The following is a 57671-nucleotide window of genomic DNA, read 5'->3' on the forward strand; positions in this document are numbered from 1 at the left end:
TCATCCGAGACCGGCCAGATTGTGCCATCATCTGAACGATACCTGGCCAGAGAACTGATTAAATAATCCAAATGAACACTCCAATATCCTGAACGTAAGGCGATAAAAACGCTTGTTCCACCTCATTATCACTACGTCTGACTTTTGCAAAGCATACCATACGCAGCCAGGATTCCTTAATTACTAGGTTAATTGATTGTAAATCACTTATATTTTAGCATTTTAATCCGCAAAATAACTTAACGCCGATACATGTACTGACCTACCACTCTTCTCAGTTAAGATTGTTCGCAGAATGAGCGGGTTCTTATCATCTAATAGTCATCAGCATTACTGCCATTCACCATCCGGGATATGAAGAGTTCCCAGGTTAACGGATCCACCATGGTTCAGGAGCAACTCCATGATAAGCACCAACATGCTCAGGAAGGCAGAACGTTTCTTCAGTAAGGCCGGAACACGGATAAGAGAGTCGATCCTGTCAGCAGAACTGGCTGGAGCTGAGTTTGTGCCTTATGTGCAACCGGTTTACAGGGCTTACAAGGTTGCAGGCGGAGAAGTGTTATTGAGGATCCGAAAAGATGGAGTCCTTCACTTTCCGGAGAAATACATCTCTGCAATGGAGTCATGCGAGGTGATTAATGATGTGACATGCTCTTTGCTGTCTGATGTTAAAACCTTTTTCAACGGCTATGAAGGAGCCCTTCCCGATGACTTCTATCTTTCCTTCAATATCTGTGCGAGACAACTGAATTCCCCGGACGTTATTGAAGCAGTGACCGATTTTAATAAAACATTTGCAGGACGCATTGCTGTATTACTTGAAATTGTCGAACGTGGCACGATGCATCTCGATGACTTTGCGCTTGACGCAATGCAACAACTTACCGATGCAGGTGTGCGATTTGCGATTGATGACTTCGGAAACGGAAGTTCGTGTCTTAAATATATTGAGCATTCAGGTTTTTCTACAATTAAGATGGATAAATGCCTTACAGTGGTCAGCAACGGTACATTAATTTATTCCGCGGTAATTGATTCAATCGTAACCCTCTCTGAACGACTGCAAATCCAGCTTGTGGCAGAGGGAGTGGAAAATAAAGAACAATTATCTCTTTTGAAAGATAAAGGTGTGAATGTTTTTCAGGGTTATCTTTTTTCAAAACCCGTCAGCATGCACGAGTTCTGCAAACATATTTAACACCCTTATCCCTGTAAACAGACCGGACATGACTGACTGAGTGGAAAATAAAAATCACGCCCTCAGCTGCAGGGTAATTTAAATACATTTACAGTCGCAAAACATTTAATCCGGAACTGCTTATGGGTCTGAGTTAAAAACGGCTCACAGCCCGTCACGGAAAATATTACAGATATAAACCAGTGCAATTGACTGACCCCTTATCGACTGCACATGAACACCAGGGATATATAAGATATGTCAGCTAACTTTGCAACACCTCCTGAATTTCCGACCTGTGCCGGACCGGAAGGTATTCTGTTTGACTTTAATTACGGCGCGCGTGTTTACCTTCCGGAAGGGAAATGGCATGCCATTTTAATGGATGATGATTCCGGCAATATCCTTTTCAGCTGTGATTCTGACGGCGGGTGGGTCGCCAGTACCAAAAAATATTACATCCGTTTCCGCATTCAGGTATTCCACCAGGGAGAAGCGCATCCGATCCTGGATGAAACACTGGACATGAAGGATAAGCCGGTCGTCATCTTTTTCCCGACCGGAACACTGGGCGATATGCTTGGCTGGTTCCATTACGCCGAGCGATTTCGTCAGCTGCACAGGTGCCAGCTTGAATGCGTCATGGGGCAGGAAATCATTGACCTGCTCAGCGCACAATATCCGGAGATAACCTTCTCCACAAAAGAATCCCACCGGACAATCAATCCCTACGCGTCCTGGTACGTCGGTCTTTTCTTCAAGGCTGACACACTTCATCAGCCCGTTGATTTCAGGAAAGTCGGCTTTCACCGCAATGCCGGTTACATCCTCGGGGTTGACCCGCGGGAGTGCCCGCCTCGCCTGAAGCTTGATGCAGAACGAAAAATTGCGGAGCCCTACGTCTGCATCGCCGCGCAGTCAACCAACCAGGCTAAATACTGGAACAACGGTCACGGCTGGGCAGAGGTGGTAGCCCACCTTAAATCACTGGGATACCGGGTGCTGTGCATTGACCGCCAGGCCCATCACGGTCAGGGCTTCGTCTGGAACCACATCCCCTATGGTGCCGAAGACTTCACGGGCGACATTCCGCTTCAGGAGCGGGTGGACCTGTTAAGGCATGCGAGTTTCTTTATCGGTCTGGCCAGCGGGCTGTCATGGCTTGCCTGGGCAACTGACATACCTGTGGTGTTGATCAGCGGATTCAGCCTTCCGAATAGCGAATTTTACACCCCCTGGCGGGTGTTCAGCAGTCATGGCTGTAACGGCTGCTGGGATGACACGTCGGTTGATTTTGACCACCAGGATTTTTTGTGGTGCCCGCATCACAGGGATACCCCAAGACAGTATGAGTGCACGCGGCTGATAACCGGACGACAGGTTACAGGGATGGTGGACCGTCTGCATGCAGGATTAGTTGATAATTAAGGAGCGTTACTATGAACAAGATATATACCACCGTCTGGTGCGAGTCGCGCCAGCAGTGGGTGGTCACCTCTGAACTGGCATCCGGCTCTGGTCGCCCGAAACTGGCACCAAAGAAAAGCGGCCTGGCACTGCTGCTGGGGGCAATGCTGCTGCCCTCAGCGCCGGTCATGGCCGTGGATTATGTGGACGTGACGCTAACGGGTGAACAGACTATTTCTTCAGGAGATACGGCCACCTCTACTACTATCAACGGTGGCAGTCAGTACATCTACAATGGGGGCTCAGCCACTGAGACCGTCATCAACTATGGGGGCATGCAGGACGTCTACGTTGGGGGCTCGGCCACTGAGACCACCATCAACAACGGTGGCGACCAGTACATCTTAGGTGGCACAGCCACTGACACTTCCATCAACAATGGTGGCAAGCAGGAGATCGTTAGCGGCGGCACAGCCACTGACACCACTATTAGCGGTGGCAGTCAGAATGTCTACAATAGGGGCACAGCCACTGACACCACCATTAACGGTGGTAGTCAAAGCGTCTTCAGTGGCGGCTCTGTCACTGCCACCACCATTAACAGCGGTGGTTATCAGTATGTCAACAGTGGTGGCACAGCCATTGGGACCACCATCAACACAGATGGCGAGCAGCGAGTCTCCAGCGGTGGTGCTGCCACTGAGACCGTCATCAACTATGGGGGCATACAGGACGTCAATGGTGGCACAGCCACTGAGACCACCATTAACCATAATGGTCAGCAGTATGTCAACAGTGGTGGCACAGCCATTGATACCACCATTAACAGAGGTTTCCAATGGGTCTCCCATGACAGCACGGCCACTGGCACCACAATCAACGGTGGCTGGCAGGACGTCAGCAATAGGGGCACAGCCACTGACACCACCATCAACAGTGGAGAGCAGTACATCCACATTGGGGGCACAGCCAATGAGACCACCATTAACGGCAGTGGTGAACAGGCCATTTATGGTGGCACAGCCACTGACACCACCATCAATAGCGGTGGTGCCCAAGGCATTTTCAGTGGGGGCTCGGCCACAGACACCACCATTAACAGCGGGGGCGGACAGTACATATCCGTATCCGGTGGCGGGACAGCCACAAACACCACTATCAACGGTGGCGAACAGTACGTCTCCAGTGGCGGCACAGCCAATGAGACCGCTATCAACAGCGATGGCAGGCAGTACATCCGCGGCGGTGGCACTGCAACTGGCACCACTATCAACGGTGGTGGCCGACAGAACGTCTCCAGTGACGGTACGGCTACTGGCACTACCATTAATAGCGGGGGCATGCAGTTCGTCTACAGTGGCGGCACAGCCATTGACACCACTATCAATAGCGGTCAGTCGTGGCTGCAGACGGGGGCACTGGCTGACGGCGAAACCAAAGTGAACGCCGGTGGTGAACTGCTGATGGACGCTGGCTCTGTCGCAACGGACGTGCGCATCACGGGGGGCACCCTCTCTGTCGCCGACCTTACCAATACCACCGCCAGTTATACCCCGGCTCAGGTCGATAAGCTCACCATGAACGGCGGTAACGTCAACTTCCTGCGCAACAGCAAAGGTGAATTCGCGAAACTGACTATTACGGAACTGAACGGAACCGGAAACTTCCTTTTCAATACCTCGCTGGCCGACCGCAAAGCCAACTTTGTCACCATCGAGCAGGGTTCAGGCCAGTTTGGCATTGCCGTTAATGACTCCGGTAAAGAAATCTCAGACCACACCGACCTCACAGTGAACCTCATCCATGAGAAGGGTGGTGACATTGATTTTGAAATGGTCACGGCTAACGGGCGAAGCACCAGCATGGTTGACGGCGGGACCTACATGTACACCCTGTTCAGCGAGCAGAATAAAGACGGTCTCAACGGCGGTAACGTCTGGTACCTGGGCGCGATGACGGAAGAACCTGGCGGTGGTGAGAATCCGGGTGGCGGTGAAAACCCTGGCGGCGGCGAGAACCCTGGCGGCGGTGAGAACCCTGGCGGCGGCGAGAACCCTGGCGGCGGTGAAAACCCTGGCGGTGGTGAAAACCCGGGCGGCGGCGAGAATCCTGGCGGTGGTGAAAACCCGGGCGGTAGCGAGAATCCGGACGGCGGTGACAACGGCAATACCGGCGGTAGCGGAAGCGGCGACAAGAAGCCGATGACCACCCCGGCAACGGACGCCATCCTGGCCATGTCGAATGCCGGCCTGAATGTCATCCACTCCGAGCTGGAAGGCCTGCGCATGTACCGGACAAATCTGGATAAAACCGGACCGGAAAGTAACGTGTGGGGTCACTACCTTGGCAGCAAAAACCATACGGATACCAGCAACGGCGCGGCGTATCAGCTTAATCAGAACGGCATTGAAATCGGTGCCGACACGCGGACGGATTTTGCGCGCGGCAGCCTCGTCACGGGGGCATTCATGTCTTACAGCGACAACACTGTTAAGCATGCCCGCGGTGGAAAAAGCAAAATCGACAGCTACGGTATCGGCCTGTATGCAACATGGTTTGATGCCAGCAGCTTCTACGCTGACGGTGTGGTGAAAGGTAACCGCCTGAACAACAAACTGAGAGCCGTGATGACCAACGGCGGCAGAACCGGCGGTGACTGGACGCAGTATGGTCTCAGCACAGCCGTTGAAGGTGGCTATCAGTTTGATGTGAGGGACGACCTGAGCCTCACGCCTTATGCCCGCCTGGCGTTTGTTCAGATGAGCAGTGAGGACGTAAAGCTGAGCAACGGCATGAAGGGTAACACCGGCACGCCGCGCTCGGTAACGGGTGAGGCCGGCGCGAAGCTGACCGGCAAGTTCAGCCTCGGTGCGACAGAATTTAAACCTTACCTGTCAGCGGCGATCGTGCAGGAGTATGCAGACTCAAATGAAGTCACCATCAATGCGCGCAACCGCTTTGACAACAACGTCAAAGGCACGTCAGGCAAGTACGGTCTGGGTGCATCGGTCAGTGTCGGCAAGGACGTAACGCTGTACGGCGAGGCTAATTATCGTCAGGGCAGCCATACGGAGACGCCGGTTCAGGGTGTGGCCGGTATCCGTATCGGATTCTGATGTTATCTCAGGGGCCTCAGGGCCCTTATTCATTGCGCTATGAAATATCCGGATATGTTTATGTCTCACATGATTTTGACAAAAGATGTTTATTTAAAGAAAGCGTTGTCTGTCATCCTTGAACAGGTGTCTCCCGCCAGGAAGCTCTGCATTGTTGATATTGAATCGTACAGAAGCCTGGGCGCGATTTTCAGACTGCTAAAAAGAAAGAAACTGACTGATAAGCACGGGTTAATCTTCATCGGTGGCAAAGATGTCAGTTCAAGGGTTCTTGAGCCGCTTGTGACGATATACAGAAAATCGTGCTTTATGGACTTTCGAAAACAACTCAATGACGGCAGGACGCATTCACCTCAATATGCGTTAAATCATATTACATGCTGCAGGGATCTCAGCTTGCTTTCAGGCCAGGAAAAAAAGACACTTTTTGCCCTGCGTGATACTGACGACACCTTGGCGATTGCCAGGAACATTCATCTGTCGCCAAAAACTGTTTATACCTATACCAGCAAGATCAGGCAAAAGTTTAACCTCAGTTCGATACTGCAGGTCAGACAATTTATTTTCTCGGAGTTTGTCCTTGATGCTGAAACCGGAGAAGGGCTTTTCCCCTGAACCTCCGAGATTTTTAATATCAACAGACCATTAAAGACTGCAGGCAGAAAATGATGGTTTCAGGGGGTATTTGATAATGGACTGGATGAAATGACAACCACCAACTGGTCTTTTCGAACATTGTTACTTATAGCAGGGGGAAGCACAGGAACGGGTACATTTAACCGCATTGTTGATGCCACGATCAGTTGCCCGTGTTCAGTATTTGAGGGTGGGCTGTTTTAGCTGACATTAGCTAAAATCCCGACTGGAAAGACGAAGAGATAATAATCAACAGGAGTGTACAGGATAAACTGGCACGTTCTCTTGCCGCTGAAACAACTGATGCTATCCCATTTATTCCGTACATGCTGCAGGATCTCTGGGCACCTGGTATCAATCCTGAAATTGTCCTGGCACTACTTTAAAGGTATTGAACATGTTCATAACCCGATTGATTGCCCTGCCCGGGAGTCAACTTTAGCCCAGAACCGACACGGCAATTGTATCTAACACGTTTATTTTATTAAGTTTTTGATAACAATTAGTTAATTAATTTATTCATTCGCCTATTCCGCTGTTCTGCAAAAACGTCATTTGCAGCTTTTGTCCATCATCTAACCAGTAATTACTTTCTTAACGCTAGCCTCTTCATCCCCTCGCTCATGATATAAATTTATAAAAATCATTAAAAATAGCGTTTTAATCTTAAAAAAATAATTTAATCGATATTTACATTTACCAAATATGTAAACAATGGTCTTATATTCCAACCTTACAGCGTGACGCGAAATGTTGTTCTGCAACCGAATGCGCCACTCCAGAGAAGGTGAAATGAATCATCAACATCTGTTCAGATGCCAGGGATGATGTAGCGCGAACCAGGGAGCAGGGAAAAAGTTTCACGCTACTGACAAAAGTAAATTTGATTATGAAAATGGGATATACACAAATGTTTAACAAAACATTCATCGTAGCGGCATTGATGGTTTCCGGCTCTGCATTTGCAGCTGAATCAACCGGCGTAGCGGGTGGCACTATTACCTTTAACGGTTCAGTGTCCGATACCACCTGTAACGTGGTGACCAATAACGGTTCAGACTTCACGGTAAACCTTTCCCCTATTGCTGTGGGTGATATGGGCACCACCGCCGGTGTTGTTAAAACCAACGCCAAAGACTTCACCATGAATCTGAAAAACTGCTCTGCGGCATCGGACGAAGCTAAAACGCTTAAAATCACTTTCAGCAGCAGCAACCTGTCGGATGACGCTAAATACCTGAAAAACTACAGCGACAATGGCGCCGAGGGTGTGGGTATTGCGCTAACCAAAGACGGTAACACTGCCGTACCGTTTGATACCGCTTTCGATACTGGTCTGAGTTCCGCTAACGCTGCCACCGAAGATGGCGTCACACTGACCATGTATGCCAACTACTACAACTACGGTGGCGCGGCCGTAACAACCGGTAAAGTAGTTACTGACGCAACTTATTCCTTCAGCTACGACTAACTCATTCAGCCGGGGTCTCCCCGGCTCTCCTCTACGACATTATGAAAACTCTGATATTTTTTCTTGCGGCTACGTTCATTTCCATGAATGCCAGCGCAAGCGTTGTGATCAACGAAACGCGTGTTATTTATCCGGCCAGCGCCAAATTTGTGTCGGTGCAACTGGTAAACGACAGCGAACAAACCCATCTGGTCCAGTCATGGATTGACGAGGGCGATGCTTCCGCCGCGCCGGAGAAAGTCAAAGTGCCGTTTTCTCTGCTGCCTCCGGTCGTAAAAATGAGCGGACACGCCGGACAGGCTCTGAAAATCTCGGCGATGAACACTCAGTCGCTGCCAAAAGACCGCGAAAGTGTGTTCTGGCTTAACGTTCTGGATGTCCCTCCCGTCCCTGAAGGCAGTGGTGATAGCTACCTGCAGGTGGCCATTCGCAACCGCATAAAACTGTTCTATCGTCCGGATGTACTGAGCGATCTCGACAGCAGCGTAGCGGAGAAAATTACCGTTTCAACTTCTGGCGGTCACACCTGCCTGAAGAATAATTCGCCATATTACATGACCATCCCTCAGGTCGTGACCTGGCAGGGGGGCGAGCTAAAGCAAAGCCGAAAAGATAATTTACTGGCTGAGACTGCGTTTATTCCGCCGTTTGGCTGCGCGCTGGTGTCCAGCAAAATTCAGTCCGGTGGGCAATATCGCCTTACCTGGCTTGATGATTATGGCGCAAAGAGATTCAGCACTATCCACTGATATCCCAGATAAATGACTCCAGGTTCAATTCTGATGAAAAACAGTTCTCTGTTTCGTATAAGTTTGCTAGTTCACTCTGTCAGCCTCGCGATATTTTCATACGGCGCGTTGGCAGAGGATTTTAATAGCAGCCTGCTGGTAGGTAATTCAGCAGATATGGACTGGAGTAATTCTCGGCTGGTTATGACGCCGGGGGCTTATGATTTGGATGTTTTTGTGAATAACGTCTGGCGCGGGAAATTTAATATTTCCGTCGCTAATGATGACAAGGGTACTCTGCTTATTAATAAAGACGACGTATCTCTACTGGATATTCAGGGGCTGGATGACATCGTAAATAAAAGCACCGCTGAAAAGCTCGACGTTAATACCCTGCTACACGGAGGGAAAAGCGCCCTGATACCCGGCACACTGCGTCTGGATTTAGAAGTACCTCAGGCTTTCGTAAAAGAATATAGCCGTAACTGGGTGTCACCGCAAAAATGGGATCAGGGAATTAATGGCCTGTATACCAATTACAATTTCAACTATTACAATTTTCACGGTCTGCAGAATGGCTATAGTGACAGCGATAATCTGTATTTATCGCTGAACAGCGGACTAAACCTGTATGGCTGGCATTTTCTCGATAGCTCATCGTGGATGCGCTACAGCGCAATGAACAAAGGTAGCTGGATAAATACCACGCGTTTTGTTGAAAAACCAATTGCGGCAATCGATTCGGTACTGCGCATTGGTCGAAGCTATACGACGTCTGATTATTTTGACACGGTCCGTTTTCGTGGGGTGACACTGAATAAAAGTCGTCAGATGTTACCGGACAGCGAAAACGTTTATATGCCGGTGATCGAAGGTGTTGCAACCAGTTCAGCGGTGGTCAGTATCTCCCAGGATGGTCATATCATCCACCAGACCAATGTCCCGCCAGGTCCCTTTGCCATCCGCGATCTGATGCCTACCGGCTCACGCAGCGATTTATCCGTCGAGGTAAAAAACACTGGCGGCAACATTGAGCGCTTCATTGTGCCATTCTCCTCGATCCCGGATATGCAGCGCCCCGGCAGCAGCGACTATCAGATTAACGTCGGGGCGGTGGACATGCGCAACGTCGACGATAGCAGCCATTTTACCCAGGTGAGCTATTCACGTGGGGTGAATAACTACCTCACTGCGTCAGCGGGCGGGATCTGGAGCCAGGATTATCAGTCTCTGCTTCTGGGAGGAGCGGTTTCCGTCCCCTACGCTGGGTCACTCTCGGCTTCCGTGGAGGAGTCGCAGTATCGTCTGCCTGGCGAGAGCCGTCGCCACGGAGAAAAATACGCGCTGTCCTGGAGTAAATACTTCCCGACCCGCACCAATATTTCGCTGGCTTCGTATTATTACCGTACTCAGGATTACGCTTCTTTTAGCGATTATATCCTGACCAAATCCAATATTAAGGATTATGGCGGAACGGGCACCTCAACGATCAACAGCAAACAAGCCTTTAGCGCCAATATTAATCAGCCGCTGGGGGAACAATTTGGAAGACTGTCGCTTTCAGCCTACTGGCGCGATTACTGGCGCGGTCAGAAAAGTAGCCGTCAGTACAACCTGACCTGGAGCAATGCCAGTCACGGCGTCAACTACTCGGTTTCGCTGCGCCGCTCGGAGGTTACGCAGTCCTATTACGACTATGAAACCAATTATGAAGGCGACCTGGTGAGCGCGTTGCGTTCACGCGGTAAGACGGAAAACAACCTCTATTTTTCTGTCACGATACCGATGTCGATATTCGGCAGCGGCGGCAGCCTGTCTTCTCATGCCAGCGTGCAGAACGGCAAATATTCCTCTTCTGATGTCAGCATGAGCGGGAATATGCATGATGTTGACTACAGCCTGATGCTGAGCCACGACAGTGACAACGATTCGCGGGCAGCCGATCTCTACACCAACTGGAAAAATGACTATACCAGCATGAACAGCGGCGCGACGCTGGCCCGTGAATATCGCCAGCTAAGCCTGGGTGCCAGCGGCAATCTGCTGGCATGGAAAGGTGGGCTGCTGGCGTCTCCTCATAACGGACGTAATTTTGTCATTATTGAAGCGCCAGGAGTGGTGAACGCGGTCGTTAACGGCGATACCTCCGCACACACCAACAGCAAAGGTATCGCCCTCATCACCAGCGCGACACCGTACCGACAGAATAATTTCCATCTGGAGCAGGATGGAACCCAAAAAAGCGACGTCGACCTTGAAGGTAATTTACTCAATGTGGCGCCGTACGAAGGCAGTATCAGCTGGCTGAAGTACAAAACTGACACGCGCAGACTCTTCACTTTTGATGTGCAAACCGCTGAAGGGGGTCAGTTGCCGTTTGGCGCGGTTGTCAGCGGTGCCGGGAATGAAGAGGTCGGCTATGTCGCACAGGGGAGTCAGATTTTTATTAAGTCAGAGACGCTTCCCGCCAGCCTGAAAGTGAATATCAGCAAAGGCAAGACTAAAAAATTCTGCACTATTTCCCAGCCTGCAGAGCATGCTGAAAATATTTGTCGCTAACTCAGTTTACTCAGCTAACAGAATCAATCATGAAAAAATTATTTTATCTTATGGTTACGGCCATAATACTGACCGCAATCCCAATATTATCTGCACAAGCACAGTCGCAGGCTCAGTCTCGCGGTGTAACAGGCGATACCTGCCGTAATTCCGGCATACTTTTTTCCAGCGTCGCAGAATCGGATAAGTCGCTAAATCTTTCATCGGCTTTCGTGAATTCAAACGTCGTTGAATATTCCTATACCACCAGTTGGTCGGGTAGTATGACCTGTACTTACGGAAATATCGGGATCGGTGGTCTGGCGCAAGACCACTTATATTATTTTACCGGTTTCAACGGTTCTCCTGTTTATTTGAATTTCAACAGTGCGGATGGTGAAAGTAGCTACTGGATAAAATTAACGTCCACCATTAGTGGCGATACCAAAGTGACTGTCAGCGGTATCGTGGGCATTCACTCTCTGTCATATCAGACACAATATACGCTGCGGGCGGAATTAATGTCGGCTCCACCTGTGGGAATGGAAAGCTATACCAAAACCACAACCAGCGGCGCACTGTCGGTCATCCCTGCGGTGATGAGCGGTACCGGAAGCGGCTCCAGCTCACCGTTCCTTTCCAGCAAAACATATGCTTATCGCGCCTGGTCCAATATGATGTCTGAAACCGCACGCAAAAGCTGGAATACCGATTATTTTATTGCTTATGAGAAGCTAACGATTCAGTTTGAGCCAAAAGAAACAACCTGCAATATGACGCGAGACATGAGCGTGAAATTACCCCCCGCTCCGTTTAGCGTCCTGAAAAAAAATGGAAAGGCAGATGGTGCCGATTTCACCATCCCGCTGAAATGCGGCAACCTGGCCGGAATTAAAACGTCTACCCGCAATGTTAAGGCCTGGTTATCCAGCAATGATTTAGTCAGTTCGGATACCAGCTACCAGATAATGGTCAACGATGAAACCACAGCGGGAGGGGTAGGTATTGCCATTCGTAGCCGGATGTTTATGGGTGACTATGATGAGGTGCAAATATCCAGTAGCAATAATATGGAACATGCCTCGCAAATATTAGATATCGCTAAAGATGATGATATAAGCAATACGCAATACATTTATCTTCATGCTTATTACAAAGTTTATAACGCCTCAGCATTATCAACCGGTAGCGTGGTGGCGACTGCGCAGATAATGTTTGGCTACGATTAACCCCCCTATTTTACTGTGGCCCAGACGGGCTACAGGAAGTTTTTAATTTAATTCTCATAAAGGATTTTATGAAAATATCTGTTCAAACCGTACTTGATCTTCTGCACAGCATTATGCACCCGCTTTCTCCTGAACTGGTGCATCATTTGCAACGCACGGGTCTCATTTGCTGGTATCTCGGAAATCGAGCCGGTTTTGACAGTGCAACCATCAATAACGCCTGGCTTGCGGGTATGTTGCACAATATCGGGGCGCTGAGCAAAGTGCATCCCTTCAGTGGCCCCCATGGTAAAGCCTTTATTGAAGAGCATGGACGACTTGGCGCCTCAATGATGTCCGGCGTACGTTTTTTACAGCCAGTGACCGCAATTCTTGAAACGCGCCACGCGGATGCCTTGGGTTACACGCAGAATACAATGCTAAATACCTGGCATCTGGTGCATCTGGCCGATGAGTTTGAGCTGTGGCTGCGCGGGATTGAAGGTGACTATGTGGCCCAACGGAATAATATTGTTTCCGGTTTTCTGGCCAGTAGCCCACTATGGCCATCGTGCCTGGTCGAGGCGCTACAGGATGCCAGCCATGAGGATGGTTTCTGGTTTCGCCTGAGTTCGCCCTCATTACAACAGGTGCTGCGCGTTATCAGCCCGCTCAATGATGTGGTGCTGGATCACCATGATTTTCTGGAGGTCTGCCTGCTGATTTCGAATATCGTCGATAAATACAGCAGCTTTACGCAGACTCACAGTACCAGCGTGGCTCACGTGGCGGCGAAGCTTGCGGAGCTGTACGGCTGCGATCGCTACACCCAGGATAAAATCCGCATCGCGGGGTACCTGCACGATATTGGCAAGCTGGGTATTCCACTGGAAATCCTCGAGAAGCAGGGAAAGCTGGAGCCGGACGAGTATGCGCAAATGAAGCGCCACAGCTATAAGACGCTGGAGATGCTACACCCTATTGAAGAGCTGGGTGAAATCGTACACTGGGCGGCAAGACATCATGAACGCCTCGACGGCAGCGGCTACCCTTTTCGTCTGGGTGCGGCTGCGCTGGATATCCCTTCGCGTATTATTGCTGTGGCTGATGTTTTCACCGCGATGATCGAGAACCGCCCCTATCGTCAGGGGATGTCCAGCGAAAAAGCATTGATTATTCTGGAGGAAGAGGCGTCAAATTTTCGTCTGGATCGGGACATTGTCGATCTGCTAAGCCATAATATTGCAGTGCTCAGACCTTTGGTTGCGATGTACTAAGCCAGGCATAACCCGAAATCGCAGCCGCGCAGAATGCATATTCTATAAATTTACCGAAAGAAAACGCGAATGAAATATTTGATAGCCAATAGAGTCATTTACGATAGCGAGAGCGGGGAACTTGTGGTCAAGGAACCCGGAAACGAGCAAAGTAAAAGGCTAACAAATACCGCTAACCGTATTCTTTCGTTGCTGATTGCGTCGCCAGGCCGGGTACTTGAACGTGATTATCTTCTGGATAAAGTCTGGGAGGAAGCGGGCCATCCGGGTTCCAGTTCATCGCTGAGCCAGTACATTAGTATCCTCAGAAAAACATTAACGTCCTTAATATTCATTGAGGAAATTATTGTAGCCGTACCCAAGGTGGGCTTTTACTTCTCACCGGAAATCGCCGTCGAACTGCAGAATGATGAGGAAAGGGTGAGTACCACACCTCTTCCGGTATCCCTGCGTAAGGCGGCAACGAAGGATAAAAAAAATCTCTGGCTGATCGCGGCTATCGCGTTTTTGCTGCTGGCCAATCTGTGGATACTCAGCCAGAAACAGGAATCACCGCGTTTTGCAGCGGAATACAGCATTGGTGAAATCGGGAGCTGCAAATTTACTGCCTATGAAGATTTATCGGAGGAAGTTGACCCTCAGGTCATGAATATTATCCGTCAGCTACAGCCTGAACTTGAGCAAAAGTGTGCCCGGAAACCCGCGCAGATTATGGTTTATTTTCAACCCAGCGTTCTTTACGGTAGCCATGGTCGGTTTTTCTACTCTTATTGTCCAACAGATAAGGCAACAGCAAAAATTGTCTATTGTGAGAACCATTACGCTTTTAACTGGAAATTAAAATGAAGCTGATGACAACCTTAGTGCTGGCAGCGGTCGCGTTGATTTGTCTGTTAACATGGCAACTAAACCTGCGATCGGGTGTTTATTTTGACGAACGCTGCTTTGCTAATGCCACCTATGTTGACGCTTCGGATAACGCTCTCTTATTCAAAGGGAATATCACGTTTGAATTTAACAAGAACGAAACGGGCGTATTTAATCTTTCGGGCAATATTGACTATCAGGGGCGTCAATATCGATTGTCGCGTTATATAACATTTACCTATCATAACGTCAGCGGCAACCAGTATCGCATGAATACGACAACAAAAGATATCATGGCTCACGATAATGTGCCGGAAGACATTACCCTGCTGACAACAAAAATATTTGGGATGGAAGGGGAATACGTTATCTCCTTAGACAAAAAAGACAATAACTATATTACGATTGCAAATACCTTATCACCCTTAATGAACTGTGTGATTCAATAACAGGGATAGTGTTATACATTCACTATGAAAAGAAATAATTGTGTCAATTGTGAAGAGTGCGGTTTTGCAGAACTGTGCTCTGCCTATCTTTTCAGGCAGAAAGATCCATTGTTTATCCGCAATCTGGAGACAAAAAAGAAGATTGCCAGAGGTGAATATATTTATCGTCGGGGAGAGAAAATAGACGAGCTGTATGCCCTACGTAGCGGGGCCGCTAAGGTTTACGATGCGCGCGGGCAACTGATGGGGATCGTTTTGCCAGGACAGGTGATGGGCGTGGAGGAGCTGCACATCGGGTACAGTCAGCAGGATATTCAAGCCGCAACGGAAATAGAAGTTTGCGTACTGAGAAGCGATCATTTCTACGAAATGAGCCAGCTGATGCCAGGGTTTACAGATTTTATTGTCAGGATCCTGTCACGTTCGGCGCAGGAAAAACAGCAATTTATTTCAGTATTGACCAAAAGTGATACCTTGCAGAAGGTTCAATATTTCCTGCAACTGTTGTCTCGCACTTATAAAGAGTATGGCTTTGAGCATCTCAACCTTGAGTTACCGATCAGTAAGAAAGAACTGGCCCAGGTTCTGGGCATTTCGATATCCACCTTGTCGCGTGCCCTGGATAGCCTGAAGGATCAGGGAATTATTTCCGTGCTAAATAAAAAAGAGATAACGCTAATGATGTCAGACAAAAAATAGCGTCTGAATGAGGATGTTCTTGTCATTTCTTAGTTTCATCTCAAAAAAAACAGTAAATCATTTATTGTCCAGTGTATCCCTTTGAGGAAAGCACCGGACTCATTTTTCTTAAAAACAAAGAGTTAAGGTTTTGCCCAATGTCGTTTGTCGTATTCTCTGATGATATTTTTTTTACCCGGTCTGCGGGAGGGCTGATGCCAATAGATAGCCTGCGCGAAGATAACTTATGTATTATTGATATTGAATCTTTCTTCAGCTTGCATGATATTAAACATCGTGTTTGTAATGAACTGACCGACGGCTATTCTATCATTTTTGTAAAAGGCCGAGGGATGTTATCAAAGGTGCTCTCATCACTGGAGGGTATCTCCAGAACCGCCTCTGTAACTGAGTTTATCCGGTATATTAATGAAGGCCGAAGATATACTGTCTATCATATACTCACCATAATTGATTATTTGCGGGAGCTACGTAACCTTACCCATACCGAGATTTCCGTAGCCTGTGCGTTACGCCGACAAATAAATATTAATGCCACATCCCAACTTCTGCACTGCTCAACGAAAGCAGTGTATCAGCGGGTATCAGCCTTGGCTCAGAAAATGAACCTCAGATACGGTACCCAAATCCAGTATTTCTTGTACCGCGAATATACCATTGAGGAACTCCAGCAGATAAATTGCATGAAACATCGTCCTGATACCGGTGTATTCCAGAATAATGGACCGACCCCACATCTGTAAGCAGATTCGCTCCTCACGACGAGGCCTGTCTAATGGCCTCCTTACTGAGGTATCGCCCCGGTTGTCGTAAAGGTTGAATCACCACGGATTTAACAGACACCTCAGAGTCATTTATGGACTTATCTTTGTCGCCAGGCTTCATCATTTCTACCGCTTTAAACGAAAGTAGCTTTCCCTCTTGTTTTCCTGCCATAAAGACTCCGTTATCATGCACCTTATGCAGTCATGAACATCAAGGTAGGTTACTCTGTATATGCCCATATTTTACCCAGGTATAGGTTGGCAAGGCACACTTTAACCCACCTTTAAATGTAGGATTTCATGATATTCGATGAGACAACGTGAAACTTAATGATAACCACAAAAATCACTAACTCATTAAAAATTAAGAAAATGGACATCATAAACCGATGAGTACAATAGAAAACTTAGACTCCCACACCCCCATGATGCAGCAGTATCTCAAGCTGAAGGCTCAGCACCCGGAAATACTGCTGTTTTACCGCATGGGCGACTTTTACGAACTGTTTTATGACGATGCGAAACGCGCGTCTCAACTGCTTGATATCTCCCTGACCAAACGCGGCGCATCTGCGGGCGAGCCAATCCCGATGGCAGGCATTCCTCATCATGCGGTAGAAAACTACCTCGCCAAGCTGGTCAATCAGGGTGAGTCCGTTGCTATTTGTGAACAGATTGGCGATCCGGCGACCAGCAAAGGCCCGGTTGAGCGCAAAGTGGTACGTATTGTCACACCAGGCACCATCAGTGATGAAGCGTTGTTGCAGGAACGCCAGGACAACCTGCTGGCCGCCATCTGGCAAGACAGTAAAGGGTACGGCTACGCTACGCTGGATATCAGCTCCGGGCGTTTTCGTGTCAGTGAACCCGCTGACCGCGAAACCATGGCCGCGGAATTGCAGCGCACCAACCCCGCTGAATTGCTGTATGCCGAGGATTTTGCCGAAACCTCACTGATAGAAGGACGTCGCGGCCTGCGCCGTCGTCCGCTGTGGGAATTTGAAATTGATACCGCCCGTCAGCAGTTAAATCTGCAGTTCGGCACGCGGGATCTGATTGGCTTTGGCGTGGAAAACGCCCCACGCGGATTATGCGCTGCCGGCTGTCTGCTGCAATACGTAAAAGATACCCAACGCACCTCGCTGCCGCATATTCGTTCCATCACCATGGAGCGTCAGCAGGACAGCATCATTATGGACGCCGCCACACGCCGCAATCTGGAAATCACCCAGAACCTGGCGGGCGGGGTGGAAAACACGCTGGCTTCAGTACTCGACTGCACCGTGACGCCGATGGGTAGCCGTATGCTCAAGCGCTGGCTGCATATGCCGGTCCGCGACACCAAAATCCTCACCGAGCGCCAACAGACCATCGGCGCGCTGCAGGATACCACCAGCGAATTACAACCCGTGCTGCGTCAGGTAGGCGATCTGGAACGTATTCTGGCGCGTCTGGCCCTGCGTACTGCGCGCCCGCGCGATCTGGCCCGTATGCGTCATGCCTTCCAGCAATTACCCGCACTGCGCGCGCAACTGGAAAACGTAGATAGCGCCCCCGTGCAGATGCTGCGCGAGAAAATGGGTGAGTTTACTGAACTGCGTGAACTGTTGGAACGTGCCGTCGTGGAAGCTCCGCCGGTGCTCGTACGTGACGGCGGCGTCATTGCCCCAGGCTACAATGAAGAGCTTGATGAGTGGCGAGCGCTGGCTGATGGCGCCACGGACTACCTCGACAGACTGGAAATCCGCGAACGCGAACGCACCGGTCTGGACACGCTGAAAGTAGGATTTAACGCCGTGCACGGCTACTACATTCAGATCAGCCGTGGGCAAAGTCATCTGGCGCCAATTAACTACGTACGCCGCCAGACATTGAAAAACGCCGAACGCTACATTATTCCGGAACTGAAAGAGTACGAAGACAAAGTTCTGACCTCAAAAGGCAAAGCGCTGGCGCTGGAAAAACAGCTGTATGACGAACTGTTCGACATGCTGCTGCCACACCTGGCTGATTTGCAACAGAGCGCCAGCGCGCTGGCGGAGTTGGACGTGCTGGTCAACCTCGCGGAGCGTGCTTATACCCTGAATTACACCTGTCCGATCTTCACCGATAAACCCGGCATTCGTATTACCGAGGGACGTCATCCGGTGGTTGAACAGGTGCTGACCGAGCCGTTTATCGCCAACCCGCTTAACCTCTCGCCTCAGCGACGAATGCTGATCATCACCGGCCCAAACATGGGGGGTAAAAGTACCTATATGCGCCAGACTGCGTTGATTGCGCTACTGGCCTATATCGGCAGCTACGTTCCGGCACAGAAAGTCGAGATCGGGCCTATCGATCGTATCTTTACCCGCGTGGGCGCGGCGGATGATCTGGCATCAGGTCGTTCCACCTTCATGGTAGAAATGACCGAAACCGCCAACATTCTGCATAACGCCACTGAGAACAGTCTGGTGCTGATGGATGAGATTGGACGCGGTACCTCCACCTACGACGGCCTGTCGCTGGCATGGGCATGCGCAGAAAATCTGGCAAATAAAATCAAAGCATTAACTTTATTTGCGACCCACTACTTCGAACTGACGCAGTTACCGGAGAAGATGGAGGGCGTCGCTAATGTGCATCTGGATGCGTTAGAGCACGGCGATACCATCGCCTTCATGCACAGCGTGCAGGATGGCGCGGCGAGCAAGAGCTATGGTCTGGCAGTCGCTGCCCTGGCTGGCGTACCGAAAGAGGTGATCAAGCGTGCGCGGCAAAAACTGCGCGAACTGGAAAGCATCGCGCCAAATGTTGCCGCAACCCAGGTCGACGGTACGCAGATGTCGCTGCTGTCAGTACCGGAAGAAACGTCACCCGCCGTTGATGCGCTGGAAAATCTCGACCCGGATTCACTAACGCCTCGCCAGGCGCTGGAGTGGATCTACCGGTTGAAAAGTCTGGTGTAGTAAAAAGAACCCGATAGCGGTAGCCCTAAAGAAAAAGGCCAGTCCCAATGAGACTGGCCTTTCTTGATAGAACTTGTGCTTACTCGCGGAAAAGCGCTTCGATATTCAGTCCCTGAGTCTGCAGAATTTCACGCAGACGACGCAGACCTTCAACCTGAATCTGGCGAACACGTTCACGAGTGAGACCAATTTCACGGCCCACATCTTCCAGTGTCGCAGCTTCGTACCCCAGCAGACCAAAACGACGTGCCAGCACTTCACGCTGCTTGGCGTTCAGTTCGAACAGCCATTTGACGATGCTCTGCTTCATATCATCGTCTTGCGTGGTGTCTTCCGGACCGTTTTCCTTTTCATCGGCCAGAATATCCAGCAACGCTTTTTCGGAATCGCCACCCAGCGGGGTGTCTACCGAGGTAATACGCTCGTTGAGTCGGAGCATACGGCTGACGTCATCAACCGGTTTATCCAGTTGTTCAGCAATCTCTTCTGCACTCGGTTCGTGGTCCAGTTTATGCGACAACTCACGCGCGGTACGCAGATAGACGTTCAGCTCTTTTACAATGTGAATCGGCAGTCGGATCGTACGGGTTTGGTTCATAATCGCCCGTTCGATCGTCTGGCGGATCCACCAGGTTGCGTATGTTGAGAAGCGGAACCCACGTTCCGGGTCAAACTTCTCGACGGCACGGATAAGCCCTAAATTGCCCTCTTCAATCAGGTCCAGCAAAGCCAGACCACGATTGCCATAACGACGAGCAATTTTCACCACCAGACGCAGGTTACTTTCAATCATGCGACGGCGAGATGCGACATCTCCACGCAGTGCGCGACGCGCAAAATAAACTTCTTCTTCGGCTGTTAACAGTGGTGAATAACCAATCTCACCAAGGTAAAGCTGAGTCGCGTCCAACACACGCTGTGTGGCCCCCTGCGATAACAGCTCTTCTTCAGCCAGGTCGTTATCACTGGGTTCCTCTTCACTCAAGGCTTTTTCATCAAAAGCCTCTACTCCGTTCTCATCAAATTCCGCATCTTCATTTAAATCATGAACTTTCAGCGTATTCTGACTCATAAAGGTGGCTCCTACCCGTGATCCCTAACGGAACTAGCACGTGAAAGCCTGGTTCCGCCTAATTATCGCTGCGGTAAATAGCGCAGCGGGTTTACGGATTTCCCCTTGTAACGAATTTCAAAATGCAAGCGTGTTGAACTGGTTCCGGTGCTACCCATGGTAGCTATTTTCTGCCCCGCCTTGATTTCTTGTTGTTCCCGGACCAGCATTGTATCGTTATGGGCGTAGGCGCTCAGGTAATCATCGTTATGTTTGATGATAATAAGATTACCGTAACCACGCAGCGCATTACCGGCATAGACGACGCGTCCATCTGCGGTCGCGACAATAGCCTGTCCTTTGCTGCCTGCAATGTCGATCCCTTTATTGCCACCTTCGGTAGCTGCAAAGTTTTCGATCACTTTGCCGTCAGTCGGCCAGCGCCATGTAGAGATTGGCGAGCTAGTCGACGTTGAGCTTGCAGTTGATTCGGTTGTGCTAACTGCTGGAGCCGTTACAGGCGCTGTGACCACAGTCCCAGCAGGCTTGTTGTTCGGCAACATTTTGTTAGCACTTTTTTCACCTGAATCCTCAGAATACGTAATTGTTGGTTTCGAAGCAACAGCAACGGTGGAATTTTGTGCAGGGTTGGTCACAACTCCTTGCTGTGCTGCATCCGCCTGGGTGATGGCATTGCCACCGGTAATCGGTGCGCCAGACGCGTTGCCCACTTGCAGAGTTTGACCGACATTCAGGCCATACGGGGCCGGAACGTTATTGCGTTGTGCGAGGTCACGGAAATCGTTCCCGGTGATCCAGGCAATATAGAAAAGGGTATCGCCTTTCTTAACAGTATAGGTACTGCCGCCCGTGTAGCTACCTTTCGGAATATTCCCATACTTACGATTGTATACAATACGACCGTTTTCCATCTGCACAGGCTGTTGAGCAACAGGCTGGATTTGCGTTGGCTGTGTGGTTGGTTGCTGCACCGACTGGATCTGTGGCGTCTGCTGTACTGTCGACGTCGAGCCCATTTTGGGTGGAGGCGTAATCAGCATGCCAGAACTGGTGTTCGTTGATGCACTACCGTTAACCGAGCTGACCGGCGCTGGTGGATTCGAGGTGTTTGAACAACCTGCCAACCATAGTGAAACCAGTGACAATGCCGCAATGCGGCGAACGGTAAATTTGTGGCTTCCCGCGCTCATTTATCCCCCAGGAAAATTGGTTAAAACCAGTGACGTAATCACCGTGCAAGGCACCGTCACAATACGCTTACTCTTTCGAGAATAACCAGGAAAACTCCAGGTATTCAGCAGCGCTATCTACGCAAGCTCCCCTTTCACTAAGGGAACGAAACGTACGGCCTCCACGGTATCGATAATAAATTCGCCTCCCCGACGACGCACCCGCTTCAGAAACTGGTGCTCATCGCCCACGGGTAAGACGAGAATGCCGCCCTCATCCAGTTGCATCATCAATGCGGTTGGGATCTCGGGCGGCGCTGCCGTTACAATGATAGCGTCAAACGGAGCTCGCGCCTGCCAGCCTTGCCATCCATCACCATGACGGGTCGAAACATTATGTAAATCAAGCTGCTTCAGGCGGCGACGCGCCTGCCATTGCAAACCTTTAATGCGCTCAACGGAGCACACATGATGCACCAGGTGCGCCAGAATCGCCGTCTGGTAGCCAGAGCCAGTACCAATTTCCAGCACCCGAGACTGCGGCGTTAGCTCAAGCAGTTCGGTCATTCGCGCAACCATATAAGGCTGCGAAATTGTCTGCCCCTGACCAATCGGCAGGGCAATATTGTCCCAGGCCTTATGTTCAAACGCCTCATCAATGAATTTTTCACGCGGCACGGCGGCGAGCGCATCGAGGACAAGCTCATCTCTGATGCCCTGCGCACGTAATTGTTCAAGAAGAGTGTGTACGCGTCTGCTTACCATTGCGTGTCGACTCCCACGCTGTCTAACCAGTCAGAAACCACTTCATGCGCGCCGTATGCGGTTAAATCGACATGCAGCGGCGTGATAGAAACATAGCCTTCATCGACGGCGGCAAAATCCGTATCCGGCCCGGCGTCGCACTTTTCGCCCGGTGGCCCGATCCAGTACAGCGTATTACCGCGTGGGTCCTGCTGTGGAATAACCTGATCCGCCGGATGGCGACTGCCGCAGCGCGTGACGCGAATACCTTTAATCTGATCCAGCGGTAAATCCGGCACGTTGATATTCAAAATGCGACCGGTGCGCAGCGGTTCACGACTCAGCGCCCGTAAGATACGACAGGTTACTGCGGCAGCAGTATCGTAGTGTTTATGGCCATCGAGTGAAACAGCCAGCGCCGGGAACCCCAGATGACGACCTTCCATTGCCGCCGCAACGGTACCGGAATAGATAACATCATCACCCAGATTAGGACCCGCATTAATACCAGAAACGACAATGTCCGGACGCGGACGCATTAATGCGTTCACACCCAGATAGACGCAGTCGGTGGGCGTACCCATTTGTACGGCGATATCGCCGTTATCATAGGTAAAGGTGCGAAGTGAGGATTCCAGCGTCAGCGAGTTAGACGCGCCACTGCGGTTACGATCCGGGGCAACCACCTGTACGTCAGCAAACTCACGCAGCGCTTTCGCCAGCGTTTGTATACCGGGTGCGTGGACCCCATCATCGTTACTCAGCAATATACGCATAATCACCCATTGTGTTAATAAGTTCCCTTACAACACTGGTGGCGAAGCTACCTGCCGGTAGCCAGAAGCGTAACTCGACGGTTACGTCATCCCACCAGTTCCAGCTTAATTGTTGTGGATACAGCAACATAGCGCGACGCGACGCGTCGACTTTCTCGCGCAATAACAGAGACTGCAGCGCGGTTTCATCAGCAACAGCGGCTTTTTCAAACGCCAGTGCGTCGCGCTGAGTTCCCCACTCACCGCTGCCCGGTAATGCCGCTGTGATCATCAATTCTTTCTCATCGACGCGACGCTGTAATTCAGTGTGTTCTTCCTGTGTGGCGACAAACCAGCTTCCGCGTCCGGATAATTGTAGCGCATCGCCGTCAACAACTTGATTAAAGTCTGTTTTTTTCAAGCGTTCACTGACTATCTGATTAAACAACGCGCTACGGGCCGCCGACAACCAAAAACTGCGTTTATTGCGATCGCGCACCGGCGCATCGCTTTGTGCCCAGCGCAGCGCCCCTTGCAGGTTGCTACCGCCAATACCAAAACGCTGAGCGCCAAAATAGTTCGGTACGCCGCGTTCGCTAATCGCCTGCAAACGCGCTTCAACGTCATTTCGCTCGCTCACTTCACGCAACACCAGCGTAAATTCGTTGCCTTTCAGCGCCCCTAAACGCAGCTTACGCTTGTGGCGCGCGTACTCCAGAACTTTACAGCCTTCGAGCTCAAATTTGCTTAGATCAGGCATTGCATTGCCCGGTACACGCGCGCACAGCCACTGTTCCGTGACCGCATGCTTATCTTTCTGCCCAGCAAAGCTCACTTCACGGGCGTGAATTTTCAGGAATTTCGCCAGCGCGTCAGCCACAAAACGGGTGTTACAACCGTTTTTCAGGATGCGCACCAAAACATGCTCGCCTTCGCCATCCGGTTCGAAGCCTAAATCTTCGACGACAACAAAGTCTTCCGGATTCGCTTTCAGGACGCCATGGCCCAGTGGTTTGCCATGGAGATACGTCAGATCGTCAAACACAGTCATTTCGGTGCCTTAATGAGTAACGCCACTGCTTCACAGGCAATCCCTTCCTCACGCCCGGTAAAACCGAGTTTTTCCGTGGTGGTCGCTTTCACGTTAACATCATCCATATGGCAGCCGAGATCTTCGGCAATAAACACGCGCATTTGCGGAATGTGCGGCAGCATCTTCGGTGCCTGAGCAATAATTGTCACATCCACATTACCAAGCGTATAGCCTTTGGCCTGAATACGCCGCCAGGCTTCTCGCAATAATTCACGACTATCGGCACCTTTAAAGGTCGGGTCGGTGTCAGGGAAGAGTTTACCGATATCCCCCAGCGCAGCCGCGCCCAGCAGAGCATCGGTTAGCGCGTGTAACGCCACATCGCCATCAGAATGCGCCAGCAATCCTTTTTCATACGGGATGCGCACACCACCAATGATAATTGGGCCTTCTCCGCCAAAAGCGTGTACGTCGAAACCGTGTCCAATTCGCATTATGTCTTCTCCTGGTGGGTAGTCCGGGTCAGATAAAATTCGGCCAACGCCAAATCCTCTGGACGCGTTACTTTAATATTATCAGCCCGTCCTTCAACGAGCTGAGGATGTAAGCCGCAATATTCCAGCGCCGAGGCCTCATCCGTAATGGTTGCGCCTTCGAGGAGCGCACGGGTCAGGCAGTCGTGCAACAGCTCGCGAGGGAAAAACTGCGGCGTCAACGCGTGCCATAAATCGGTGCGATCGACCGTATGGGCAATGTCTGTTCGGCCCGGCTCCGCGCGCTTCATCGTGTCGCGTACTGGTGCCGCCAGGATCCCGCCGGTGCGGCTGGTCTCACTGATTGCCAGCAAACGGGCTAAATCATCCTGGTGCAGACACGGACGCGCGGCGTCATGCACCAGTACCCAACTGGCCTCACCTGCGGCTTGCAAACCGGCAAGGACAGAATCGGCACGCTCGTTGCCGCCATCCACTACGGTAATTTGGGGATGCGCGGCGAGTGGAAGTTGGGCAAAGCGGCTGTCGCCTGGGCTGATAGCGATAACGACTCGCGTCACCCGGGGATGAGCCAGCAGCGCATCAACCGAGTGTTCAAGAATGGTTTTATTGCCAATAGAGAGGTACTGCTTAGGACACTCTGTTTGCATTCGGCGGCCAAACCCGGCAGCCGGCACCACGGCGCAAACGTCCAATAAAGTGGCTGCCATGTTAAATCCCTGGACGGTTTATCGATTGTTTTGCCCTGCAGTCTGAGCGCGTTTAGACGCGTCAGGCACCAGACGATAAAAAGTTTCGCCCGGCTTAGTCATGCTGAGTTCGTTGCGCGCGCGCTCCTCAATAGCCTCTTGTCCGCCATTGAGATCGTCAATTTCGGCAAAGAGCTGATCGTTACGTGCTTTAAGTTTCGCGTTCGTAGCTTGCTGCGCAGCAACATCATCGTTGACGCGACTATAGTCATGTATGCCGTTCTTACCGAACCACAGCGAATACTGCAGCCAGACCAATAAAGCCAGCAACAGCAGCGTTAGTTTACCCATCCTGCCCCCTGAAAAACGGCATTAACATCCCATAACTTCCGCAGACAACTTTACATCAACGGTCGGGAATGCCGCGACAACGCGGGCAAATGTACCACATTTGCCCGTTGTTACGTATACCCCGTGTAAGGAGAACATAATCTCATTGTTGGTTACGGTTTGAATTATGACCAGAGAGTGAACAACATCAGCGATTGTTAAAAAAAGGCGTTTGCCTAACCCAACAACCACAGAAATAGCGCGCCAAACATCGCCCCAACCACCAGTAGGGTGCAGGTAATGCTCAGCAGCAACAGCCCCTTCAATAGGGAGTGCAGCGCAATACCCGCGACAATCGCCACGGGCAGCAATGCGAGGAAAAAGGGCCAGGTATAAATGAAGAAAAAGAGTGTGTTAGGGCCATAAATCAGAAACGGAATCCCCAGCGCCAACAGCCACGCGATAAAACCGACCACAGCACCCGGTAGTGACCAGGTGGTTTCATCGTCGGCGGCGAAGGTATCTGACTCTGTAATAGTAATGTTATGGCTGTTACGCATATCTAATCCTGTGACCGTGACTGACCGGGCATACAAGCTCGGGTGTCTCAGGATCTGATAATATCTTCCTGCCTCAGCAGGTCTAATAATTGGGGTACCAAATTTGTTACCAATTGTTCACCATCAAGATGAATCTCTGGCGATTCAGGCGCTTCGTATACCGAATCAATTCCGGTGAAATTGCGCAACTCACCCGCCCGCGCTTTTTTATACAGCCCTTTTGGATCGCGTAATTCGCACGTTGCCAGCGGCGTGTCGACAAAAACCTCAATAAAACGCCCTTCGCCAACGCGTTCACGGACCATTTTGCGTTCGGCGCGATGTGGAGAGATAAAGGCGGTCAACACCACAAGGCCCGCGTCCACCATCAGGTTAGCCACCTCGCCAACCCGACGAATATTCTCCTTACGATCGGCATCGCTAAACCCAAGATCGCTGCACAGGCCGTGGCGCACGTTATCGCCATCCAACAAATAGGTACTCACTCCCAGCTTGTGCAACGCCTCTTCCAGCGCCCCTGCTACCGTGGATTTACCGGAACCAGACAGCCCGGTAAACCACAGCACAACACCACGATGACCGTGGCGTTGTTCCCGCTGTTGCGGTGTAACAGGATGGGCATGCCAGACGACGTTTTCGTCATGCAGCGCCATTATTTTCCTCCCAGCAGATCGCGCGCGCCCCAGTGCGGGAAATGGCGACGCACCAACGCATTAAGCTCCAGCTCAAACGCGCTGAACTGAGAAGCCGCGGTGTGCTCCTGGACGATTGGCTCACGTACCAGCCCCGCGCCAACGGTAACGTTGGTCAGGCGGTCAATGATAATCAGCCCGCCCGTAACCGGGTTCTGCTGATAGGTATCCAGCACCAGCGGCTCATCAAAGGTCAGATTAACCAGACCGATGCCGTTTAGCGGCAACGCTTCAACATCACGTTGGGTCAGGTTATTAATATCAATCTGGTACTGCACGTTATCAACGCGTGCGCGGGTCTTCTTACCGGCGACTTTGATGTCGTAGCTCTGCCCAGGCGACAACGGTTGTTCCGCCATCCACACCACATCAACGGCAGCGCTTTGTACCGCAGGTAACGCTTCACCGGCATCAAGTAGCAAGTCGCCCCGGCTGATATCGATCTCGTCTTTCAATACCAGGGTGATCGCTTCACCCGCATGCGCTTCCTGTAAATCGCCATCAAAGGTTACGATTCGCGCCACGCTCGACTCAACGCCGGATGGCAGCACTTTGACACGTTGCCCTACCTTCACACTACCGGAGGCCAGCGTCCCGGCATAACCACGAAAATCCAGATTCGGTCGGTTCACATATTGCACCGGGAAGCGCATCGGCTGAGTATCAACTATGCGTTGAATCTCAACGGTTTCCAGCACTTCCAGTAGCGTCGGACCGCTGTACCACGACATGCTGGCACTTTGTGAAGCCACGTTGTCGCCTTCCAGCGCAGAGAGCGGCACAAACCGGATATCCAGGTTGCCCGGCAACTGTTCAGCAAAAGTAAGATAGTCTTCGCGAATGCGGTTAAATGTCTCTTCGCTAAAGTTCACCAGATCCATTTTGTTGATCGCCACCACCAGGTGTTTGATCCCAAGTAGCGTGGAGATAAAGCTGTGACGACGGGTCTGATCCAGCACGCCTTTACGCGCATCGATCAGCAGGATCGCCAGATCGCAGGTCGACGCACCGGTCGCCATGTTGCGAGTGTACTGCTCATGGCCGGGAGTATCCGCAATAATAAATTTACGCTTCTCGGTAGAGAAATAACGGTAAGCCACGTCGATGGTGATGCCCTGCTCGCGCTCGGCTTGCAAGCCGTCAACCAATAACGCCAGATCGAGCTTTTCGCCCTGAGTACCGTGACGTTTACTGTCGTTGTGCAGCGATGAAAGCTGGTCTTCATAAATCTGACGCGTGTCGTGCAGCAGGCGACCAATCAGGGTGCTTTTCCCGTCATCCACGCTACCGCAGGTTAAAAAACGCAGCAGGCTTTTGTGTTGCTGGGCGACCATCCAGGCTTCAACGCCGCCTTCATTAGCAATTTGTTGTGCAAGTGTCGTGTTCATGGCGGCTCCTTAGAAATACCCCTGACGTTTCTTCAGCTCCATGGAGCCCGCCTGGTCGCGGTCAATCACGCGGCCCTGACGTTCACTGGTGGTTGAGACCAGCATCTCTTCGATGATTTCAGGCAGCGTCTGCGCATTCGACTCCACCGCGCCTGTTAACGGCCAGCAGCCGAGCGTACGGAAACGCACCATGCGTTTTTTAATCACTTCCCCCGGTTGCAGATCGATTCTGTCGTCATCAATCATCATCAGCATGCCGTCGCGTTCCAGCACCGGACGCTCCGCCGCCAGGTACAGCGGCACGATGTCGATATTTTCCAGCCAGATGTACTGCCAGATATCCTGTTCAGTCCAGTTGGAGAGCGGGAATACGCGAATGCTTTCGCCTTTGTTAATCTGTCCGTTGTAGTTATGCCACAGTTCCGGACGCTGATTTTTAGGGTCCCAGCGATGAAAACGATCGCGGAAAGAATAAATGCGCTCCTTGGCACGCGATTTCTCTTCGTCACGACGAGCGCCACCGAACGCGGCGTCGAAACCGTATTTGTTCAACGCCTGCTTCAACCCTTCGGTTTTCATAATATCGGTATGCTTGGCGCTACCGTGAACAAACGGGTTGATGCCCATCGCCACCCCTTCCGGGTTTTTATGCACCAGCAGTTCACAACCGTAGGCTTTCGCCGTGCGGTCACGAAACTCGTACATCTCGCTGAATTTCCAGCCGGTATCAACGTGCAGCAGAGGGAACGGCAACGTGCCAGGATAAAACGCTTTGCGCGCCAGATGCAGCATTACGCTGGAATCTTTGCCGATGGAATACATCATCACCGGATTCGAAAACTCGGCGGCCACCTCACGAATAATATGGATGCTTTCCGCTTCCAGTTGCCGCAGGTGGGTAAGTCGTTTTTGATCCATAACCGTTCCTATGTAATGCCGTTATTTTGCTAACGATGCTCAGATAACCTGACTATAGGGAGGGCAAGAGGACGAATGAAATTACGAATTGGAATGAGTAGTTCCTCAAAGGAATAACGATCCGGAAAAGCAAATATCAAAAAGTGCTTAAGCTACCGAATTTAGGGCATTTAGGAGCAAATGAAATTGTTTTACCTCGATCACGGTTTCATACTAGCGGCTAAAAATTTCTGCTTGGTATTTAAGGACTCATTATGTTTTCCGCAACGCGCCCCCTTCTTGCAATCCTGGCGCTCGGCGCGTGCTTTATCCTTCCCGCACAGGCAACATCTTCCAAACCTGGAGATATCGCAAATACCCAGGCTCGATATATCGCAACGTTTTTCCCAGGCCGCGTAACGGGCTCTCCGGCAGAAATGTTGTCTGCTGATTATATTCGTCAGCAATTTCAGCAGATGGGCTACAGCAGTGATATTCGAACGTTTAATAGCCGTTATGTTTATACCGCCAAAAATAACCGTAAAAACTGGCATAACGTCACGGGGAGTACCGTTATTGCCGCACATGAGGGTAAAGCGCCACAGCAGATTATTATCATGGCGCACCTCGACACCTACGCCGCACAGAGCGACGCCGATTCCGATGCCAATCTGGGTGGATTGACCCTGCAAGGTATTGATGACAACGCCGCAGGACTTGGCGTGATGCTGGAACTGGCGGAAAAACTCAAAGACGTGCCGACGCAGTACGGCATTCGATTTATCGCCACCAGCGGCGAGGAAGAAGGCAAACTGGGCGCGGAGAACATCCTGAAGCGAATGAGCGCCGCCGAGAAGAAAAATACGCTGCTGGTTATCAACCTCGATAACCTGATCGTCGGCGATAAGCTCTATTTCAATAGCGGTAAGAAAACCCCGGAAGCGGTGCGAAAATTGACGCGTGACCGGGCGCTGGCCATCGCGCACAGCCGCGGTATCGTAGCCAGCACCAATCCGGGACTGAACAAAAACTATCCGAAAGGTACTGGATGTTGTAACGATGCAGAGGTCTTCGACAACGCGGGCATTGCCGTGCTCTCCGTTGAAGCAACCAACTGGAGTCTGGGCAAGAAAGATGGCTATCAACAGCGCGCCAAAAGCGCCTCGTTCCCGGCAGGCAACAGCTGGCACGATGTGCGACTGGATAACCAGCAGCATATCGATAAAGCCTTACCGGGCAGGATAGAGCACCGTAGCCGCGACGTGGTACGCATTATGCTCCCGCTGGTGAAAGAACTGGCAAAGGCGGGAAAATCCTGAAGAAGAGGCCCGGTAATATGTAAACATTACCGGGCTTTTATCTTTTACCCTTCATGTAATCCGCACTCGCGCTTCAATCCGAAGAACCGCGTCTCTTCTTCCGCCATACCCGGCTCCCATTTGCGGGTGGTATGGGTATCACCAACTGACAGATAGCCCTGATCCCACAGTGGATGGTATTTCAGGCCGTGCTTTTGCAGATACTGGTAAACGGTACGGTTGTCCCAGTCGATGATCGGCAGCACTTTAAACACGCCGCGCTGGATAGCCAGCACCGGCAAATGCGCCCGACTGCCCGACTGTTCGCGGCGCAGACCGGCAAACCAGGTTTGCGCATTGAGTTCTTTAAGCGCGCGGTTCATCGGCTCGACTTTGTTGATCTCATTGTATTTCTCAATGCCTTCAACGCCCTGCTCCCACAGTTTGCCGTAGCGCGCTTCCTGCCAGGCCGCGCTCTCCTTCGCCCGGTAGACTTGCAGATTAAGCTTGAGCTTGTCCGTTAACTCATCAATAAACTGGTAGGTTTCCGGGAACAAATAGCCGGTATCGGTGAGGATCACCGGGATATCCGGGTGAACCTGATTCACCAGGTGCAGGCTTACTGCCGCCTGGATACCAAAGCTCGATGAGAGCACGTATTCGCCTGGCAGATTCTCCAGCGCCCACGCCACACGATCCTCTGCGCTCAATTTTTCCAGTTGGTCGTTGGTTTGTACCAACGCCATAACGCGTTCAACTTTCGGCAGCGCGTTCAACGCGTTGAGATCGAGTTTGGACATAAATACCTCGCTGTTTACCTTGCCTGATGGCGCTGCGCTTATCAGGCCTACGCGTAGCGCCATCGGGTAATCGGATGTTATTCCCAGAAATCCCGGGCGGGATCGAGCACCGGGCGAATGATGCCCGCACGCACCGTAAAATCACCGAAGCCTTCACCCGCTTCGCGCTCTTTCGCCCAGCGCCCAACCAGTTCGTCAACGGAGTCGAGAATTTCCGATTCCGTAATATTTTCGCGATACATACGCGGAATGCGCGTGCCCATGCGGTTACCGCCAAGGTGTACGTTGTAGCGCCCCGGGGCTTTACCCACCAGGCCCAGTTCCGCCAGCATCGCGCGGCCGCAGCCGTTCGGGCAGCCTGTAACGCGCATCACGATATGCTCGTCAGGAATGCCGTGTTTTTCGAGAATAGCTTCCACTTTATCAGTGAACGATGGCAGGAAACGTTCGGCCTCCGCCATCGCCAGCGGACAGGTCGGGAACGACACGCAGGCCATCGAGTTTTCACGCTGCGGCTTCACCGCATTCATCAATCCGTGATCGCGCGCCAGCTTCTCGATCTTCGCTTTTTGGCTTTCCGGCACACCAGCAATGATCAGGTTCTGGTTGGCGGTGATGCGGAAATCCCCTTTGTGGATCTTCGCGATCTCCAGCAGGCCGGTTTTCAGCGGACGGCCCGGATAATCCAGGATACGGCCGTTTTCAATAAACAGCGTCAGGTGCCAGTTATTGTCGATCCCTTTTACCCATCCAATACGATCGCCGCGACCGGTGAACTCGTACGGGCGGATCGGCTCAAATTTAATACCCGCACGACGCTCCACTTCCTTTTTGAACGTGTCGATACCAACGCGTTCAAGCGTGTATTTAGTTTTGGCGTTTTTACGATCGGTACGGTTACCCCAGTCGCGCTGCGTTGTCACCACAGCTTCTGCTACCGCCAGGGTGTGCTCCAGCGGCAGATAGCCGAACTCGCTCGCGGTGCGGGCGTAGGTTTTCTTATTGCCGTGCTCAATCGACAAACCACCGCCGACCAGCAGGTTAAAGCCCACCAGCTTGCCGTTTTCGGCAATCGCCACGAAGTTCATATCGTTGGCGTGCAGATCGATGTCGTTCTGCGGTGGGATTACGACCGTGGTTTTAAACTTACGCGGCAGATAGGTTTGACCGAGGATCGGCTCTTCGTCGGTGGTCGCTACCTTCTCCTGATCCAGCCAAATTTCTGCATAGGCGCGAGTACGCGGCAGCAGATGTTCGGAGATCTTCTTCGCCCATTCATAGGCTTGGGCGTGCAGCTCAGACTCGTACGGGTTAGAAGTACACAGAACGTTACGGTTCATGTCGTTGGCGGTCGCCAGCGCGTCCAGCCCGACCGAATGCAGCATCTGGTGTACCGGCTTAACGTTCTTCTTCAGAATGCCGTGAAACTGGAAGGTCTGACGGTTGGTCAGACGAATGCTGCCATAAATCGTGTTGTCATGGGCGAACGTGTCGATCGCCTGCCACTGTTTGGTGGTGATCACCCCACCCGGCAGACGGCAGCGCAGCAGCATCGCGTGACGCGGTTCCAGCTTTTGCTCGGCTCGTTCGGCGCGGATATCGCGGTCATCCTGCTGGTACATACCGTGAAAACGGATCAGCAGGAAGTTATCGCCTTTGAAGCCGCCGGTCAGGCCGTCGTTTAAATCTTCGGCAATAGTTCCGCGCAGATAGTTGCTTTCCAGCTTCATACGCTCAGCGTCGGACAGCTTGCCTTCGACCACCAATGGTCCTGGGTATTTTTCGCTCATTAGTAGACATCTCGCTGATAACGGCGCTCAATGCGCAGCTCACTTAAAAATTCATCCGCCGCTTCGATATCCATAGCACCGAATTCGGCAATCACTTCCAACAAAGCCTGCTCAACGTCTTTCGCCATGCGATTGGCGTCGCCGCAGACATAAATGTGGGCACCGTCGTTTATCCAGCGCCACAGTTCCGCACCTTGTTGGCGCAGTTTATCTTGTACGTATATTTTTTCTTTCTGGTCACGGGACCAGGCGAGATCGATGCGGCTCAGTACGCCCTCTTTGACGTAACGCTGCCATTCCACCTGGTACAGGAAATCTTCGGTAAAGTGTGGGTTGCCAAAAAACAGCCAGTTTTTGCCTTCGGCTCCGTCAGCCGCACGCTGCTGCATGAATGCACGGAACGGCGCAATCCCCGTGCCCGGTCCAATCATAATCACCGGTGTCTGCGGGTTAGCCGGCAGGCGGAAGTTATCGTTGTGTTCGATGAACACGCGCACTTCACCCTCTTCTTCCACGCGATCGGCGAGGAAACTGGACGCGCCACCAGCACGGGCACGACCTTCAATGTCATAACGCACCACGCCCACGGTGACGTGCACTTCGCTTTCCACTTCCGCCTGGGAAGAGGCAATAGAATACAAACGCGGCGTCAGCGGGCGCAGAAGATCAACCAACGTTTGGGCGTCCAGTTGCGCTGGGGAGAAGCGCACCATATCGACGATTGGCGTGGTTGCGGCGTAATGCTGCAATTGCGCTTTGTCGCCCACCAGCGGCAGCAGAGAGTCGCTACGGGTTAAAGTGGCATAGTTCTCGACGATATTGCCGGTGTTAACCGTCAGCTCGAAATGCCACTGCAGCGCTTCGGTGAGCGACAGGGTTTTGCCGTCAACCGTGACCGGTTCATCTCCTTTCAGCCACAGCAATTCAACCAGCTCTTTGACCAGCTCAGGATCGTTCTGATACCAGACTCCTAAGGCATCGCCCGGCTGGTAGCGCAGGCCGGAATCGCCGAGATCGATTTCAATATGGCGTACATCTTTTTCCGAGTCGCGACCGGTGATTTTCTGATTCACCGCAAGCGACGCCGTCAGCGGCGCTTCTTTGGTGTACGGACTGGTGTGTACTTCGTTTACCGCACCGCTCGCAGCAACTTGCACAGACGATGCCGCAGGGGCACGCGCTTTCAGGACATCAACCAGACGGGCACGCCATTCGGCTGCCGCGCCCTGGTATTCGACGTCGGCATCCACGCGGTCAAGCAAGCGTTCACCGCCCAGCTCGGCCAGTTTTGCATCGAAGTCTTTTCCTGACTGACAGAAAAACTCGTAAGAAGTGTCACCAAGACCAAACACGGCAAAAGCGGTGTTATCGAGCTTCGGCGCTTTTTTCGAGAACAGGAATTTATGCAACGCTACGGCTTCTTCCGCCGGTTCACCTTCCCCTTGCGTCGACGCCACTACGATCAGCAATTTCTCATTGGCGATTTGTTTGAATTTATAGTCGCCAGCATTGATGAGAGTGACGTTGAGCTTTGCAGCGATCAGATCATCGCGCAGGGCTTCCGCCAAACGACGCGCATTACCGGTTTGCGAGGCGGAGATAAGCGTAATGCCAGGCATTTCAGCAGCAGGCGCAGGAGTCGCCGCATTGCTGCCTGGCTGCTGATTCAGCACGCCCCAAAAATAGCCAGAAACCCACGCAAGCTGTGCGGGAGTGAAATCGGTCGTGGCCGCCTGAAGGCGTGCCAGTTGCTCCGGGTTTAGCGGTAGCAGAGCGGAAGGTGGGGCCTGTGTCGTCATGCGTTGTCATGTTCCAGTAAGCAAAGCGGATTTCAGCAATAAAACCCAAACTGAAGATAAGGTTAGCGGCGGGGATAGTAACAATTAAAGAAGGGATAGAAATAACAAATAACCAAATGAACTAACCTGTTTTAGTTATAGTTATTAACAGCAAAACAGATTGGATAACTATATGATATATCAATAATTATTAAATACTGCCATCATGAATAGGTCGTTCTGATACTCAGCGCCCTTTTAACTAATGATAAAATTCGCTCTTTACGGTACCCTACGGCGGTTTTTCGCATTCTTGAGAGTAAAAAATGTCCACCACCTTGTTTAAAGATTTCACCTTCGAAGCCGCTCACCGCCTGCCGCATGTACCGGAAGGGCATAAGTGTGGCCGCCTGCATGGTCACTCATTTATGGTGCGTCTTGAAATTACCGGTGAAGTCGATCCGCATACCGGTTGGATCATGGATTTTTCTGAGTTAAAAGCCGCGTTTAAGCCAACTTACAACAGACTCGATCACTACTATCTGAACGATATTCCTGGCTTAGAAAACCCAACCAGTGAAGTTCTGGCCAAATGGATTTGGGATCAGGTTAAACCGGTTGTCCCTCTGCTGAGTGCCGTAATGGTGAAAGAGACCTGCACAGCAGGCTGCGTGTATCGCGGGGAATGATTGTATCGTCTGTGGCGACGGTCAATTTTCCTTAACTAACACTCTGTTAGGGTTATGTGCTCTGGATATCTGGAGCACAACATGTCTGACGATTTCGATATTATTATTATCGGTGCAGGGATAGCGGGCACCGCTTGTGCTTTACGCTGCGTGCGAGCAGGACTGTCAGTTTTGCTTATTGAACGCGGCGAGCTTCCCGGCAGTAAAAACCTTTCCGGCGGGCGTCTGTATACTCACGCGCTCGGTGAACTTCTTCCCCACTTCCAACATTCAGCCCCACTTGAACGCCGAATTACCCAGGAAAATCTCTCGCTGTTGACTCGCGATGGCGCAACGACGTACTCCAGCCTGCAACCGGAGGGAGACTCATGGAGCCTGCTGCGCGCCCGCTTCGACCCGTGGTTTGTCGCCCAGGCCGAGGCCGAAGGCGTACAGTTTATCAGCGGTGTGACGGTCGAGGCGCTCCATATCGAAGAGGGCAGAGTCTGCGGCGTTATTGCCGATAACGAGACGCTGTACGCCCGTTATGTGGTACTGGCGGAAGGAGCAAACAGCGTGCTGGCAGAGCGTTATGGATTCCTGCCGCGTCCCTCGACAGCCGCAATGGCATTAGGCATTAAAGAGACTTTGGCGCTGGATAAATCGTTACTTGAGGAACGTTTCCGCTTATCCAATGACGAAGGCGCGGCAATGCTGTTTAGTGGCAATATTTGTGGCGAGCTTCCCGGCGGCGCGTTTCTCTATACCAATCAAGATACGCTCTCTCTGGGCGTGGTTTGTCCGCTCTCCTCTTTGGCACAGAGCGATGTCCCGGCGGCTGAACTGCTGGAGCGGCTCAAGACGCATCCGGCGTTACATCCGCTCCTCAGGGGCAGTGAAACGCTGGAATATGGCGCACATCTGGTACCAGAAGGCGGCCTGCACAGCCTGCCCGTACAGTACGCCGGAGACGGCTGGCTGCTGGTGGGTGATGCGCTGCGCAGTTGTGTGAATACTGGTTTCTCCGTTCGCGGCATGGATATGGCGCTCATTGGTGCTCAGGCTGCGGCGCAAACATTGATTAACGCCTGCCGGAAACGCGAGCCGCAAAATCTGTTTCCGGCTTATCACCACGACATCCAGCACAGCCTGCTGTGGGACGTTCTGCAACGTTACCGGGATGTTCCGGCGTTGCTCCAGCGCCCCGGATGGTATCGCCAATGGCCCATGTTGATGGAGGCTATTTCCCGTGAAATCTGGCATCAGGGCGACCGCCCGGTAGCCCCGCTGCGCCAGATTGTCTGGCGTCAGTTTCGTCGTCACGGCCTGCGTCATCTGGCAGGCGATATCATCAGGAGCTTACGATGTCTGTAGCCCGTAACGTCTGGCGTCCCGCCGACATTTCACATATCGTTCCTGCGACCGTTGTTGACAGCAAAACGGCAGAACGGTTGATCGCATCCTGCCCCGCCGGACTGTTTTCTCTTACGGCGGAAGGTGAGCTACGGGTCAACTTTCGCGGCTGCCTGGAGTGTGGCACCTGTCGACTGCTGTGTGATGAAAAAACGCTGCAACAGTGGCGCTACCCCGCGTCCGGCTTTGGCATCACTTACCGATTTGGATAATTTAATAGGATAATTTATGCCCCTGTTACACCTGCTCCGCCAGAATCCGGTCATTGCCGCGGTGAAAGACAACGCCAGTCTGCAATTAGCCATCGATTCCGAATGCCAGTTCATCTCTGTTTTGTACGGCAATATCTGCACCATCAGCCATATCGTGAAGAAGATTAAAACTGCCGGTAAATACGCATTTATCCACGTTGATCTGCTGGAGGGCGCGTCTAATAAAGAGGTGGTGATCCAGTTTCTGAAGCTGGTCACCGAGGCCGACGGCATCATCAGTACCAAAGCGTCGATGCTGAAAGCGGCGCGGGCAGAGGGCTTTTTCTGTATTCATCGCCTGTTTATCGTCGACTCCATCTCCTTTCACAACATTGATAAGCAGGTCGCACAGTCAAACCCGGACTGTATTGAGATACTACCGGGATGCATGCCGAAAGTGCTGGGATGGGTGACGGAAAAAATACGCCAGCCGTTGATTGCCGGTGGTCTGGTTTGCGATGAAGAGGACGCCCGCAATGCGATGAAAGCCGGTGTGGCGGCGCTTTCAACTACCAACACCGACGTCTGGACGTTAGCGAAAAAGCTGCATTAACCCGAGCCGCCGGATAGCGGTGTAAACACCTGATCCGGCCTCCCCCTGGATTAATTTTCTGCGATGGCTGCCAACGCCTCCAGCACCGGCAGCCAGTCATCCACAATGCCGACATCCGCCTGTGAAAAGACCGGCGCTCTGGCGTCACTGTTTATCGCCACCACAAACCTGCTCTGACGAACCCCAGCCATTAGCGCCGCCGCGCCGGACGCTCCCGCCACAATGCAGACATCCGGCGCAAGCAGATGTCCCGATATCCCTATCACGCGCTCAGCATCAAAGCCGCCATTCATCACCCGTGCACGGCTGTATCCCACTTCGGCACCAAACTCCTTACCAAGAGCGGTAATTTTTTCGGCATCGGCGTCACTTCTTCCCTGCCCTACCACCAGCACACGCCCGGCCTGCAACAAAGGATGAGCTGTAACACGGTCGATGCTTTCTACGCTATCCAGCCAGCCCGGAGGTGTGGTAGGGGCAATCCGGCGCTCCACCATCGCTGGCAACACATTGCCCGACGCGCTCGTTTCCGGTTGTCGCGCCAGTGAAAGGCACAAGGGACGCGCGGTGATTTGTAGCCGGGCAGTCAGCGCATTCCCCCAGTGGGATTTCGTCACCAGCCCCTGTTGCGCATCCAGCGTCTGCACCTGGCAAACGCTGCCGCCATGCAGACGCCAGGCCAGCCGCGTCGCAAGCTCATCCCCCAGCGCACCCGCCGGAAAAATCAGGATGTCGGCTGGCGTCAGCAACCACTGCGCCGCCAGCGCGTCCAGCACCTGCTCCGCCACGTCCGGCATCGGGTCGAGCGTCCAGCGTTCCAGTTCTGCTGCATTAAGCGCGTTTTCTGCAATCCAGCCTGCCAGTGCAGCGCATTCACCCGATTCCGTAATCACAACGATCTTCATGGCTGCATCCTCTGGCGCAAATAATCATTCCACAATATCCGCGCTTTTTCCTGCGCCGTCGCGCCGTCGATAAGCGTGGCGCTGCGCCGCTGCGCCGGTCGCGCCAGCTTCTGACATTGCACGTTCGGAGTTTCATCACTGGACGCAGGCTGACGTAAAATTGCCGCTTTTGCCGCCGCCAGACGCTGACGCATTCCGGGGACGGGAAGCGCAACTTCACCACATTGCCTGACGGCAATTACAGCCGGAAGCCGCACCCGGCAGCGGCGCAACCCGGTCGCCGTTCGTTGCTCGACAACAACAAAAGGCGGCGTCAGCGTAAAACGCTCCACCTGGGTAAAGCAGGGCCAGGCCAACATTTCAGCCATCAGAAATGGCGTTTGCCCGTTCTGCCCTTCGCTACTCTGACAGCCGGTGATAATCAAATCCGCACTGTGATGACGCTGCCAGTCAGTTATTTGCCGGGCAATGAATTCCGGCGCAAAGCGCAGATCCGCCGTCGTTTCCAGCAACACCGGCTTATCAAAACCCAGCGCGGCAAAATAGCGCAACCAATGAATAGCACGCTCATCGCTAATGCTTAGCGCGGTTAACGTCATATCACAACCTTCACGACGTTGCGCCAGCAGTAATGCCGCAGCCGCCTGCTCATCGGCACCAGGAGAACAGCGCAGCAGCGCGGTGTCCGGGCCACGGGTATCTTCCGTCGCCGCCAGCCAGTCTTTTTCCGCCAACATGCCGGAGTCTGGTTCGGCCTTAAACGCGAACAGAATGTTCATGTGCTCCTCCCTGTCTTTTCTCCACGCTTCCGGCCGCCACCAGCGGCAATGCCTTCGTTTCCGGTGCCCATAGCCAGGTCACCACAAATCCAATGAGGAGCACGCCAGCCAGCAGCAGCAGCGTGACCTGCATCCCCCATTGCGCCAGCGTCCAGGGCAGCAGGCCGGTGCTGATTGCTGCGCCCAATCTGCTCATCGACGTCGCAAAACCCACGCCCAGCGAACGGATATCCGTCGGGAAGCTTTCAGCAGGCAGGATCCCTACCAGATTACTGACCGCAGAAATTGTGGTGCTGAACAGGACAAAAAGCAGCAGCGTCAACGAGCTACCAGATGGCAGAAAAGCCATCACCACCAGCGTGGCAGCCAACAGAAAAAAACTCCCAAGCAGAAACCGGCGGTGCGCCAGCAGATGTGTTAATACCAGCCCCAGCAGTGCGCCAACGATTAACAACGCATTCAGCAGCAGGCTGGCGGTGAGCGCATCCTCCAGGCCGAGGGTCCCGGCAATGGTAGGCAGCCAGGTGTAGATAACAAACCAGGGGATCACCAGACAAACAAAAAACACGCTGTTAAACGCGGTTCGCCGCCAGTAGAGAGGGGAAAAGAGCGTTTTGATGTGCTTTCCGGAGGCCGCAGAAACCTCGTCGCCGAGCAATACGTGCGGCCCAAGATAGCGGTGAACAATAGCGTGGGCTTCCGCGAAACGCCCCTGGCGCAGCAGCCAGCGAGGCGATTCCGGCGTCCCCCAGCGAAGCAGGGTAATCAATAGTGCGGGCAGCGCCGCCGACGCCAGCAGCCAGCGCCAGGCATCCGGGCTTTCGGTAATAAAATAGTGCCCCGCCAGGCTTGCCAGCACATAGCCGATGGTCCATACCACGCTAAAAGCCCCCAGCAACACTCCCCGATGTCGTCGTGGAGAAAATTCGGCCAACAGAGTGTGCCCTACGGAATAATCGCCTCCCAGCCCAATCCCAATCAGAATACGTAACACAATGAGCTGCTCTGGCGAAGTGGCGAAAAGCTGTAAAAAAGAGGCGATAGTGATCAGCACAAAGCTGAAAGTGAAGATCTTCTGTCGACCAATGTGGTCTGAAATCCAGCCCAACACCAGACTACCGAGAAACAACCCGAGCAGCGCCGAGCCGCCAATCATCCCGGTCATAAACGGCGTGAGCTGCATGGCAGGTGTTAACTGAATAATGGCATAGCCGACAACGCCAAGAACATAGCCGTCGGTAAGGTGAGCACCAAAGGTCAAGGCGGCAATACGACAGTGAAAACCGTTAAGCGGTAAATCGTCCATTCGCACCGGTGAAGTGTTCATTTCTACCCCTGTCCGGTAAAATTGTGGCTTCCCGGTCAGGAAGCCAGCTGATGTTTATTTCTCAATCGGGTAGATCGTTCCCGTGTTCATAATGCCGTTTGGATCAAACTGACGTTTCAGACCTTCCAGCAGCGGCCACGCGCTGCCATGTTCCAGCTTGCTCCAGTGAACACGATGCTTGCCGATGCCGTGGTGATGCACCATTGAGCCGCCAAGACGGATCGTCTCTTCGCAAATAATCTTGTTAAGCGGGTTGTGGTACTTATCAATCTCCTCTTCCGGCTTGCAGTCCACCACGTTGTAGTCATACACAAAGTACATGTTGGTACCGTTGATATAACTATGGGAAGAGTGACCGCCCAGCATGGTGATGTCATCCGCGTGTGGGAATTCAGTGCGGATACGATGGATCACGTTTTCGTAAATTTGATGGATGCAGCTCCAGCTGCCGGAAACTTCCGTCGTAAAGCCCATATTGCCGGTTTTCAGGATCTGTACGCGTTCAGCAGCCACTTTTTCCGGGCCCCAGTTCAGATGGTTAAACCAGCTCTCAATCAGCTTGCTGTCCACACGCTTACACTGTGGATAACGCGCGACGATCTCCGCAATGCCCTCGCCAGTGGCTTGCGCCATTCGCGGATTGCCCTCAGCCATGAAGATCAGCACGCATTTCCCGTCAGCAAAATGAGTGAAGTGCTGGGTGCCATCCTCGGCGTCATACAGGCGTGCAATCGAAGGACGGTAGCCTTCCACCATCACTTCACGCAGGATATCGAAACCGATTTTCATATCGTCCAGAATGTAGCCGTAAAAAAGGTTATTTTCCGGCGTGAACTTGAAGATTTTCACCGTCACTTCAGTGATATAGCACAGCGCGCCTTCGTTCCCAATGATGATGTGGCGAATGTCCGGCCCGGCAGCCCGGCGTGGCACGTTCTTGATGCGGGTTACCGTGCCGTCCGGCAACACCGCCTCCAGCCCCACGACCATATCTTCAATGGCACCGTAAAGAGTGGAGAACTGCCCGATGCTGCGGGTTGCAACCAGGCCGCCCATCTGCGCCAGCGGCTTAGACTGCGGCGAATGCCCGGTGGTATATCCTTTTTCGCGCAATGCATTTTCCAGAATCTCAAGCGGAACGCCGCATTGAGCGGTCGCCTGCATATTTTCAATATCAATGCTCAGGATCTGGTTCATCCCTGCCCCGTCCAGCACCACGGAGTCTTTAACCACCGTTTCCAGCCCCCCTTCCGTCGCGGATGCGCCGGTACGCGGAACTCCATTGATTTTATGGTGGTTCATAAACGCCAGAACGCGGGAAACCTGGTCTGTCGAACCGAGTTTTACCACTGCCGCCGGAATGGGTAGTGTATAAATACCGTGAATGTCGGCATATTTACGAAAGCGGTCAATACTGTTTTTCTTTAATACCGTTTCATCGGTAATTACGCGTTCGGACCCAACAATTTCTTTTAACTGGTCAACAATCGCTTCGCGAGATAAAGGCATAGCTATTCCTTCCTGATAATTAGCAGAACAATTAATAATACAGAAACTATAGGTAGATATTAGCGAACTAAATAACCGCCATCGACGACCAGTAAATGACCGTTAACATAATTAGAAGCCTGACTAGCAAGGAATATCGCAGCCCCCATTAAATCCTGGGTATCGCCCCAACGATTAGCCGGGATATGATCCAATACGCGCTGATTTGTTTCCGGATTGCTGCGCGTAGCCAGCGTAATATCCGTTGCATAATATCCCGGTGCGATACCGTTAACCTGAATATTATATTGCCCCAATTCATCGCAATACGCCTTGGTAAAACCGGCAAGCGCATGTTTGGTTGCTGAATAAGCCGGAGACCACTGTCCGCCAAGATAAGAGAACAAAGAACAGATATTTATAATTTTACCGCTGTTTTGCGGAATCATAATTTTTGCCGCTTCGTAGCTCAGTTCAAACGCTGCCGTTAGGTTGACGTCAATCATCGGATCCCAGTCCGCACGACCAAAGTCCAATACCTTATTCAGCTTACAAATTCCGGCGTTGTTCACCAGAATATCAACGGTGCCAAAACGCTCGCAGCAGGCGGCAATAATCTTCTGCGGGGCACCTTTCTCGGTGATATCCACCTGCATGAATTCAACTTCAACACCCTGTTTCTCAATGATTTCCTTCGTTTCACCATTATCTTTTACAAAACTTGGGATAAACAGATTCGCCCCGGCTTTCGCCAACGCCATCGCAAAAGCCTGACCCAGACCGCTGTTGCCACCCGTTACGATCGCCGTTTTCCCTTTCAGGGAGAAAAAATTCATTGAGAATGCATTGAGAGATTCGATTGACATAGCTGGCTCCAAATTCCTTTAGGCAAAAAAAAAGAAAGGCAACTTCCCCCGCCAGGGGGAAGTCACCTTTCTCATTATCTCTGGTAACTGGAATGAATTTTTAGCATAACGAGAAAATATCTAACGTGATCAAAATCACAGATGTTTTGTTCATTTTGTATTGATGACTAAAAACAAGAAGCGTGATTATTCTCACACTATAACCCACACTTCCATGTTATTTCTAAGCGCAATTACTAGAGACCTGAGAAAAGTAATCCACCTGAAAGGGCGGTTTACTTTTCTCTTTTTTTTGTCTGCATAAAATGAGAGCCCGATATGCAACAATCCTCATATCACCGTTGGATAACACTCGCCATTATTAGTTTCAGCGGTGGCGTTAGTTTTGATTTAGCCTATTTACGTTATATCTATCAAATTCCCATGGCAAAATTCATGGGATTTAGCAATACCGAAATTGGATTAATAATGAGTACCTTTGGCGTTGCCGCTATTATTCTGTATGCGCCCAGCGGCGTTATTGCCGATAAATTCTCCCATCGCAAAATGATCACCTCAGCCATGATAATTACCGGCTTGCTCGGTCTGCTGATGATGACCTATCCACCGCTGTGGGTCATGCTCTGTATTCAGGTCGCCTTTGCCATCACGACAATCCTGATGCTGTGGTCGGTATCAATTAAAGCCGCCTCGCTGCTGGGGGATCACAGTGAACAAGGGAAAATCATGGGCTGGATGGAAGGCCTGCGCGGCGTCGGCGTCATGTCGCTGGCGGTATTTACCATGTGGGTCTTTTCTCGCTTCGCACCGGATGACAGCAACAGCCTGAAGGCCGTGATCCTGATTTATAGCGTGGTTTACATCCTGTTGGGAATTTTGTGCTGGTTCTTCGTGAACGATGGCAACAGCCGCAGCCACGGTGCGAAAGAAGATAAGCAGGCGTTTCAGCTCAAAGATATCATCGCCGTGCTGCGTATCAGCACCACCTGGTATTGCAGCATGGTTATTTTTGGCGTCTTTACGATCTACGCCATTCTCAGCTACTCCACCAACTATCTGACTGAAATGTACGGCATGTCGCTGGTCGCGGCGAGCTACATGGGGATCGTCATCAACAAGATCTTCCGGGCTATCTGTGGGCCGCTGGGCGGTATCATCACCACCTACAGCAAAATTAAGTCGCCAACGCGCGTGGTGCAACTGCTTTCAATTGTCGGCGCCGCTGCGCTGATTGCCCTGCTGGTGACGAACTCAAATCCGCAGTCCGTGGTTATGGGGATCGGCCTGATTCTGCTGCTGGGCTTCACCTGCTACGCCTCGCGCGGGCTTTACTGGGCCTGTCCCGGCGAGGCCAGAACCCCTTCTTACATCATGGGAACCACAGTAGGGATCTGCTCGGTGATCGGTTTTCTGCCCGACGTGTTCGTCTATCCGATTGTCGGCCACTGGCAGGATACGCTCCCGGCGGCACAAGCCTATCGCAATATGTGGCTGATGGGGCTGGCGGCGCTGTGCATGGTCATCCTCTTCACGTTCTTATTGTTTCGCAAAATTCGCACCAATAACGCCGCACCGGAAAAGATGACATCACTGGCCGCGGAAACCTCCGGCGAGTGAAGATGGAAAATTAAAGGAGAATGACAATGTCAAAGAAATACATCATTGGAATTGATGGTGGAAGTCAGAGTACCAAGGTTGTGATGTACGATCTGGAAGGGAACGTGGTGTGTGAAGGAAAAGGGCTCCTGCAACCCATGTTTACCCCTGACGCCGATACGGCGGAACATCCCGATGACGATTTATGGACGTCGTTGTGTTTTGCCGCCAGGGATTTAATGAGCCAGTTCGCAGGAGACAAAAAAGACATTGTCGGGATTGGTCTGGGCTCCATTCGCTGCTGTCGCGCATTGCTCAAGGCCGACGGCACGCCCGCTGCCCCATTGATTAGCTGGCAGGACGCGCGCGTCACCCGCCCCTATGAGCACGCCAATCCTGATGTGGCTTACGTCACCTCATTTTCGGGTTATTTGTCACATCGCTTAACCGGTGAATTTAAAGACAATATCGCCAACTACTTTGGTCAGTGGCCGGTGGATTACAAAACCTGGTCATGGAGCGACGACGCTGAGGTGGTGAAGAAATTCAATATCCCGCGCAGGATGCTGTTTGAGGTACAGATGCCGGGAACCGTGCTCGGACACCTGACCGACGCTGCGGCGAAGGCAACAAGCTTCCCCGCCGGATTACCGGTTGTTTGCACCACCTGCGATAAACCGGTAGAAGCCCTGGGCGCAGGATTGCTGGACGACGAAACGGCGGTTATCTCATTAGGCACCTATATCGCCCTGATGATGAACGGCAAAGCCCTGCCCAAAGATCCGGTCGCTTACTGGCCGATTATGTCTTCAATTCCGCAAACCCTGCTCTACGAAGGCTATGGCATTCGTAAAGGGATGTGGACGGTCAGCTGGCTGCGGGATATGTTGGGGGAATCGCTGATCCAGGATGCGAAAGCGCAGGATCTGTCGCCGGAAGATTTGCTGAATAAGAAAGCGGCCAGCGTACCGCCAGGCTGTAATGGCCTGATGACCGTCCTGGACTGGCTGACCAATCCCTGGGAACCGTTCAAACGTGGGATCATGATTGGCTTTGACTCCAGCATGGACTACGCATGGATTTACCGCTCTATTCTGGAAAGCGTTGCGCTGACGCTGAAAAACAATTACGACAATATGTGTAATGAAATGAATCACTTCGCTAAACAAGTGATCATTACGGGCGGTGGTTCAAACAGCGATCTATTCATGCAAATTTTTGCCGACGTGTTCAATCTTCCAGCAAGACGGAATGCCATTAACGGTTGCGCCAGCCTGGGCGCGGCCATTAACACGGCGGTAGGGCTTGGTCTCTATCCGAACTATGAGACCGCGATAGAAAAAATGGTTCGGGTGAAAGATGTATTCACACCAATAGAAAGCAACGCCAGACGCTATGACGCGCTGAACAAAGGGATTTTCCGCGATTTAACCCAGCACACCGATGTGATCCTGAAAAAGTCGTATGAAGTGTTGCATGGCGGCCTGGATAACGTTAATTCGATTCAGAGCTGGTCTAACGCATAAGGTTGTCCGGCCTGCATGTAGCACTCAATGCAGGCCGATAACCCCATTATCATCAGGCAATATTCAGATATTTATGGGTCTGCATCGACAGACGCCAGTTACGCGCAATACAGGTATCAATACACAAACGCGTGGCATCTTCTTTCTGGCTGATTGGCTGTAAGGCGATGATACGCGGTTTGTCGTCGCTCAACGTAGCCAGCAGTTCATCCAGCGCTTCAATATCGCGAACGCGACCAACCGGATGTTTGATTTCATTCGCACGCTCCAACGCCTGCGACAGCACATCATAACCGCCGCGCATATTCACCTTCGGCGATACGGTCACCCAGGTATTCGGCGTACAGCGCACTTCGTGGGTACCGCTGGTTTCAATCTGGCAGCTAAAGCCGTTCTTTTCCAGCAGGTCTGTCAGCGGCATCAGGTCATGAATGCAGGGCTCGCCACCGGTTATCACCACGTGACGGGCGGTATAGCCCTGACGCACAATGACCGCCAGCAGATCCTCGCTGCTCGCCGCGCCCCATTTATCGCTCTCTTTGGTCTTAGCCAGGATGCTGTACAGGGAGACTTCCCGATCCTCAAGCTTATCCCAGGTGTGTTTGGTATCGCACCAGGCACAGCCAACCGGGCATCCCTGTAAACGAATAAAAATGGCGGGGACGCCGGTAAAGTAACCCTCACCTTGCAGGGTCTGGAACATCTCGTTAATCGGGTACTGCATAGTCATCTCTGTGAGGGGGATAAAGCATAAGTATCGCAGATTTCGGTCATCAGGTCATGTACGGGAGCCGCCGCGCCTCTGTGGCTTCAGGTGCTGTCGCCAGCGGTGATGATTTAATATTTTGAAGGTATGTTATTTATCGCTCTGAGCAGGCCTTTTTCAGTCTCGATATAATTTCCGGTCTTCAGCTGAGCCAGTATCTTCATGATGCTGCTGCGCGACAGAAAGGTACGGCTTAAAATATAAGAAACAATGCTGACATTATTTCTCACCTCTTCTGTTTCATCCATCAGTTCATAGAGCTGATAGCATATAATCTCATAAGAAGATAATGCCGAGATCTTCGTGCAGTGATCGAACATTCTTGTCGCACTATAAATTAATAGCGCGGCTACGCCTTTCCACAGGTTACTCCTGTCGATAATCCGGTTGGCATCGTCAATAGAAAGAACGCTAATATCAGAAGTCTCATTCGTTCTAATATAGAAATAATCATGCTCCAGCAACTGCGTACTTAAGCCAAATATGTAGGGAGCTGATTCTGAGTTTAAGGCAATACCGTCGGCATGGCGATAAAGCGTAATGTTACCTTGATGAAGTAAAAAACATTTATGCTGCCCATCCACTCTAAATTTAAGTGACTGCTTATTGGCGATCGTCAGCTTATTGGCAAAAGGTGTAAGAATGCTTATCAGTTGATTGATATCAGCCAGAGGCTTTTTGTGTCTGATGCTGTAACTTATTGAGGTGGCTCTTTTTTTATTATTCACAAATAAATCCCTCCATAGGCTTATGAACATCCCCCTAACGCACTCCCCTCACATAAACGATAATTATGATAATTGTTTTAGATTTTTAAAAGTTATTTATGGGTGTAAAATTACACCCATAAATAACTTGCATAAATATCCATAATACTATTATGGGTACTGAATTCATTCTTCTTAAAAATCATCCAGTTTGATATTACAGCCATTTTAGTAAAAGGAAATAAGTAATAAAACCATAAATTATTTATCAGAATTATTTTGTTATATAAACAAAATTAAATATTACTTTGAAGATATTGATTTAAAAAGAAATAAGATTAAGATCTATCGGATAATTCTGAGTCAAATTTTAAGTGAGCGTCAATCAACATGAGGAGTATGTTATGGATACCGAACATCCGGATCGCAGTCTGAACCTCTCCGCTACCGCCGAACTGCTGGAAAGCCTGGCTCCTCTGGCGACTTTTGCTATGTATCCTCCCAACACCCGGTTATATCTTTATAATAATGGCGTTGCGTACTGCTATCTGGTACGAAGCGGCGTGTGCAACGTCTATCATCAGACGAGTGAAATTCTGCTGGGCACGCTGTATGTGCCAGGGATCATGGGTCTCAGTGGAACACTTTACGCCGAGGCGGGGATGTTTATTCAGACCCACAGTACCTCTGAGATCGCCGTTACCCGTACCGATAAGGTCAACCAGTTCGTCACCGAACACAATCTCTGGAGGCTGCTGGCCTGCCATAGCCTCAGAGTCACCTCACGACTGTATACGATAAATACCAGGCTCATGGCCACCTGTGCCTATGAAATTGTCCGCGTTCAGTTACAGGAGTTGATGAGTGAACCAGCGGAATACAGACATGATGTTTCTGCCGCGCAGTATATCCAGCAGAAAACCAGCCTTTCACGTAGCAGCATTATGAAAATCCTCGCCCAGCTTAAAAAGGGGGGCTATATCAGCATTGAAAACGGCATCCTTTTGACAATCGAGCATCTTCCGTTAAAGTACTAACCTATTGTATCAACGAAGAAAAATAACGTACTCATCTTCGATGAAATGTTTACCCTTATAATATTTTCTGGTTTTGTTAACTGGCAGTCGCTATTTTCCCAAGACTTACCCCCCCCTCTGGCATAACCCTTTTATCGCGGAAAACACACAGGGTGTAAAATTACACCCAAAAAAGTGTTGCCGGATATTTTGAAATGTACAAGAATAATCTCATACAAATTATAACGTTTGACAAACCCGTTTTAAATATAAAAGCAGGGAAATGTCATTCTTATTAATATTATCATTAGAGATCTGTGAGCCTGGAAACGGGACGATATTCTATTGATAAATTTCAAAAAGCTGCCGTTTGCCTGGCAATACATTAATACTAATAAATTGAATATACTCAAGGAATAGATCATGAAAAGCAAATTACTGCCACTGGGAGTGCTGATTTCGTCTCTGGCTGGAGTTTCAGCGATGGCAGCTGACGGAGAGGTGAATTTTAACGGCGAGATTATTGATGCTGCCTGTAAAGTCACCAATAGTCCGGCCAGTCCGCTGACGGTGACATTAGGTCAGGTCAGTAAGAGCGCCTTTACCAACGCAGGCTCTACTGCTGCACCGACCAAATTCACGTTGCAGCTCACGGATTGCCCGGTAAGCGCAACCAAGGCGGCCGTGAAGTTTGACGGCTCCCCGGTAGCAGGGAGTCCTGGCGTGCTGGCCCTGACCGCAGAAACTGGCGTGGCAGGCGGCGTGGGGATTCAATTATACGACGATGCCAATACCGCGATTCCGCTGTATAACGCATCCAAACAATACCCTCTGACGTCAGGTACCGGCGTGGTGAATAATCTGGATTTTATTGCGCGCTATATCGCCACATCGACAACAGTTACCGCAGGCAAGGCTAATTCAATGGCAAGTTTCACCATTGTTTATAATTAATAGCCCGTCATACCTGCATAACGAAATTGTTATTCGGACCGATGGATTATTGTCGGTCCGTCCTCACTCTTTTAATGAATGACTAATGATGAAACTTATTCCTCTCACCTTGCTGACTGCAATAATAATAACCTCAGGTTTAGCCCAGGCTGGCCTGATTGTGGGTGGCACCCGCTTAATTTACGATGGGAGTAAGAAAGAGTCTTCAATTAATGTGAGCAACCCGGACCAGGCACCTTATCTGGTGCAAAGCTGGGTCGAACCCGAAATTAATCGCGCAGAGAAAACGCCGTTTGTGATCACCCCGCCGTTATTTCGTCTGGACGGCGGGCAGGAAAATGTCTTGCGCGTCGTGCGGGCGGGCGGGAATCTACCGCAGGATAGGGAATCGCTGTACTGGCTGAATATTAAGAGTATCCCCTCGATAGAAAAAGATCAGGGTAAAAACCTGCTGCAGATCGCGGTCAAGACGCGCATCAAACTGATCTATCGCCCTGAAGGTTTAACAGGCTCCGCGGAAGTGTTAACCCATAAACTTTCCTGGCAGCGCCGCGGCAACCGGCTGGAGGTGAGTAACCCGACCTCATTTTATATGAATTTTCAGAGCGTTACCGTTGCAGGTAAAGAGCTGGAAGATGCCCGGTATATTGCGCCGCAGAGTAGCGCCATTTTTGAATTACCCAGCGGTGCGGGTAATAGCGTGAGCTGGAAAATTATTAATGATTACGGCGGAATCGGCGAGCTTCATCGGGCTTCATTCTGATAAATAACAGCACAGGAATCCGGCGTAAATTATTTACCCTTCAGGGAAGGACTATACAGATGGGGAGCCCAAAAAACCTGCGCAAATATCCACAAACCAATAATATCCGCAGGCTGATTTATCTTTTTTCGACACCCTTTTTACTATTAAATTTAACGACTTTTGCCTCACACGCCAGGGAATATTTTAATCCGCTGATGCTGGAAATTGACAACCCGCATCAGGAAAAGACCGATCTTAGCGTATTTGAAGAGGAAAACGGCCAGGCACCGGGCATTTACCGGGTCGATATCTCTGTCAACAACCAGTTTCAGGAAACCCGGGAAGTGGAGTTCAGCATGCAGCCCGGCCCGGACGGGAAAGCGCTTCTGTCGCCATGCCTGAGCGTGAGCCAGCTTAGCGCGATGGGAGTCAAAACCGACCTGTTCCCGGATCTGGGCGATGCCGCCGCGCCGTGTGCCAGGCTGGACGCGATCCCCCAGGCTCGCGCAGAGTTTCGCTTTAGCGCGCAGCAACTGCTGTTGAGCATTCCGCAGGCCGCCATTGTGATGAATCCACGCGATTACGTTCCTGAAACGCAGTGGGATGATGGGATCACCGCCCTGCTGCTTAATTACAGCGTGAACGGCGCCAGTACCCGGGCGCGGGATCGTAGCGGCACGGACAGTACGACCCAGTACGCCAACCTGCGTCCCGGCATGAATATCGGTCCCTGGCGGCTGCGTAATTACACAACTTTTCAGCGGGATAATAACGGTCGCGACAGCTGGGACACCGTCTATACCTATTTGTCCCGTGATATTCGCGTCCTGAAGAGCCAGCTGGTGCTGGGAGACAGTGCCTCCCCGTCCGATATTTTCGACAGCGTTCCTTTTCGCGGCGCGCAGCTGGCGTCCGACGAGGAGATGATCCCCGACAGCATGAAGGGCTATGCACCGGCGATCAAAGGCATTGCACGAACCAACGCGCAGGTGATTATCCGGCAGAACGGGTATGTTATTTATCAGAGCTATGTGGCACCGGGCGCATTTGAAATCAACGACATGTACGCCACCGGCGGCAGCGGGGATCTCTATGTGACGATTAAAGAAGATAACGGCAGCGAGCAGAATCTCGTCGTACCGTTTGCCTCACTGCCGGTGCTCCAGCGTGAACAGCGGCTGAAATATTCATTGACCAGCGGCCAGTATCGTTCGTATGACCGCAGCGTGGAAAAGACGCCGTTTAGCCAGGCGACGCTGATCTACGGCCTGCCCCGGGGTTTTACCCTCTATGGCGGCGGCCAGTTCTCGGATCACTATCAGTCGCTGGCGCTGGGCGTCGGTAAAAATCTGGGGGAAATTGGCGCGCTTTCGCTGGATGTCACCCAGGGCTGGTCGAAGATACAGAACCAGCCGAAGGAGAAAGGCCAGTCATGGCGGATCCGCTACAGCAAAAATATTGTCGAAACCGGGACTAACTTCGCCATTGCCGGTTATCGCTACTCGACCGATGGCTATTACACGCTGGCAGAAGTCATGGATACCTGGCGCGGCGGGAACACCCCGACGTTTTTCGAGCGCAGGCGTAACCGTACTGAACTGTCGCTGAGCCAGAATTTGTGGGAAAGAGCGGGCTCGCTGTCGCTTAGCCTGATAAACGAAGACTACTGGAACAGCGGCCGGACCCTGCGGTCGATGAGCGCCGGTTACAACAATAGCTGGAACGGCATCAGTTACGGGTTTAATTACAGCTATAACATTAACTCGACGTCGCGCAGCGGGGGCTCCGGCAAAGAAAAGGTCTATGAGCGCGACCAGGTGTTCTCACTGAATATCAGCATTCCACTGAATCGCTGGTTGAGTAATACCCACGCGTCGTGGAACGTCAGTAGCAGCCAGAAAGGGAGCACCAATCACACCGTGGGTCTCAATGGTACGACGCTTGAGGGCAATAACCTGAGCTGGAGCATCCAGCAGAGTTACGGCAGCCAGGGAACGGGCAACGGCGGCAATCTGAACGCCGACTATCGCGGAACTTATGCTGAAGTCACTGCGGGATATGCTTACGACAAAAACAGCCAACGGCTGAACTACGGGCTACAGGGCGGGATAGTCGCGCACGCCAGCGGCGTCACCTTCGGCCAACCGCTGGGTGAAACCATGGCGCTGGTTCAGGCACCGGGAGCCTCCGGGGTTGGCGTGAGCAATCAGAGCGGGGTGAAAACCGACTGGCGCGGCTATGCCATCGTGCCTTATACCTCGCCCTACCGTAAAAACCAGGTGCAGCTGAATACGCTGACGCTGCCCGATAACGTAGAGCTGATGCAGACCACCCGCAACGTGGTGCCGACGCGGGGAGCCGTGGTGCAGGCCAGCTTTAACGCCAGCGTGGGGCAGCGCGTGATGATGACGCTATTGCTGCAAGGTGGAATGCCGGTGCCATTTGGCGCGACGGTCAGCGATACCGCGCAGAAAAGCGCCCAGGCGTTTATCGTTGGCGATGGCGGACAGGTGTATCTGACCGGTCTGGCCGACAGCGGCGAACTAAGAGTGAAATGGGGGAAAGGCGCAGAGCAGCAGTGTCAGGTGAACTATTCCCTGGATAAAGCGCCGCCGGAAAATAGCGATATTCAGATCATTAGCGAGCGATGTCATTAAGTAAATAACTTAGCCGTTCAAAAAAATAATTTTTTATCTGATACCTGTTGCGTATTGAGGTATACCAATGAACAAAATGAAATTTCAGAAAATTATCTGGAGCGCTGCTTTTCTAATATGCAGCTCATTTTCTGCGCTTGCCGCCTGCAATATCGAACAACAAAAGGGGGGTATGGCATGGGATAATTTTCAGACGAAAGACAACGTGACCGCGGGAAGCGCTAACGCCACCGCGACACTCAATATTACTTATCAGTAGACGGCTCCGCCATCTGAGTTATAAAAAGGAGGGGACTAAATGAATATTCATAAAAGATTCATTCATCTGGCGCTGGCGGGGCTATATCTGGGAGCGGCAATAAATATTGCCGAAGCAGAACCGGTCAATATTAATATTACCGGCAAAGTCGTCGCCTCACCTTGTACCGTTGACACCACCCAATCACAGCTCAATGTTAATTTGGGTGATAATATTCAGGCCACCGCCCTGGCACAGCCTGGTAACGTCACAACATTCAAAATCTTTTATTTAATCTTAAAAGATTGTCCTTTTGGCACAACATCGGTAACGGCTGCCTTTTCCGGAACGCCAGCAGCAAACAGCCCCGGGGATTATGCCAATACCGGGACGGCAACCAATGTTAACGTACAGCTTAAAGAGAGTCTGGGTTCCGGTAACGGTAAGTTTTTAGGTCCGGGAACCACATTAAAGCGTAATGTTGCAACCGACCGCACTGTCTCCTTCCCGATAGGCGCACGCGCCATTGCTGCAGCGGCAGACGTCATGCCCGGCACGATAGTGAGCGTTTCACAAGTCACCTTCACCTATCAGTAAACCTGACTTCTCTGCTTAACGGGTGTTTATCATGCAGCAACAAATGAAATATGTTCTCCCGGCGCTTTGTCTGGCGTGCCCTGCATATGCTGCGGAGATCAATATCGGTGGTCATGTTGTGGCTTCTCCCTGCGTGGTCGATATCGCCTCGCAAAACCAGAGCGTTAATTTCGGCCAACTCCGCTTAAATGAAATGCGCGCCGACGGAAATGCGTCCGCGTGGAAATCCTTCGAGGTGAGGCTTTTCAAATGCCCGGCAGGAACGACATCGGTGGACGTGACGTTCAACGGACAGCCGGCCGTAGAAGATCCCACGCTGTATGCCAGTACGGGGACCGCCGCCAACGCCGCCGTGCAAATGGCCCAGGACACAAACAAGGCGCAGGTGCAGGGAAACGGCAGCAGCATGAACGTCCTGGTTGACGCTCAGCGCAAGGCGACCTTTTTACTGGCTGGTCGGGTGATTGTCTCTGACACTACCCTCCCCGGTACGTTTAATTCCCTGGTACAAATGAATTTTACTTACCGATAAACAAAACCACCCTGCTTAGAGCCAGGCTCTGAATGGGTTGCTGAGAATAGTCACCTGAAATAGCGGCGAGGGTATGCGTTATGTTACAGATACAGAAGAATCATATATTCGTCCTGGTACTTGGGTTAACCGGTGCGTTTACTGCCTCTGTTGAAGCGGCCAGCTGTGTAAATTCCGGCGGGTATTATACGTTCTCAGGAGCGTTAAATTATCAACGTGACGACGCCACCATGAATGTTTTCAGTAATAAATTTGGATCTATTGGCAGCGAAGTATGGGGGCTGGGTTGCTTCGGGGATCCTGACGCCGACAGAGATGTGTACTTGCGTTTACAGGTTAATTCAGCCCCCGTTGCAGGTTATACCGATGTCTATCCCACGAATGTTGACGGAATTGGCGTTCGTTATAATTTTGCCCTGAATACAGGCTCATTGTCTTTTTGCCCGGTGCAATTTGACGATCATATTTCAAACTCAACCCGGACTTATACCTGCCATATACTTAAAAAGGACACGCAGGGTTTATCCATGGGTGCATCATTGCAATTTGTGAAAACCAGGCCCAATGTCTCCTCAGGAGCAATAACGACAATACCGTCTGTAACCTCAAGCTATTCGTTAAATAATCAAAGCGGACAGTGGGATTTAAATCCCATCTGGTCAGGTGCGGGGTCAGTGGTGGTGACGGTCCAGGCATGCGCAATAAATAACGCGAGTATCGCTGTCCCCCTGGATCCGGTATTAGCGGATAGTTTTAGCGGTGCAGGATCCACCAAAGGCGATCGGACTTTCACAATAGACCTTAACTGTGATGCGGGCACCCGGATTAACGCATCGTTAAGCGGGACGCAAAGTACTGAAACCGCCAATGACAGTATCCTGGCATTATCAGGAGCTGGGATGTCAGGGGTTGCGAGCGGAATCGGGATCCAGCTGCTTTATGGGGGCGCGCCCCTGAAGCTGAATAACAACATCGTGCTGAAAACCTCAGCAGGCGGGCAGGAATTCCCTCCGGGAGCCTTCACCGCACGCTATTTTCAGACGAAAGACAACGTGACCGCAGGCAGCGCTAACGCCACTGCGACGCTCAATATTACTTATCAGTAGGCGACTCGGCCATCAGAATTATACAAGGAGAGGCATAAAATGAATATTCAAAAAAGATTCATTCATCTGGCGCTGGCGGGGCTGTATCTGGGAGCGACAATCCATATTGCCGGGGCCGAACCGGTCAATATTAATATTACCGGGAAAGTTATTGCGTCCCCGTGTGTCGTAGCCAGTGGCAGCAATATCAATGTTAATTTGGGAGACATCCCGGCTGCAGATATTGCAGCGGCAGGTACAACCTCTACCCCGGTAAATTTTACCATTAACCTTGCCAGTTGCCCGGTGGGAACCACCAGCGTGGTCGTGACATTTACCGGAACGGAAGATCCCGACTTTCCGGTACGCTATAAAAATACCGGAACGGCGAACGTTGCGATAGAACTGATCCAGGTCAGCACCGGTTACCTGAAAGGAAATAATACGAATATTACTCAATCAGTCCTGGCCGATCGTACCGTTACATACAATTTACGTGCCCGGGCCTATTCCAAAGGCAATGTGATGCCGGGGACGATCGCTGGTATCGTTCAGGCCAACTTTACTTACAATTAAGTTACTATTTTGCAATTCACAATGACTTATCAGTAAACCGAACTATTTCTGTGTAAAGGATATTTATCATGGTGCAACAAATGAATTATTCTATCCTGGCGCTTTGTCCCCTGTATCCAGCGATCTTTTTACTGACTGGTATCTGCCCCCTTCCCAATACGTTTAATTCTTTGGTGCAAATGAATTTGAATTACTAAAAAAACCACCCTAATTATTATTAATAAATGCCTCTACTGGCTCTGGTATATTTAATATGAAAATACTCATACAGGACCCTTACGAATTTTATCGCGAAGGATTGAAACATTTTTTTATAGAGATATTCCTTGGAAGAACCGCCAATAAAATTGACTTTTTAACATCCTACTCCCAACAAAACTTTGATAAGGCAGATATCGTCGTTATTTCTCTGGCTCCGGGAGAGCATCTCATGTGTTTTCCTGAACTACAGAACAGGACAACAGGCATTATTATTGGCTTAACTGATGAGGTGATTGACTCCCCTTCCGATCTGCCCTTTTGCATTGCCCGGATCATTTTTATTCACCGACAGGACTCACTGTCGATAGTCAAAAAGAAAGTATTAACCGCCTGGCGGGAATCAAGAAAAAAGCAAAGACAGCCTGGGAAAACATTATGTCTTCATTGTCCACATAAAGTCCTGACCAGGCAGCAAAGGCGTATTATGTCCTTTATCTATCAGGGGATAACGACATCTGAGATTGCCAGCAACATGTCAATCTCAGAGAAAACGCTCTATGTGCATAAATACATCATCCGAAAAAAGTTTAATCTGCGAAAGAATCATGCGCTATTTTGCTTCCTTCAGAAACTTGCCGGTAAAAACAGCCAGCAGATTTATCTGCATCAAATTCCGCTGAACGCATAAAAAAACCCGCCGCAGCGGGTTTTTACGTTAAGAGTTAAAGAACAGGATTACGCCTGACCTTTGATCTCTTTACGACCGTTGTACGGTGCTTGTTCACCCAGAGCTTCTTCGATACGAATCAGCTGGTTGTACTTAGCAACGCGGTCAGAACGGCTCATAGAACCGGTTTTGATCTGGCCTGCAGCGGTACCAACAGCCAGGTCAGCGATGGTAGCGTCTTCAGTTTCGCCAGAACGGTGAGAGATGACAGCGGTGTAGCCAGCGTCTTTCGCCATTTTGATCGCAGCCAGAGTTTCGGTCAGAGAACCGATCTGGTTGAATTTGATCAGGATGGAGTTAACGATGCCTTTTTCGATGCCTTCTTTCAGGATCTTGGTGTTGGTTACGAACAGATCGTCACCAACCAGCTGGATTTTGTCGCCCAGAACTTTAGTCTGGTATGCGAAACCGTCCCAGTCAGACTCGTCCAGACCATCTTCGATGGACACGATCGGGTACTGTTTGGTCAGTTCTTCCAGGAAGTGGGTGAATTCTTCGGAGGTGAATGCTTTGTTGCCTTCGCCAGCCAGAACGTATTTACCGTCTTTGTAGAATTCAGAAGCTGCACAGTCCATCGCCAGGGTGATGTCTTTGCCCAGCTCGTAGCCAGCTGCTTTAACCGCTTCAGCGATTACAGCCAGAGCTTCAGCGTTGGAACCCAGGTTCGGCGCGTAGCCGCCTTCGTCACCCACTGCAGTGTTCATACCTTTAGCTTTCA

54 protein-coding genes and 1 pseudogene (1 of these 55 cut by a window edge) are annotated in these 57671 nt (G+C 51.3%); 32 read left to right on the forward strand and 23 right to left on the reverse strand.

Going from position 1 to position 57671, the window contains the following annotated elements:
- The first annotated feature begins 403 nt into the window (after positions 1–403).
- From BZK42_RS10720 to mutS, 14 genes are all read left to right on the forward strand, one after another.
- Positions 404–1201 carry an EAL domain-containing protein gene (locus tag BZK42_RS10720; protein ID WP_046274824.1) on the forward strand — a complete coding sequence of 266 codons (798 nt, stop codon included), beginning with the start codon at positions 404–406 and terminating at the stop codon, positions 1199–1201.
- Positions 1202–1438: 237 nt separating this feature from the next.
- Entirely contained in the window at positions 1439–2608 is a 1170-nt protein-coding gene (locus BZK42_RS10725) for an autotransporter strand-loop-strand O-heptosyltransferase (protein WP_080859138.1), read from the forward strand.
- Between the two features lie 11 nt (positions 2609–2619).
- Complete coding sequence (locus tag BZK42_RS10730) at positions 2620–5703, forward strand: autotransporter outer membrane beta-barrel domain-containing protein (protein WP_080859139.1); 3084 nt, start codon at positions 2620–2622, stop codon at positions 5701–5703.
- Between the two features lie 60 nt (positions 5704–5763).
- On the forward strand, positions 5764–6318 hold the full coding sequence (locus BZK42_RS10735; RefSeq protein WP_158083352.1) for a LuxR C-terminal-related transcriptional regulator: 555 nt from the start codon (positions 5764–5766) through the stop codon (positions 6316–6318).
- A gap of 931 nt (positions 6319–7249) precedes the next feature.
- Positions 7250–7810 carry a fimbrial protein gene (locus tag BZK42_RS10740; protein WP_046274820.1) on the forward strand — a complete coding sequence of 187 codons (561 nt, stop codon included), beginning with the start codon at positions 7250–7252 and terminating at the stop codon, positions 7808–7810.
- A gap of 83 nt (positions 7811–7893) precedes the next feature.
- Complete coding sequence (locus tag BZK42_RS10745; RefSeq protein ID WP_223949822.1) at positions 7894–8559, forward strand: fimbrial biogenesis chaperone; 666 nt, start codon at positions 7894–7896, stop codon at positions 8557–8559.
- A 33-nt stretch (positions 8560–8592) separates the two neighbouring features.
- Positions 8593–11097, forward strand: a complete 2505-nt coding sequence (locus tag BZK42_RS10750) for a fimbria/pilus outer membrane usher protein (protein WP_046274818.1) — start codon at positions 8593–8595, stop codon at positions 11095–11097.
- Between the two features lie 29 nt (positions 11098–11126).
- Positions 11127–12305 carry a fimbrial protein gene (locus BZK42_RS10755; protein WP_046274817.1) on the forward strand — a complete coding sequence of 393 codons (1179 nt, stop codon included), beginning with the start codon at positions 11127–11129 and terminating at the stop codon, positions 12303–12305.
- Between the two features lie 68 nt (positions 12306–12373).
- Positions 12374–13561, forward strand: coding sequence for an HD-GYP domain-containing protein (locus BZK42_RS10760; protein WP_046274816.1), 1188 nt, complete (start codon positions 12374–12376; stop codon positions 13559–13561).
- Positions 13562–13630: 69 nt separating this feature from the next.
- Positions 13631–14407, forward strand: a complete 777-nt coding sequence (locus tag BZK42_RS10765; RefSeq protein WP_046274815.1) for a winged helix-turn-helix domain-containing protein — start codon at positions 13631–13633, stop codon at positions 14405–14407.
- Positions 14404–14877, forward strand: a complete 474-nt coding sequence (locus BZK42_RS10770; RefSeq protein ID WP_080859140.1) for a FidL-like protein — start codon at positions 14404–14406, stop codon at positions 14875–14877. Before BZK42_RS10765 ends, BZK42_RS10770 begins: the two co-directional genes overlap by 4 nt.
- Positions 14878–14985: 108 nt before the next feature.
- Positions 14986–15576, forward strand: coding sequence for a Crp/Fnr family transcriptional regulator (locus BZK42_RS10775; RefSeq protein ID WP_242672050.1), 591 nt, complete (start codon positions 14986–14988; stop codon positions 15574–15576).
- 137 nt (positions 15577–15713) lie between these two features.
- A complete protein-coding gene (locus tag BZK42_RS10780; protein ID WP_065554345.1) occupies positions 15714–16319 on the forward strand; it encodes a hypothetical protein in 606 nt (201 codons plus the stop codon).
- A 410-nt stretch (positions 16320–16729) separates the two neighbouring features.
- Entirely contained in the window at positions 16730–19291 is a 2562-nt protein-coding gene (gene mutS, locus BZK42_RS10790; RefSeq protein WP_080859142.1) for a DNA mismatch repair protein MutS, read from the forward strand.
- 79 nt (positions 19292–19370) lie between these two features.
- Here mutS and rpoS read toward each other — a convergent pair whose 3' ends face one another.
- Together rpoS and nlpD are read right to left on the reverse strand one after the other, a co-directional pair.
- Positions 19371–20363 carry an RNA polymerase sigma factor RpoS gene (gene rpoS, locus BZK42_RS10795; RefSeq protein ID WP_000081498.1) on the reverse strand — a complete coding sequence of 331 codons (993 nt, stop codon included), beginning with the start codon at positions 20361–20363 and terminating at the stop codon, positions 19371–19373.
- A 62-nt stretch (positions 20364–20425) separates the two neighbouring features.
- Entirely contained in the window at positions 20426–21508 is a 1083-nt protein-coding gene (gene nlpD, locus BZK42_RS10800) for a murein hydrolase activator NlpD (protein WP_223870213.1), read from the reverse strand.
- Between nlpD and BZK42_RS29265 the strand changes: the two genes are divergently transcribed.
- Complete coding sequence (locus tag BZK42_RS29265; protein ID WP_225622947.1) at positions 21411–21638, forward strand: hypothetical protein; 228 nt, start codon at positions 21411–21413, stop codon at positions 21636–21638. The genes nlpD and BZK42_RS29265 overlap by 98 nt on opposite strands.
- A 32-nt stretch (positions 21639–21670) precedes the next feature.
- Here BZK42_RS29265 and BZK42_RS10805 read toward each other — a convergent pair whose 3' ends face one another.
- The 10 genes from BZK42_RS10805 to cysD form a co-directional block, all read right to left on the reverse strand.
- Complete coding sequence (locus BZK42_RS10805) at positions 21671–22297, reverse strand: protein-L-isoaspartate(D-aspartate) O-methyltransferase (RefSeq protein ID WP_003034172.1); 627 nt, start codon at positions 22295–22297, stop codon at positions 21671–21673.
- A complete protein-coding gene (gene surE, locus BZK42_RS10810) occupies positions 22291–23052 on the reverse strand; it encodes a 5'/3'-nucleotidase SurE (protein ID WP_016154207.1) in 762 nt (253 codons plus the stop codon). Before surE ends, BZK42_RS10805 begins: the two co-directional genes overlap by 7 nt.
- Complete coding sequence (gene truD / locus BZK42_RS10815) at positions 23033–24082, reverse strand: tRNA pseudouridine(13) synthase TruD (protein ID WP_016154208.1); 1050 nt, start codon at positions 24080–24082, stop codon at positions 23033–23035. Before truD ends, surE begins: the two co-directional genes overlap by 20 nt.
- Complete coding sequence (gene ispF / locus BZK42_RS10820) at positions 24079–24558, reverse strand: 2-C-methyl-D-erythritol 2,4-cyclodiphosphate synthase (protein WP_080859144.1); 480 nt, start codon at positions 24556–24558, stop codon at positions 24079–24081. Before ispF ends, truD begins: the two co-directional genes overlap by 4 nt.
- The gene (gene ispD, locus BZK42_RS10825) at positions 24558–25268 is read right to left on the reverse strand and encodes a 2-C-methyl-D-erythritol 4-phosphate cytidylyltransferase (protein ID WP_046274807.1); all 711 of its coding nucleotides are present in this window, start codon (positions 25266–25268) and stop codon (positions 24558–24560) included. The genes ispF and ispD overlap by 1 nt, the downstream gene beginning before the upstream one ends.
- A gap of 18 nt (positions 25269–25286) precedes the next feature.
- Positions 25287–25598: a cell division protein FtsB gene (ftsB, locus tag BZK42_RS10830; RefSeq protein WP_003034163.1), complete on the reverse strand. Its 312-nt coding sequence runs from the start codon at positions 25596–25598 to the stop codon at positions 25287–25289.
- Between the two features lie 215 nt (positions 25599–25813).
- Positions 25814–26137 (reverse strand): DUF3561 family protein, encoded by a 324-nt coding sequence (locus tag BZK42_RS10835; RefSeq protein WP_016154211.1) that lies wholly within the window; start codon positions 26135–26137, stop codon positions 25814–25816.
- A gap of 47 nt (positions 26138–26184) precedes the next feature.
- Complete coding sequence (gene cysC / locus BZK42_RS10840; protein ID WP_019077557.1) at positions 26185–26790, reverse strand: adenylyl-sulfate kinase; 606 nt, start codon at positions 26788–26790, stop codon at positions 26185–26187.
- Positions 26790–28217, reverse strand: a complete 1428-nt coding sequence (gene cysN, locus BZK42_RS10845) for a sulfate adenylyltransferase subunit CysN (protein ID WP_016154213.1) — start codon at positions 28215–28217, stop codon at positions 26790–26792. The genes cysC and cysN overlap by 1 nt, the downstream gene beginning before the upstream one ends.
- A gap of 9 nt (positions 28218–28226) precedes the next feature.
- Positions 28227–29135 carry a sulfate adenylyltransferase subunit CysD gene (gene cysD, locus BZK42_RS10850; RefSeq protein WP_003034152.1) on the reverse strand — a complete coding sequence of 303 codons (909 nt, stop codon included), beginning with the start codon at positions 29133–29135 and terminating at the stop codon, positions 28227–28229.
- Positions 29136–29389: 254 nt separating this feature from the next.
- Here cysD and BZK42_RS10855 point away from each other — a divergent pair, with 254 nt between their 5' ends.
- Positions 29390–30433, forward strand: a complete 1044-nt coding sequence (locus BZK42_RS10855; protein WP_016157334.1) for an aminopeptidase — start codon at positions 29390–29392, stop codon at positions 30431–30433.
- A gap of 44 nt (positions 30434–30477) precedes the next feature.
- Here BZK42_RS10855 and cysH read toward each other — a convergent pair whose 3' ends face one another.
- The 3 genes from cysH to cysJ all read right to left on the reverse strand — a co-directional run bounded on the left by cysH (position 30478) and on the right by cysJ (position 34801).
- Entirely contained in the window at positions 30478–31212 is a 735-nt protein-coding gene (gene cysH, locus BZK42_RS10860) for a phosphoadenosine phosphosulfate reductase (protein WP_080859235.1), read from the reverse strand.
- 77 nt (positions 31213–31289) lie between these two features.
- Positions 31290–33002 (reverse strand): assimilatory sulfite reductase (NADPH) hemoprotein subunit, encoded by a 1713-nt coding sequence (gene cysI / locus BZK42_RS10865; protein WP_046274900.1) that lies wholly within the window; start codon positions 33000–33002, stop codon positions 31290–31292.
- Positions 33002–34801 carry an NADPH-dependent assimilatory sulfite reductase flavoprotein subunit gene (gene cysJ / locus BZK42_RS10870; RefSeq protein WP_080859145.1) on the reverse strand — a complete coding sequence of 600 codons (1800 nt, stop codon included), beginning with the start codon at positions 34799–34801 and terminating at the stop codon, positions 33002–33004. Before cysJ ends, cysI begins: the two co-directional genes overlap by 1 nt.
- Before the next feature lie 305 nt (positions 34802–35106).
- On the opposite strand from cysJ, the gene queD reads away from it, so the two are divergent.
- The 4 genes from queD to BZK42_RS10890 all read left to right on the forward strand — a co-directional run bounded on the left by queD (position 35107) and on the right by BZK42_RS10890 (position 37665).
- Positions 35107–35469, forward strand: a complete 363-nt coding sequence (gene queD, locus BZK42_RS10875) for a 6-carboxytetrahydropterin synthase QueD (RefSeq protein ID WP_016154218.1) — start codon at positions 35107–35109, stop codon at positions 35467–35469.
- A gap of 81 nt (positions 35470–35550) precedes the next feature.
- Entirely contained in the window at positions 35551–36822 is a 1272-nt protein-coding gene (locus BZK42_RS10880; RefSeq protein WP_080859146.1) for an FAD-dependent oxidoreductase, read from the forward strand.
- On the forward strand, positions 36813–37073 hold the full coding sequence (locus BZK42_RS10885; RefSeq protein ID WP_080859147.1) for a ferredoxin family protein: 261 nt from the start codon (positions 36813–36815) through the stop codon (positions 37071–37073). The genes BZK42_RS10880 and BZK42_RS10885 overlap by 10 nt, the downstream gene beginning before the upstream one ends.
- A 16-nt stretch (positions 37074–37089) precedes the next feature.
- The gene (locus tag BZK42_RS10890) at positions 37090–37665 is read left to right on the forward strand and encodes a glycerol-3-phosphate responsive antiterminator (RefSeq protein WP_016154221.1); all 576 of its coding nucleotides are present in this window, start codon (positions 37090–37092) and stop codon (positions 37663–37665) included.
- 50 nt (positions 37666–37715) lie between these two features.
- Here the strand turns inward: BZK42_RS10890 and BZK42_RS10895 are convergent, their stop codons facing one another.
- The 5 genes and pseudogenes from BZK42_RS10895 to BZK42_RS10915 form a co-directional block, all read right to left on the reverse strand.
- Positions 37716–38570 (reverse strand): electron transfer flavoprotein subunit alpha/FixB family protein, encoded by an 855-nt coding sequence (locus BZK42_RS10895; RefSeq protein WP_080859148.1) that lies wholly within the window; start codon positions 38568–38570, stop codon positions 37716–37718.
- Positions 38567–39349, reverse strand: a complete 783-nt coding sequence (locus BZK42_RS10900) for an adenine nucleotide alpha hydrolase family protein (RefSeq protein ID WP_080859149.1) — start codon at positions 39347–39349, stop codon at positions 38567–38569. The genes BZK42_RS10895 and BZK42_RS10900 overlap by 4 nt, the downstream gene beginning before the upstream one ends.
- Positions 39327–40685, reverse strand: a pseudogene (locus BZK42_RS10905) (MFS transporter); the annotation flags it as partial. The pseudogene BZK42_RS10905 and the gene BZK42_RS10900, both read right to left, overlap by 23 nt.
- A gap of 45 nt (positions 40686–40730) precedes the next feature.
- Positions 40731–42185: an FAD-binding oxidoreductase gene (locus BZK42_RS10910; protein WP_080859151.1), complete on the reverse strand. Its 1455-nt coding sequence runs from the start codon at positions 42183–42185 to the stop codon at positions 40731–40733.
- Between the two features lie 59 nt (positions 42186–42244).
- Complete coding sequence (locus BZK42_RS10915) at positions 42245–43030, reverse strand: SDR family oxidoreductase (protein ID WP_016154226.1); 786 nt, start codon at positions 43028–43030, stop codon at positions 42245–42247.
- Between the two features lie 318 nt (positions 43031–43348).
- On the opposite strand from BZK42_RS10915, the gene BZK42_RS10920 reads away from it, so the two are divergent.
- Positions 43349–44647 (forward strand): MFS transporter, encoded by a 1299-nt coding sequence (locus tag BZK42_RS10920; RefSeq protein ID WP_080859152.1) that lies wholly within the window; start codon positions 43349–43351, stop codon positions 44645–44647.
- Between the two features lie 26 nt (positions 44648–44673).
- Positions 44674–46152 carry an FGGY-family carbohydrate kinase gene (locus tag BZK42_RS10925; RefSeq protein ID WP_080859153.1) on the forward strand — a complete coding sequence of 493 codons (1479 nt, stop codon included), beginning with the start codon at positions 44674–44676 and terminating at the stop codon, positions 46150–46152.
- A gap of 52 nt (positions 46153–46204) precedes the next feature.
- Here BZK42_RS10925 and queE read toward each other — a convergent pair whose 3' ends face one another.
- Both queE and BZK42_RS10935 read right to left on the reverse strand, forming a co-directional pair.
- On the reverse strand, positions 46205–46876 hold the full coding sequence (queE, locus tag BZK42_RS10930) for a 7-carboxy-7-deazaguanine synthase QueE (protein ID WP_016154229.1): 672 nt from the start codon (positions 46874–46876) through the stop codon (positions 46205–46207).
- Between the two features lie 113 nt (positions 46877–46989).
- Positions 46990–47646, reverse strand: a complete 657-nt coding sequence (locus BZK42_RS10935; protein WP_249025139.1) for a winged helix-turn-helix transcriptional regulator — start codon at positions 47644–47646, stop codon at positions 46990–46992.
- A 383-nt stretch (positions 47647–48029) separates the two neighbouring features.
- Between BZK42_RS10935 and BZK42_RS10940 the strand changes: the two genes are divergently transcribed.
- The 10 genes from BZK42_RS10940 to BZK42_RS10985 all read left to right on the forward strand — a co-directional run bounded on the left by BZK42_RS10940 (position 48030) and on the right by BZK42_RS10985 (position 56914).
- Complete coding sequence (locus BZK42_RS10940) at positions 48030–48662, forward strand: winged helix-turn-helix transcriptional regulator (RefSeq protein ID WP_047414339.1); 633 nt, start codon at positions 48030–48032, stop codon at positions 48660–48662.
- Between the two features lie 402 nt (positions 48663–49064).
- On the forward strand, positions 49065–49595 hold the full coding sequence (locus BZK42_RS10945; protein WP_046276152.1) for a fimbrial protein: 531 nt from the start codon (positions 49065–49067) through the stop codon (positions 49593–49595).
- A gap of 88 nt (positions 49596–49683) precedes the next feature.
- A complete protein-coding gene (locus BZK42_RS10950) occupies positions 49684–50358 on the forward strand; it encodes a fimbrial biogenesis chaperone (RefSeq protein WP_080859236.1) in 675 nt (224 codons plus the stop codon).
- 59 nt (positions 50359–50417) lie between these two features.
- Positions 50418–52997: a fimbria/pilus outer membrane usher protein gene (locus BZK42_RS10955; protein ID WP_080859155.1), complete on the forward strand. Its 2580-nt coding sequence runs from the start codon at positions 50418–50420 to the stop codon at positions 52995–52997.
- Between the two features lie 67 nt (positions 52998–53064).
- The gene (locus BZK42_RS10960) at positions 53065–53256 is read left to right on the forward strand and encodes a hypothetical protein (protein WP_047357895.1); all 192 of its coding nucleotides are present in this window, start codon (positions 53065–53067) and stop codon (positions 53254–53256) included.
- A gap of 39 nt (positions 53257–53295) precedes the next feature.
- The gene (locus BZK42_RS10965; RefSeq protein ID WP_080859156.1) at positions 53296–53832 is read left to right on the forward strand and encodes a fimbrial protein; all 537 of its coding nucleotides are present in this window, start codon (positions 53296–53298) and stop codon (positions 53830–53832) included.
- Between the two features lie 31 nt (positions 53833–53863).
- Positions 53864–54364 carry a fimbrial protein gene (locus BZK42_RS10970; RefSeq protein WP_053389432.1) on the forward strand — a complete coding sequence of 167 codons (501 nt, stop codon included), beginning with the start codon at positions 53864–53866 and terminating at the stop codon, positions 54362–54364.
- Positions 54365–54444: 80 nt separating this feature from the next.
- Positions 54445–55470, forward strand: coding sequence for a fimbrial protein (locus BZK42_RS10975; RefSeq protein ID WP_052951267.1), 1026 nt, complete (start codon positions 54445–54447; stop codon positions 55468–55470).
- 39 nt (positions 55471–55509) lie between these two features.
- Complete coding sequence (locus BZK42_RS10980; RefSeq protein ID WP_052951268.1) at positions 55510–56025, forward strand: fimbrial protein; 516 nt, start codon at positions 55510–55512, stop codon at positions 56023–56025.
- Between the two features lie 253 nt (positions 56026–56278).
- On the forward strand, positions 56279–56914 hold the full coding sequence (locus tag BZK42_RS10985) for a helix-turn-helix transcriptional regulator (RefSeq protein WP_080859157.1): 636 nt from the start codon (positions 56279–56281) through the stop codon (positions 56912–56914).
- Between the two features lie 47 nt (positions 56915–56961).
- Here BZK42_RS10985 and eno read toward each other — a convergent pair whose 3' ends face one another.
- Positions 56962–57671 carry the 3' portion of a phosphopyruvate hydratase gene (eno, locus tag BZK42_RS10990; RefSeq protein WP_003034129.1) on the reverse strand. It continues 589 nt past the right edge of the window, so only the last 710 of its 1299 coding nucleotides appear in the window; its start codon lies beyond the right edge, outside the window; its stop codon occupies positions 56962–56964.

It is taken from the genome of Citrobacter braakii (assembly GCF_002075345.1).
Lineage (GTDB): Bacteria > Pseudomonadota > Gammaproteobacteria > Enterobacterales > Enterobacteriaceae > Citrobacter > Citrobacter braakii.

Excerpts from the sequence above, each read along its gene's own strand:
- BZK42_RS10720 (WP_046274824.1), top strand. The coding sequence starts at position 404 with ATGATAAGCACCAACATGCTCAGGAAGGCAGAACGTTTCTTCAGTAAG.
- BZK42_RS10725 (WP_080859138.1), top strand. The coding sequence starts at position 1,439 with ATGTCAGCTAACTTTGCAACACCTCCTGAATTTCCGACCTGTGCCGGA.
- BZK42_RS10730 (WP_080859139.1), top strand. The coding sequence starts at position 2,620 with ATGAACAAGATATATACCACCGTCTGGTGCGAGTCGCGCCAGCAGTGG.
- BZK42_RS10735 (WP_158083352.1), top strand. The coding sequence starts at position 5,764 with ATGTCTCACATGATTTTGACAAAAGATGTTTATTTAAAGAAAGCGTTG.
- BZK42_RS10740 (WP_046274820.1), top strand. The coding sequence starts at position 7,250 with ATGTTTAACAAAACATTCATCGTAGCGGCATTGATGGTTTCCGGCTCT.
- BZK42_RS10745 (WP_223949822.1), top strand. The coding sequence starts at position 7,894 with ATGAATGCCAGCGCAAGCGTTGTGATCAACGAAACGCGTGTTATTTAT.
- BZK42_RS10750 (WP_046274818.1), top strand. The coding sequence starts at position 8,593 with ATGAAAAACAGTTCTCTGTTTCGTATAAGTTTGCTAGTTCACTCTGTC.
- BZK42_RS10755 (WP_046274817.1), top strand. The coding sequence starts at position 11,127 with ATGAAAAAATTATTTTATCTTATGGTTACGGCCATAATACTGACCGCA.
- BZK42_RS10760 (WP_046274816.1), top strand. The coding sequence starts at position 12,374 with ATGAAAATATCTGTTCAAACCGTACTTGATCTTCTGCACAGCATTATG.
- BZK42_RS10765 (WP_046274815.1), top strand. The coding sequence starts at position 13,631 with ATGAAATATTTGATAGCCAATAGAGTCATTTACGATAGCGAGAGCGGG.
- BZK42_RS10770 (WP_080859140.1), top strand. The coding sequence starts at position 14,404 with ATGAAGCTGATGACAACCTTAGTGCTGGCAGCGGTCGCGTTGATTTGT.
- BZK42_RS10780 (WP_065554345.1), top strand. The coding sequence starts at position 15,714 with ATGTCGTTTGTCGTATTCTCTGATGATATTTTTTTTACCCGGTCTGCG.
- mutS (WP_080859142.1), top strand. The coding sequence starts at position 16,730 with ATGAGTACAATAGAAAACTTAGACTCCCACACCCCCATGATGCAGCAG.
- rpoS (WP_000081498.1), bottom strand. The coding sequence starts at position 20,363 with ATGAGTCAGAATACGCTGAAAGTTCATGATTTAAATGAAGATGCGGAA.
- BZK42_RS10805 (WP_003034172.1), bottom strand. The coding sequence starts at position 22,297 with ATGGTAAGCAGACGCGTACACACTCTTCTTGAACAATTACGTGCGCAG.
- surE (WP_016154207.1), bottom strand. The coding sequence starts at position 23,052 with ATGCGTATATTGCTGAGTAACGATGATGGGGTCCACGCACCCGGTATA.
- truD (WP_016154208.1), bottom strand. The coding sequence starts at position 24,082 with ATGACTGTGTTTGACGATCTGACGTATCTCCATGGCAAACCACTGGGC.
- ispF (WP_080859144.1), bottom strand. The coding sequence starts at position 24,558 with ATGCGAATTGGACACGGTTTCGACGTACACGCTTTTGGCGGAGAAGGC.
- ispD (WP_046274807.1), bottom strand. The coding sequence starts at position 25,268 with ATGGCAGCCACTTTATTGGACGTTTGCGCCGTGGTGCCGGCTGCCGGG.
- ftsB (WP_003034163.1), bottom strand. The coding sequence starts at position 25,598 with ATGGGTAAACTAACGCTGCTGTTGCTGGCTTTATTGGTCTGGCTGCAG.
- BZK42_RS10835 (WP_016154211.1), bottom strand. The coding sequence starts at position 26,137 with ATGCGTAACAGCCATAACATTACTATTACAGAGTCAGATACCTTCGCC.
- cysC (WP_019077557.1), bottom strand. The coding sequence starts at position 26,790 with ATGGCGCTGCATGACGAAAACGTCGTCTGGCATGCCCATCCTGTTACA.
- cysN (WP_016154213.1), bottom strand. The coding sequence starts at position 28,217 with ATGAACACGACACTTGCACAACAAATTGCTAATGAAGGCGGCGTTGAA.
- cysD (WP_003034152.1), bottom strand. The coding sequence starts at position 29,135 with ATGGATCAAAAACGACTTACCCACCTGCGGCAACTGGAAGCGGAAAGC.
- BZK42_RS10855 (WP_016157334.1), top strand. The coding sequence starts at position 29,390 with ATGTTTTCCGCAACGCGCCCCCTTCTTGCAATCCTGGCGCTCGGCGCG.
- cysH (WP_080859235.1), bottom strand. The coding sequence starts at position 31,212 with ATGTCCAAACTCGATCTCAACGCGTTGAACGCGCTGCCGAAAGTTGAA.
- cysI (WP_046274900.1), bottom strand. The coding sequence starts at position 33,002 with ATGAGCGAAAAATACCCAGGACCATTGGTGGTCGAAGGCAAGCTGTCC.
- cysJ (WP_080859145.1), bottom strand. The coding sequence starts at position 34,801 with ATGACGACACAGGCCCCACCTTCCGCTCTGCTACCGCTAAACCCGGAG.
- queD (WP_016154218.1), top strand. The coding sequence starts at position 35,107 with ATGTCCACCACCTTGTTTAAAGATTTCACCTTCGAAGCCGCTCACCGC.
- BZK42_RS10880 (WP_080859146.1), top strand. The coding sequence starts at position 35,551 with ATGTCTGACGATTTCGATATTATTATTATCGGTGCAGGGATAGCGGGC.
- BZK42_RS10885 (WP_080859147.1), top strand. The coding sequence starts at position 36,813 with ATGTCTGTAGCCCGTAACGTCTGGCGTCCCGCCGACATTTCACATATC.
- BZK42_RS10890 (WP_016154221.1), top strand. The coding sequence starts at position 37,090 with ATGCCCCTGTTACACCTGCTCCGCCAGAATCCGGTCATTGCCGCGGTG.
- BZK42_RS10895 (WP_080859148.1), bottom strand. The coding sequence starts at position 38,570 with ATGAAGATCGTTGTGATTACGGAATCGGGTGAATGCGCTGCACTGGCA.
- BZK42_RS10900 (WP_080859149.1), bottom strand. The coding sequence starts at position 39,349 with ATGAACATTCTGTTCGCGTTTAAGGCCGAACCAGACTCCGGCATGTTG.
- BZK42_RS10910 (WP_080859151.1), bottom strand. The coding sequence starts at position 42,185 with ATGCCTTTATCTCGCGAAGCGATTGTTGACCAGTTAAAAGAAATTGTT.
- BZK42_RS10915 (WP_016154226.1), bottom strand. The coding sequence starts at position 43,030 with ATGTCAATCGAATCTCTCAATGCATTCTCAATGAATTTTTTCTCCCTG.
- BZK42_RS10920 (WP_080859152.1), top strand. The coding sequence starts at position 43,349 with ATGCAACAATCCTCATATCACCGTTGGATAACACTCGCCATTATTAGT.
- BZK42_RS10925 (WP_080859153.1), top strand. The coding sequence starts at position 44,674 with ATGTCAAAGAAATACATCATTGGAATTGATGGTGGAAGTCAGAGTACC.
- queE (WP_016154229.1), bottom strand. The coding sequence starts at position 46,876 with ATGCAGTACCCGATTAACGAGATGTTCCAGACCCTGCAAGGTGAGGGT.
- BZK42_RS10940 (WP_047414339.1), top strand. The coding sequence starts at position 48,030 with ATGGATACCGAACATCCGGATCGCAGTCTGAACCTCTCCGCTACCGCC.
- BZK42_RS10945 (WP_046276152.1), top strand. The coding sequence starts at position 49,065 with ATGAAAAGCAAATTACTGCCACTGGGAGTGCTGATTTCGTCTCTGGCT.
- BZK42_RS10950 (WP_080859236.1), top strand. The coding sequence starts at position 49,684 with ATGAAACTTATTCCTCTCACCTTGCTGACTGCAATAATAATAACCTCA.
- BZK42_RS10955 (WP_080859155.1), top strand. The coding sequence starts at position 50,418 with ATGGGGAGCCCAAAAAACCTGCGCAAATATCCACAAACCAATAATATC.
- BZK42_RS10960 (WP_047357895.1), top strand. The coding sequence starts at position 53,065 with ATGAACAAAATGAAATTTCAGAAAATTATCTGGAGCGCTGCTTTTCTA.
- BZK42_RS10965 (WP_080859156.1), top strand. The coding sequence starts at position 53,296 with ATGAATATTCATAAAAGATTCATTCATCTGGCGCTGGCGGGGCTATAT.
- BZK42_RS10970 (WP_053389432.1), top strand. The coding sequence starts at position 53,864 with ATGCAGCAACAAATGAAATATGTTCTCCCGGCGCTTTGTCTGGCGTGC.
- BZK42_RS10975 (WP_052951267.1), top strand. The coding sequence starts at position 54,445 with ATGTTACAGATACAGAAGAATCATATATTCGTCCTGGTACTTGGGTTA.
- BZK42_RS10980 (WP_052951268.1), top strand. The coding sequence starts at position 55,510 with ATGAATATTCAAAAAAGATTCATTCATCTGGCGCTGGCGGGGCTGTAT.
- BZK42_RS10985 (WP_080859157.1), top strand. The coding sequence starts at position 56,279 with ATGAAAATACTCATACAGGACCCTTACGAATTTTATCGCGAAGGATTG.